The 56324-nt window shown below is 71.8% G+C and carries 55 protein-coding genes and 1 pseudogene (1 of these 56 running past the window's edge); 31 read left to right on the top strand and 25 right to left on the bottom strand.

The genetic code is table 11. The annotated features are described in order from the left end of the window. On the top strand, positions 1-570 hold the 3' portion of the coding sequence (locus BLT97_RS14770) for an aminoglycoside phosphotransferase family protein (protein ID WP_093610122.1). 357 nt of this gene lie to the left of the window's left edge; only the last 570 of its 927 coding nucleotides appear in the window; its start codon lies off the left edge, out of view; the stop codon is at positions 568-570. Positions 571-597: 27 nt separating this feature from the next. On the opposite strand, the gene BLT97_RS14765 is transcribed toward BLT97_RS14770, so the two are convergent. Then, positions 598-1461: an AraC family transcriptional regulator gene (locus tag BLT97_RS14765; RefSeq protein ID WP_093610120.1), complete on the bottom strand. Its 864-nt coding sequence runs from the start codon at positions 1459-1461 to the stop codon at positions 598-600. Positions 1462-1623: 162 nt separating this feature from the next. On the opposite strand from BLT97_RS14765, the gene BLT97_RS14760 reads away from it, so the two are divergent. Beyond that, positions 1624-2958 carry an LCP family protein gene (locus BLT97_RS14760; protein ID WP_093610118.1) on the top strand — a complete coding sequence of 445 codons (1335 nt, stop codon included), beginning with the start codon at positions 1624-1626 and terminating at the stop codon, positions 2956-2958. A gap of 40 nt (positions 2959-2998) precedes the next feature. On the opposite strand, the pseudogene BLT97_RS14755 reads toward BLT97_RS14760, so the two are convergent. The 3 genes and pseudogenes from BLT97_RS14755 to BLT97_RS14745 all read right to left on the bottom strand — a co-directional run bounded on the left by BLT97_RS14755 (position 2999) and on the right by BLT97_RS14745 (position 4827). After that, positions 2999-3474, bottom strand: a pseudogene (locus BLT97_RS14755) (macro domain-containing protein). Next, positions 3471-4103 carry a DinB family protein gene (locus BLT97_RS14750; protein ID WP_093610116.1) on the bottom strand — a complete coding sequence of 211 codons (633 nt, stop codon included), beginning with the start codon at positions 4101-4103 and terminating at the stop codon, positions 3471-3473. Before BLT97_RS14750 ends, BLT97_RS14755 begins: the two are co-directional and overlap by 4 nt. 100 nt (positions 4104-4203) lie before the next feature. Beyond that, positions 4204-4827 (bottom strand): TetR/AcrR family transcriptional regulator, encoded by a 624-nt coding sequence (locus BLT97_RS14745; protein ID WP_093610880.1) that lies wholly within the window; start codon positions 4825-4827, stop codon positions 4204-4206. Positions 4828-4914: 87 nt separating this feature from the next. Here BLT97_RS14745 and BLT97_RS14740 point away from each other — a divergent pair, with 87 nt between their 5' ends. Together BLT97_RS14740 and BLT97_RS14735 are read left to right on the top strand one after the other, a co-directional pair. Beyond that, positions 4915-5706, top strand: coding sequence for an SDR family NAD(P)-dependent oxidoreductase (locus tag BLT97_RS14740; protein WP_093610114.1), 792 nt, complete (start codon positions 4915-4917; stop codon positions 5704-5706). 345 nt (positions 5707-6051) lie between these two features. Then, a complete protein-coding gene (locus BLT97_RS14735) occupies positions 6052-7446 on the top strand; it encodes a cytochrome P450 (protein WP_425442711.1) in 1395 nt (464 codons plus the stop codon). Positions 7447-7495: 49 nt separating this feature from the next. Here the strand turns inward: BLT97_RS14735 and BLT97_RS14730 are convergent, their stop codons facing one another. Next, positions 7496-7975 (bottom strand): ester cyclase, encoded by a 480-nt coding sequence (locus BLT97_RS14730; protein WP_093610110.1) that lies wholly within the window; start codon positions 7973-7975, stop codon positions 7496-7498. Between the two features lie 99 nt (positions 7976-8074). Continuing rightward, positions 8075-8686, bottom strand: coding sequence for a dihydrofolate reductase family protein (locus tag BLT97_RS14725; RefSeq protein WP_093610108.1), 612 nt, complete (start codon positions 8684-8686; stop codon positions 8075-8077). A 132-nt stretch (positions 8687-8818) separates the two neighbouring features. Between BLT97_RS14725 and BLT97_RS14720 the strand changes: the two genes are divergently transcribed. Beyond that, on the top strand, positions 8819-9364 hold the full coding sequence (locus BLT97_RS14720; RefSeq protein ID WP_093610106.1) for a DUF402 domain-containing protein: 546 nt from the start codon (positions 8819-8821) through the stop codon (positions 9362-9364). 55 nt (positions 9365-9419) lie between these two features. Here BLT97_RS14720 and BLT97_RS14715 read toward each other — a convergent pair whose 3' ends face one another. The 5 genes from BLT97_RS14715 to BLT97_RS14695 form a co-directional block, all read right to left on the bottom strand. Continuing rightward, on the bottom strand, positions 9420-10835 hold the full coding sequence (locus tag BLT97_RS14715) for a glucoamylase family protein (RefSeq protein WP_093610104.1): 1416 nt from the start codon (positions 10833-10835) through the stop codon (positions 9420-9422). Between the two features lie 278 nt (positions 10836-11113). After that, positions 11114-12316 carry a glycoside hydrolase family 1 protein gene (locus BLT97_RS14710; protein WP_093610102.1) on the bottom strand — a complete coding sequence of 401 codons (1203 nt, stop codon included), beginning with the start codon at positions 12314-12316 and terminating at the stop codon, positions 11114-11116. Positions 12317-12439: 123 nt separating this feature from the next. Further along, complete coding sequence (locus tag BLT97_RS14705) at positions 12440-13309, bottom strand: carbohydrate ABC transporter permease (protein WP_093610100.1); 870 nt, start codon at positions 13307-13309, stop codon at positions 12440-12442. Then, positions 13306-14280, bottom strand: a complete 975-nt coding sequence (locus tag BLT97_RS14700; protein ID WP_245769338.1) for a carbohydrate ABC transporter permease — start codon at positions 14278-14280, stop codon at positions 13306-13308. Before BLT97_RS14700 ends, BLT97_RS14705 begins: the two co-directional genes overlap by 4 nt. 56 nt (positions 14281-14336) lie before the next feature. Further along, positions 14337-15581, bottom strand: coding sequence for a sugar ABC transporter substrate-binding protein (locus BLT97_RS14695; RefSeq protein ID WP_093610098.1), 1245 nt, complete (start codon positions 15579-15581; stop codon positions 14337-14339). Positions 15582-15894: 313 nt separating this feature from the next. On the opposite strand from BLT97_RS14695, the gene BLT97_RS14690 reads away from it, so the two are divergent. Together BLT97_RS14690 and BLT97_RS14685 are read left to right on the top strand one after the other, a co-directional pair. Further along, the gene (locus tag BLT97_RS14690; protein WP_093610876.1) at positions 15895-16902 is read left to right on the top strand and encodes an acetylxylan esterase; all 1008 of its coding nucleotides are present in this window, start codon (positions 15895-15897) and stop codon (positions 16900-16902) included. Positions 16903-17083: 181 nt separating this feature from the next. Next, positions 17084-17521, top strand: coding sequence for a hypothetical protein (locus BLT97_RS14685; protein WP_093610096.1), 438 nt, complete (start codon positions 17084-17086; stop codon positions 17519-17521). A 32-nt stretch (positions 17522-17553) separates the two neighbouring features. Here BLT97_RS14685 and BLT97_RS38485 read toward each other — a convergent pair whose 3' ends face one another. The 3 genes from BLT97_RS38485 to BLT97_RS14675 all read right to left on the bottom strand — a co-directional run bounded on the left by BLT97_RS38485 (position 17554) and on the right by BLT97_RS14675 (position 19176). Then, the gene (locus tag BLT97_RS38485) at positions 17554-17898 is read right to left on the bottom strand and encodes a transposase (protein ID WP_281251132.1); all 345 of its coding nucleotides are present in this window, start codon (positions 17896-17898) and stop codon (positions 17554-17556) included. Positions 17899-17901: 3 nt separating this feature from the next. Continuing rightward, positions 17902-18603, bottom strand: a complete 702-nt coding sequence (locus BLT97_RS38480) for a helix-turn-helix domain-containing protein (protein ID WP_245769337.1) — start codon at positions 18601-18603, stop codon at positions 17902-17904. A gap of 156 nt (positions 18604-18759) precedes the next feature. Continuing rightward, positions 18760-19176 carry a VOC family protein gene (locus BLT97_RS14675; RefSeq protein ID WP_093610094.1) on the bottom strand — a complete coding sequence of 139 codons (417 nt, stop codon included), beginning with the start codon at positions 19174-19176 and terminating at the stop codon, positions 18760-18762. A 77-nt stretch (positions 19177-19253) separates the two neighbouring features. On the opposite strand from BLT97_RS14675, the gene BLT97_RS14670 reads away from it, so the two are divergent. Then, positions 19254-19847: a TetR/AcrR family transcriptional regulator gene (locus BLT97_RS14670; RefSeq protein ID WP_093610092.1), complete on the top strand. Its 594-nt coding sequence runs from the start codon at positions 19254-19256 to the stop codon at positions 19845-19847. 135 nt (positions 19848-19982) lie between these two features. Here the strand turns inward: BLT97_RS14670 and BLT97_RS14665 are convergent, their stop codons facing one another. Together BLT97_RS14665 and BLT97_RS14660 are read right to left on the bottom strand one after the other, a co-directional pair. Beyond that, a complete protein-coding gene (locus BLT97_RS14665) occupies positions 19983-20444 on the bottom strand; it encodes a hypothetical protein (RefSeq protein ID WP_093610090.1) in 462 nt (153 codons plus the stop codon). Between the two features lie 203 nt (positions 20445-20647). After that, positions 20648-21727 (bottom strand): LacI family DNA-binding transcriptional regulator, encoded by a 1080-nt coding sequence (locus tag BLT97_RS14660; RefSeq protein WP_093610088.1) that lies wholly within the window; start codon positions 21725-21727, stop codon positions 20648-20650. Positions 21728-21956: 229 nt separating this feature from the next. Between BLT97_RS14660 and BLT97_RS14655 the strand changes: the two genes are divergently transcribed. The 17 genes from BLT97_RS14655 to BLT97_RS14575 all read left to right on the top strand — a co-directional run bounded on the left by BLT97_RS14655 (position 21957) and on the right by BLT97_RS14575 (position 37233). Beyond that, positions 21957-22721, top strand: a complete 765-nt coding sequence (locus BLT97_RS14655) for a carbon-nitrogen hydrolase family protein (protein WP_093610086.1) — start codon at positions 21957-21959, stop codon at positions 22719-22721. Between the two features lie 185 nt (positions 22722-22906). Beyond that, positions 22907-23845: an ABC transporter ATP-binding protein gene (locus tag BLT97_RS14650; RefSeq protein ID WP_093610084.1), complete on the top strand. Its 939-nt coding sequence runs from the start codon at positions 22907-22909 to the stop codon at positions 23843-23845. After that, the gene (locus tag BLT97_RS14645; RefSeq protein WP_093610082.1) at positions 23845-24696 is read left to right on the top strand and encodes an ABC transporter permease; all 852 of its coding nucleotides are present in this window, start codon (positions 23845-23847) and stop codon (positions 24694-24696) included. Before BLT97_RS14650 ends, BLT97_RS14645 begins: the two co-directional genes overlap by 1 nt. A 92-nt stretch (positions 24697-24788) precedes the next feature. Beyond that, complete coding sequence (locus BLT97_RS14640) at positions 24789-25487, top strand: response regulator transcription factor (protein WP_093610080.1); 699 nt, start codon at positions 24789-24791, stop codon at positions 25485-25487. Next, positions 25484-26947: a sensor histidine kinase gene (locus tag BLT97_RS14635; protein ID WP_093610078.1), complete on the top strand. Its 1464-nt coding sequence runs from the start codon at positions 25484-25486 to the stop codon at positions 26945-26947. The genes BLT97_RS14640 and BLT97_RS14635 overlap by 4 nt, the downstream gene beginning before the upstream one ends. Before the next feature lie 476 nt (positions 26948-27423). Further along, positions 27424-27792 (top strand): hypothetical protein, encoded by a 369-nt coding sequence (locus BLT97_RS14630; RefSeq protein ID WP_093610076.1) that lies wholly within the window; start codon positions 27424-27426, stop codon positions 27790-27792. A 28-nt stretch (positions 27793-27820) separates the two neighbouring features. Then, positions 27821-28393, top strand: a complete 573-nt coding sequence (locus tag BLT97_RS14625; protein WP_093610074.1) for a hypothetical protein — start codon at positions 27821-27823, stop codon at positions 28391-28393. A 227-nt stretch (positions 28394-28620) separates the two neighbouring features. Continuing rightward, positions 28621-28785: a nuclear transport factor 2 family protein gene (locus BLT97_RS37860; RefSeq protein ID WP_176953769.1), complete on the top strand. Its 165-nt coding sequence runs from the start codon at positions 28621-28623 to the stop codon at positions 28783-28785. A 270-nt stretch (positions 28786-29055) separates the two neighbouring features. Continuing rightward, positions 29056-30018 carry an endonuclease/exonuclease/phosphatase family protein gene (locus tag BLT97_RS14615; RefSeq protein WP_245769336.1) on the top strand — a complete coding sequence of 321 codons (963 nt, stop codon included), beginning with the start codon at positions 29056-29058 and terminating at the stop codon, positions 30016-30018. 172 nt (positions 30019-30190) lie between these two features. After that, entirely contained in the window at positions 30191-30574 is a 384-nt protein-coding gene (locus BLT97_RS14610; RefSeq protein WP_093610068.1) for a hypothetical protein, read from the top strand. A 113-nt stretch (positions 30575-30687) separates the two neighbouring features. After that, entirely contained in the window at positions 30688-31365 is a 678-nt protein-coding gene (locus BLT97_RS14605; protein WP_093610066.1) for a GmrSD restriction endonuclease domain-containing protein, read from the top strand. Between the two features lie 89 nt (positions 31366-31454). Next, entirely contained in the window at positions 31455-32078 is a 624-nt protein-coding gene (locus BLT97_RS14600) for a helix-turn-helix domain-containing protein (RefSeq protein WP_093610064.1), read from the top strand. A gap of 63 nt (positions 32079-32141) precedes the next feature. Next, positions 32142-33377 (top strand): NAD(P)/FAD-dependent oxidoreductase, encoded by a 1236-nt coding sequence (locus tag BLT97_RS14595; RefSeq protein WP_093610062.1) that lies wholly within the window; start codon positions 32142-32144, stop codon positions 33375-33377. 22 nt (positions 33378-33399) lie between these two features. Beyond that, a complete protein-coding gene (locus BLT97_RS14590; protein WP_176953768.1) occupies positions 33400-33657 on the top strand; it encodes a (2Fe-2S)-binding protein in 258 nt (85 codons plus the stop codon). Beyond that, positions 33654-35069, top strand: coding sequence for an FAD/NAD(P)-dependent oxidoreductase (locus BLT97_RS14585; RefSeq protein WP_425442710.1), 1416 nt, complete (start codon positions 33654-33656; stop codon positions 35067-35069). Before BLT97_RS14590 ends, BLT97_RS14585 begins: the two co-directional genes overlap by 4 nt. A 138-nt stretch (positions 35070-35207) precedes the next feature. Further along, the gene (locus tag BLT97_RS14580) at positions 35208-36221 is read left to right on the top strand and encodes a dihydrodipicolinate synthase family protein (RefSeq protein WP_245769335.1); all 1014 of its coding nucleotides are present in this window, start codon (positions 35208-35210) and stop codon (positions 36219-36221) included. Position 36222: 1 nt separating this feature from the next. Continuing rightward, complete coding sequence (locus BLT97_RS14575) at positions 36223-37233, top strand: proline racemase family protein (RefSeq protein ID WP_093610058.1); 1011 nt, start codon at positions 36223-36225, stop codon at positions 37231-37233. A gap of 81 nt (positions 37234-37314) precedes the next feature. On the opposite strand, the gene BLT97_RS14570 is transcribed toward BLT97_RS14575, so the two are convergent. The 5 genes from BLT97_RS14570 to BLT97_RS14550 all read right to left on the bottom strand — a co-directional run bounded on the left by BLT97_RS14570 (position 37315) and on the right by BLT97_RS14550 (position 41822). Next, entirely contained in the window at positions 37315-37959 is a 645-nt protein-coding gene (locus BLT97_RS14570; protein WP_093610056.1) for a fasciclin domain-containing protein, read from the bottom strand. Between the two features lie 72 nt (positions 37960-38031). Then, the gene (locus tag BLT97_RS14565) at positions 38032-39639 is read right to left on the bottom strand and encodes a molybdopterin-dependent oxidoreductase (RefSeq protein ID WP_093610054.1); all 1608 of its coding nucleotides are present in this window, start codon (positions 39637-39639) and stop codon (positions 38032-38034) included. 98 nt (positions 39640-39737) lie between these two features. Then, positions 39738-40481: an anti-sigma factor gene (locus BLT97_RS14560; protein WP_093610052.1), complete on the bottom strand. Its 744-nt coding sequence runs from the start codon at positions 40479-40481 to the stop codon at positions 39738-39740. Continuing rightward, positions 40478-41068 carry a sigma-70 family RNA polymerase sigma factor gene (locus tag BLT97_RS14555; protein ID WP_093610050.1) on the bottom strand — a complete coding sequence of 197 codons (591 nt, stop codon included), beginning with the start codon at positions 41066-41068 and terminating at the stop codon, positions 40478-40480. The genes BLT97_RS14560 and BLT97_RS14555 overlap by 4 nt, the downstream gene beginning before the upstream one ends. A 145-nt stretch (positions 41069-41213) precedes the next feature. Continuing rightward, positions 41214-41822, bottom strand: a complete 609-nt coding sequence (locus BLT97_RS14550; RefSeq protein WP_093610048.1) for an RNA polymerase sigma factor — start codon at positions 41820-41822, stop codon at positions 41214-41216. Between the two features lie 311 nt (positions 41823-42133). Between BLT97_RS14550 and BLT97_RS14545 the strand changes: the two genes are divergently transcribed. Together BLT97_RS14545 and BLT97_RS14540 are read left to right on the top strand one after the other, a co-directional pair. Then, positions 42134-43204 (top strand): MerR family transcriptional regulator, encoded by a 1071-nt coding sequence (locus BLT97_RS14545; RefSeq protein WP_093610046.1) that lies wholly within the window; start codon positions 42134-42136, stop codon positions 43202-43204. A 254-nt stretch (positions 43205-43458) separates the two neighbouring features. After that, the gene (locus BLT97_RS14540) at positions 43459-44835 is read left to right on the top strand and encodes a cryptochrome/photolyase family protein (protein ID WP_093610044.1); all 1377 of its coding nucleotides are present in this window, start codon (positions 43459-43461) and stop codon (positions 44833-44835) included. Positions 44836-44874: 39 nt separating this feature from the next. Here BLT97_RS14540 and BLT97_RS14535 read toward each other — a convergent pair whose 3' ends face one another. Next, positions 44875-47001: an MMPL family transporter gene (locus BLT97_RS14535; protein WP_093610042.1), complete on the bottom strand. Its 2127-nt coding sequence runs from the start codon at positions 46999-47001 to the stop codon at positions 44875-44877. 258 nt (positions 47002-47259) lie between these two features. On the opposite strand from BLT97_RS14535, the gene BLT97_RS14530 reads away from it, so the two are divergent. Beyond that, entirely contained in the window at positions 47260-48816 is a 1557-nt protein-coding gene (locus BLT97_RS14530) for an SDR family oxidoreductase (protein WP_093610870.1), read from the top strand. Here BLT97_RS14530 and BLT97_RS14525 read toward each other — a convergent pair. Further along, positions 48803-49327, bottom strand: a complete 525-nt coding sequence (locus BLT97_RS14525) for a MarR family winged helix-turn-helix transcriptional regulator (RefSeq protein ID WP_245769333.1) — start codon at positions 49325-49327, stop codon at positions 48803-48805. The genes BLT97_RS14530 and BLT97_RS14525 overlap by 14 nt on opposite strands. 29 nt (positions 49328-49356) lie before the next feature. Then, positions 49357-51156, bottom strand: a complete 1800-nt coding sequence (locus BLT97_RS14520; protein ID WP_093610040.1) for a helix-turn-helix domain-containing protein — start codon at positions 51154-51156, stop codon at positions 49357-49359. Between the two features lie 142 nt (positions 51157-51298). Between BLT97_RS14520 and BLT97_RS14515 the strand changes: the two genes are divergently transcribed. Genes BLT97_RS14515 through BLT97_RS14505 form a run of 3 tightly spaced genes read left to right on the top strand, consistent with a single transcriptional unit; the run spans position 51299 to position 55825 of the window. Further along, positions 51299-52657, top strand: coding sequence for an MFS transporter (locus BLT97_RS14515; RefSeq protein WP_245769332.1), 1359 nt, complete (start codon positions 51299-51301; stop codon positions 52655-52657). Then, positions 52654-54135, top strand: coding sequence for an AMP-binding protein (locus BLT97_RS14510; protein WP_093610038.1), 1482 nt, complete (start codon positions 52654-52656; stop codon positions 54133-54135). The genes BLT97_RS14515 and BLT97_RS14510 overlap by 4 nt, the downstream gene beginning before the upstream one ends. A gap of 19 nt (positions 54136-54154) precedes the next feature. Then, a complete protein-coding gene (locus tag BLT97_RS14505; RefSeq protein ID WP_245769331.1) occupies positions 54155-55825 on the top strand; it encodes a tannase/feruloyl esterase family alpha/beta hydrolase in 1671 nt (556 codons plus the stop codon). A 42-nt stretch (positions 55826-55867) separates the two neighbouring features. On the opposite strand, the gene BLT97_RS14500 is transcribed toward BLT97_RS14505, so the two are convergent. Continuing rightward, positions 55868-56324: FxLYD domain-containing protein (locus BLT97_RS14500; protein WP_093610864.1), on the bottom strand; the 457-nt coding region annotated here is incomplete at its 5' end.

Genomic DNA, 56324 nt, shown 5'->3' with positions numbered 1-56324 from the left:
CCGGACGAGATGGTCGTGGTCGCCGGACGCATCAGCCGGCGTCTGGCCGTACCGGCTCCGTCGGGGCTGCCGCGGCAGAGCGAACGGGCCGCGGAGTGGGAGCGTCGACTGCTCGTCGATGCCGAGGAGTTCGAGGGTGCGCTGCCGCGCCGCGTCCTGGAGGCCGCGCTCGCCACGGTGCGTGAACTCGGGCCAGGGCAGCCGGACGTGATGATCCACGGCGACCTGCACCCGCGGAACATCCTGCGGGCGGACCGCGAACCCTGGCTCGCCGTCGACCCCAAGGGGTACGTGGGGGACCCGGCCTGGGACGGCGGGACGCTGCTCAAGTCCATGGGGCTCGTGTTCATCGGGGTCGACGACCCGGGCAAAGAAGTCCATCGCGCGCTGGACCTCTTCGCCGACGCCGCCGAACTCGACCCCGTGCGCGTACGCCGCTGGGGACAGCTCCACGCCGTCGAAGCCGCCTACTGGGCGCGCCGCCACGGGTTCCGGCGGGCCCGCGGCGGTCCCGAACTGGACCGCCTCACGGCACTCGCCGAGCACCTCGCCCAGGCACTGACGGCCTGACGGAGGCGCACGTGTGGAGCGGTCTGATCACGCCTCCCGTTCCACCGGCAGCCACAGCTCGGCGTCCGCGTGCGTGCCGTCCTCGGACAGGCGCGTGCGCAGGATCTCCGGACCCGGGCGGCCACGGTAGGGGTTCGACGGGAACCACTCGGTGAACACGTCACGCCACAGGTACTGGATGGCCTCCGGCGCAGGGCCCGACGTGGCGAACACCGCCCACGTACCGGCCGGCACGGCCAGGACGTCGAGACCGTCCAGGTCCTGCGAGGAGGTCACCACCGCGTGGTAGTAGTCCAGCTCCGTGCCCTCGGCGCGGCTCGGATCCAGGTCGTCGCAGACGGCGACGATGCCCTCGGGCTCCTGGTCCGCGAGCGCCTTGAGCCGCCCGTTGATCTCCGGAGCGACGCCCCGGACGAAGTCGATGATCGACTGGTTCGGTCCCGTGTGCACCAGCGGCACCCGGGCCTTGCGGCCCGCCACGGTGAACCCCGGCCGTTCCACTACGCGATATCGCATGTCATGTGTCCCTTCTACGGTGAGACGGAAGGTCAGCCGGGCCTGCGAGACCAGCACCGCGCCCGAGCGCCGGGCCTCGCCCGGACCCACCCCGTGCAGCTGGCGGAACGCGCGGGCGAAGGCCTCGCCCGACCCGTAGCCGTACCGCACGGCGATGTCGAGCAGCGCCTGCTCGCCCGAGAGCACCTCGGCACCCGCGACGGTCAGCCGCCGGCGCCGGATGTACTCCGACAGCGGCATCCCGGCGAGCGCCGAGAACATCCGCCGCAGGTGGTACTCCGAGGTGACGGCGATCCGGGCGAGCTCGGCCGCATCGATCTCCTGGTCGAGATTCCGCTCGATGTGGTCCATGGCCTGATTGAGCCGGTCCAGCATGTCCGGGCTCCTTCCTCTTGTGCGCTCACCACGCTAGGTCCGGGGGATCATGCCGGACCCGACATCCCGTGCCCGATGAAGTCGGGTGGCCACCGCCGCGGCACTGGTCCGTGTGGCGGACCACGGGCGGCGCCTGGGCGGCCGGTGGGGGAGCGTGCTGCCATGCGCCGCCTCCTCACCACCGCCACGCTGCTCGCGGTCGTCGCGGGCGCCACCGTGACGGCCGCGTCCGGCCCTCCCGTCCACGAGCCCGAACAGCAGGACCGCACCACGGAACCCGGGGAGCGCGTCGTGGGCACGCCGGGCGAGGACGGCACCAACATCCTGATCGTCGGCCTCGACAGCCGTGCGCAGCTGAGCCGCGAGCAGCGGGACCGCCTGCACGTCGGGGGCGTGCCCTGCGACTGCACCGATGTGATGATGCTGGCCCACCTCTCCGAGGACGAGCAGCGCCTGAGCGTGGTCTCCGTGCTCCGCGACTCGTACGTGGAGTACGCCCCGCACGGGCACCCGCGCCACTCCGGGAAGATCAACGCGGCCTGGAAGGAAGGGGGAGCGGACCTCGCACGGCGCACGGTCGAGCAGGCCACCGGTGTCCGCATCGACCACTACATCGAGACCGACTTCGGGGGCTTCGCCAACGTGATCGACCGGCTCGGCGGCGCCACGGTGTGCACGGACAAGGCTGTGTACGACCGGGCGGCCGGACTCCGGCTGCGTCCTGGCACCCACTCCATCGACGGCAACAAGTCCGTCCGATACGTCCGGGCCCGGCACGTCGACCCGCCCGGCGACGGCGGCCGCGTGCGCCGGCAGCAGCGGCTCGTCGCAGGCGTGCTCGACCGGCTGCGGAACGCCGGAGCCCTGAGCGACCCCGCGAGGGCACTCTCCACCGTCGGCTCCCTGCACGGCCTCGTCCGCACCGATCCGCACACCACCCCTGCCGAACTGGCCGCGCTCGCCCTGGCGGTGGGCCGGCTGCGCCCGGAGCAGACCGAGTTCGCCAACGTGCCCGTCGCCGACGCCGACCACCGCGTCCCCGGCCACGGCTCCACCGTCCTGTGGGACCGCGACCGCTCCGAGGCCCTGTGGTCCGCGCTGCGCGCCGACCGGCCCGTCACCGGCGACCCGCGGATCCAGCCCGTGGGCGCGACCGCGGTGGGCGTGCCCCTGAACGCCGTCCACGTGCGGGTCTCCGACCCGGCGACCGGCTTCACCCTGCTGCGCATGGGCTTCACGGTCCTCAGCGGCGAACCGCGCCACGCACTGCCGCACGAGCACGACAAAACCTTGATCCTGTACGGCCCTTCGGCGGCCCGCCACGCCCGGACCCTGCACGCCGCACTGCCGGAGGCGCGCCTGCGGATGGTGCGCGACCTCGGCCGCGTCATCGAGGTGCAGGTCGGCCGGAGCGGACGCACGCTGACACCGGTGCGCTACGACCGCAGCGGCTTCGAGGGCCCACCCGTCACCGGCGACCGCCTGCGCTGCCCGTAGCGGGGCCGCGCGACGTCACCCCCCTTGGCCGCCGCATGCCTCACCCCTGCTCATACACGGTGACCGCGATGCCGCGGGCGCACAGCTCCTCGACGATGAGCGGCTCGATCCGCTCCCACTTCCCGCCCGCCAGTCCGCAGCCGATCCGCGGATGTGCACCGAAGCCCCGTGCTCGGCGGCATGCCCGGCCAGCGCCTCCAGACAGCGCCGCACCGCGTCGTACCGGATCGGCGGTCCCGCGCTGCCGGTGCGTATGCCCCGCTGCCCGATCATGTTGGCCACATGGACATCCGGCTGCACCCTTACGAGCCGCACGGCGCCGAGCCCGAAGTCGTTGTCCGCGCGCTCCCGGTGCCAGCGGCGGTAGTCGCGCTCCGGTTCCGGCCAGCGCCGCGAGAGGGCGAGGACGAAGCCCTTGCCCCAGCCGCCGATGTCGTTGCAGACATGGGCCACGATCTTCGGGCCCTTGGCCTGCGGACAGGTCGCGTCGCCGCGTACGACGCGCAGCGCACTCATCGCGCCTCAGCCGCCTTCGCCGCCCGCTCCACCCGCTCCCGATGCGCCTGCCACGCGGCCGCCTCCGTGACCGGAAGGTCAGACTTGCCCTCCGCCCAGCCCACCGAGCCGTCGATCAACTCCCGCACGATGTCCGCGTGGCCCGCGTGCCGGTGGGTGTCCGTCAGGACCCGGACCACCAGGTGGTGGAGCGTGGTCGCGCGCCGGTGCTCCGGCCACCACGGCACCTGGCCGATCGCGTCCAGGCCGTACGCCGCGAAGGTGCCGTCGGCGTGCGCCCACGCCGCACGGTAGAGACCGACGATCTCCTCGCGGGACTCGTCCGGTGTCGCCCACATGTCCGCGTGCGGGTCCTCGCTGCCCTGCGTGTACCACCAGGCCGGAGGGTTCTCACGGAAGTAGGGGCGGCCGAACGAGTCGCCGAAATAGCCCAGTTCCACACCGGCGAGGTGCTTCACCAGGCCGAGCAGATTCGTGCCCGTCGGCGTCAGGGGCCGGCGTGCGTCGTACTCGGAGAGCCCGTCCAGCTTCCAGACGAGGGCGTCCCGCGCCGCCTGGAGGTACTCGAGGAGGTCCTCCTTCGGCGAGGACGGGGTCGGCGGGGTCGATGGCGGAGTCGGTGCGTTCATGCCGGAAGTCTTGCAGCCGGCACTGACAGTCGATCTTGCGGGCGGACGCGGAACGCCCTCAACCTTGCGGGCGGACACAAGACGCCCTCAACTGCGCATGTCAGACGTTCTGTTCCGCGGGGCGCGAGCCGCGCGTCAGCATCAACAGGGCGTCCACGAGCTCCTCCGCCGGCGACCCGGTGGCCAGGCGCCGCAGCTGCTGGCCGAAGACCAGCGCGACCGCCGTGCTCGCCATCCGCTCCGCATCCCGTACGCCCAGACCGGTCAGGATCCGCTCCGCGAGGCGGTCGTACGCCGCGAAGCACTCGGCCGCCGCGGCCCGCAGCCGTTCGTCGCGGCCCGCCTGCACATACAGCTCGAAGGGCGCGATGTGCCGGGCGTCGAAGGCCGTGCCGCCCGCCACCTGCGCCACCGTCCGCGCGGCGCCCTCCAGTTCGATCCCCTCGCCATGGCACTGGTCGGCGAGCTCCGTGAACCGGCGGGTCTCCACCGACACGAAGTGCAGCAGCGCCTCGCGCAGCAGCTCGTGCTGCGTCGCGAAGTGGTAGGTCACCGAACCGAGCGAGACCCCGGCCTCCTTGGCGATCCGCCGGTTGGTCAGGGCGGCGACACCGTCCTCACCGATGATCCGCAGCACCGCGTCGACGATGCGCTGCCGCGTATCACCGGACCTGCCGGGGCCGGAGGGCTTGGCTGCCTTGGTCGGAGCGGGCACGGACGTCATGCCGTTCATCTTTCCATCTCCCCTGCGGGCAGGCCGGGTTGACGCTACTGTTCGTTCGAACGAACAGAATCCGCGAAGGGTGGCGTCATGCGTATCGCCGGTTCCACCGTTCTGCTCACCGGCGTGACCGGCGGTCTGGGCCTCGCGATCGGCCGCCGGCTCGCGGCCGGCGGGGCACAGCTCACCGTCTCGGGCCGGCGCGCCGACGCGCTCGAAGACGCCGCGAAGGAGCTCGGAGCGCGGGCGGTCGTCGCCGATCTCGCGGTCGCCGAGGACGTGGACCGCCTCGCCGAGGAGTGCGCCGGCACCGACCTCCTGATCGCCAACGCGGCGCTGCCGTCCAGCGGCGACCTCCTCGACTACACGCCGGAGCAGATCGACCGCGCCCTGGCGGTGAACCTGCGGGCCCCGGTGCTGCTCGCCCGACGCCTCGCCCCGCGCATGGTTGAGGCCGAGCGCGGCCACATCGTCTTCGTGGGGTCCCTGTCGGGCAAGGCCGCCAGCCGGTCCTCATCCCTGTACAGTGCCACCAAGTTCGGCCTGCGCGGCTTCGCCCTCGGCCTGCGCCAGGACCTGGAGGGCACGGGCGTCGGGGTCTCGCTGGTCCAGCCCGGATTCGTGCGCGATGTGGGGATGTTCGCCGCCACCGGCGCCCCCACCCCGGGCGGGGTCCGTACGGTGACGCCCGACCGCGTGGTGGCCGCCGTGATCAGGGCGGTGGAGCGGAACCGGGCCGAAATCAACGTCGCACCGGCCGAGTTGAAGGTGCTCACCGCCATCGCGGGCCAGTTCCCCGCCCTCGCCGAACGGGTCCAGCGCCGCTCCGGCGCCCACCGCGAGGTCCGCAAGATCGTCGACGCACAGCAGTCCAAGCGCTGACCGGACCGGACGCCGGCCGTCCGGCGCCAACGGACCGTGCACCGAGCCCTCTTGGGCGACGACCAGGACCATGACCGACCGGGTCAGGACGCACGTGGCCGAGCGCCCATCGGGCCGGGACACATCAGCCGAGCGCTGACCGGGCCCGGGACGCGCCTGCCGGGCGCTGACCGGGCCCGGGGCGCGCCTGCCGGGCGCTGACCGGGCCCGGGGCGCGCCTGCCGGGCGCGGACCGTACCGGGCGCACCAGCCAGGCGCCGACCGGACCAGGAGGCATCAGCCAGGCGCCGACCGTGCCGAGCCCGCCCACCGCACATCGCACACCTCCCGAGGAGAAACCCCGCCGTGGACACCCGCCGCATACCGCACCCGCCCCGCCGCGTCCCCGTGCTCGGCGACATCCTCGGTGTCTCGCCGCGCACCCCGGTCCAGGACTCCGTCCGGATCGCGCGTGAGCTCGGCTCGCCCCTGTTCGTACGGAAGATCTTCGGCAAGGAGATCGTCTTCGCCTGCGGGGCCGGCCCCGCCGCCGACCTCTCCGACGAGAAGCGCTTCGCCAAACACGTCGGCCTGGGCATCGAAGCGCTGCGCGCACTCGGCGGCGACGGACTGTTCACCGCCTACACCCACGAGCCCAACTGGCAGGCGGCGCACGACATCCTGGCCCCCGCCTTCACGCAGTCGGCCATGCGCACCTACCACCCGGTGATGCGGGACATGGCCCACCGCCTCCTCGGTCACTGGGACGCCGCGGACCGTCCCGTGGACGTCGCGGCCGACATGACCAAGCTGACCCTGGAGACCATCGCGCGCACGGGGTTCGGCTACGACTTCGGATCGTTCGAGCGCACCGAACCGCACCCGTTCGTCACGGCGATGACCGGCGCCCTGCGCCACGCCCAGCAGCAGACCGTCCGGCTGCCCGGCCTGGGGAACCTGCTGGCGAGGGGAGCGGACCGGCGCAACGCCGAACGTCTCGCCCACCTCACCGAGGTGATCGACGACGTGATCCGCGCCCGCCGTGACGCGGGCGAGGAGCGCACCGACGACCTGCTCGGCCTGATGCTGCACACCGGCCACCCCGAGACCGGCCGCCCGCTCGACGAGGTGAACATCCGCAACCAGGTGATCACCTTCCTCGTCGCCGGACACGAGACCACCTCGGGCGCCCTCTCCTTCGCCCTCTACTACCTCGCCCGCCACCCCGAGGTCCTCGCCCGCGCCCGCGCCGAGGCCGACGCGGTCTGGGGACCGCCCGGCGAACTCCCGCCGGACCCGTCGTTCGAGCAGATCCCCAAACTGCGTTACGTCCGCAGGGTCCTCGACGAGGCACTCCGCCTGTGGCCCACCGCGCCCGCGTACGGCCGCCAGGCGCGCGAGGACACCGTCCTCGACGGCACGTACCCGATGCGCCGAGGCCATTGGGCCCTCGTCCTGCTCCCGGCCCTGCACCGCGACCCCGACATCTGGGGGCCGGACCCGGAGGCCTTCGACCCGGACCGGTTCGCGCCCGCCGCGGTCCGGGCCCGGCCCGCCCACACCTACAAGCCGTTCGGCACCGGGGCGCGCGCCTGCATCGGCCGGCAGTTCGCGCTGCACGAGGCGGTCCTCGTACTCGCCCTGCTGGTGCACCGCTACGACATGGCTGCCGATCCCGCGTACGACCTGAAGGTGACCGAACTGCTCACGATGAAGCCGGAGGGCTTCGCCCTCGAGGTCCGCCGCCGCAAGGCCCCGTAGGCATCAGCCGCCGCAAGGCCCTGTAGACCTCAGGAGACCCGCTGAGAGCTCAGACAGGCAGGGCTCCGAGCTGGCGCAGCTGCCCGAGCACGTCGACGACGCCCCAGGCCTCGGCGATCCGGCCGTCCTCGAAGCGGAAGACGAAGATCTCGTCATACGTGACGGAGCGGCCGGTCGGCGCCAGCCCCCGGTACTCACCCAGGTGCGTGCCCGTCACGGTGTTGCGCGCGACAACCTTGTCGCCCTCGGCGATGAGATCCTCGATGCGCACCTGGATGTCCGGGAACGCGCGCAGCAGCACGGGCCACACCGCACGGAAAGCCTCCAGACCCGGCAGCTCGGTGGGCACCGGCGCGTGGAAGACGACATCGGGAGCGACGTACTCCCGGATCGTCTTGTCGATGGCTGCGGCGTCGCGGCTGTTCACGACGTCGTGGAAGTGACGGAAGACCTCCTTGTTCCGGGCAGTCCGCGACGCCTCTTCCTGTCCCTCTGCCCGCGTCTGTCCCTGGTGCTGCTGCTCGGTCATGGGCCCGCCTCCCGGCTCGTCACGCTGCTTGTCCCTCAGAGGACGGGACGGAGGGCCGCGCTGTGACATGAAGTGCCGGGCCCGCCGCGCGCTCCGAGGTCAGGCCCCCGCCCCGTACACCCCGAACTCCGGCTTCCCGGCGGTCTCGTAGATCTGCACCGAGAGCCCGCCGGGCATGTCGCGGCGGCTCACCGGGCGCAACCCGAGCGGCGCGCCGCCGTCCGGGAACAGCCGCCGTCCCTGGCCCACCACGACCGGTGCGACCACCAGCCGGACCTCGTCGACGAGCGAGGCGGCCAGGAGGGACTGGGCGAGGTCCGCGCTGCCGTGGATCTGCAGCTCACTGCCGGGCTGCTGCTTCAACTCGGCGACCTGCGCGGCGACATCTCCCGACAGGACCGTCGTCGGGTGCCAGGTGCCCTCGGTCCCGTCTCGCGTGGCCACGTACTTCGGCAGCCCGTTCATGACCGGGGCGAAGGGGTGGTCGGTCATGGTGGGCCAGTCGCGGGCGAAGTTCTCGTACGTACGCCGCCCGAGCAGCAGACCGTCGGCCTGGCCCAGCCACTCGGCGGCCTGGTCGACGAAGGCCTCGTCCAGATACGGCACGAACCATCCGCCGCGCTCGAACCCGCCGCTGGTGTCCTCATCGGGCGCCCCAGGCCCCTGCGAGACACCGTCCAGCGACACGAACTCCTGCACCACCAGCTTCATGACCCGTATCCCTCTCCTGGACGTGTACCGGAGGCGGCCGGGCCCGCACCGGCACCCGGCCGCCTTCTCCATTGGACACGCCCCCGCGCCGCACCACCTCCGCAGCGCCGAACCCCCCACTAGCCTCGGCCCATGACTCGACGGACCCCTGGGACGCCCGGCACCGCTGTCACGGTGGAGGTCCGCAAGTACGACGGCCGCCTCAGCGCCCGCTGGACGGCGCGCCACCTGGGCGCCGACGACCACGGCAGCTGGCTCGCCACGGCGAAGGGCGTCGACGTGGAGTCGGACGGCGGCGGCTGGACGACCCGTTTCCCGTATGTGCTGCTCGTGCCGCCGGACGCATGGTGGACAGCTTCGTTCTGCCGTCCTCCGGGGCCCGAGGTCTACTGCGATGTGTGCCTGCCGGCGCGCTGGAGCCCGGACGGCACCGCACTGCACCTGGTCGACCTGGACCTCGACGTCGTCCGCCCGGCGGGAGCGGGACCGCACATCGAGGACGAGGACGAGTTCGCCGGGCACCGGGAGAGCTTCGGCTACCCGGACGACCTCGTCGCCGAGGCCATGGCCACCTGCGCACGCCTGTACGAGGCGGTCGGTCGCGAGGCCGGTACGGAGCCCTTCCGCTCGGTCTACAAGGACTGGCTGTCCCGAGCCGACCGCCCCGCCCGGGCCTGATGCGCGCAGACGCAGACGCAGACGCAGACGCAGACTAGGCGGTTCATCGTCCCGTTCAGATCGAGAAGCGCTCCTTCGCCAGCAGCGGCCGCACCCTGCTCGCGAAGCCGCCGGTGCGGAAGGGGCGTTGGAGCAGGCCCGGCCGCAGCTGCTGTGCCAGGGCGGCCGCGATCATGCCCTGGTCCAGGGCGAGGACGAAGTCGCTGACACGGCCGGACGCCACGTTCACCGAGTCGCGGAACCCGTACGTCTCGTCGTACGCGCCGAAGTCGGCGGCCAGGGCCCGCAGGTTGGCCACCGCTTCCGCGCGGGCCTGCGGCAGGGCGAGGAACGAGGCGTGCGGGGTGACCACGCCGAGGGAGTTGTAGCCCTCCTCCTGCATGCCGAGGGCGTCGACTCCGTACTCGCGGTAGCCGCCCTCGGGAATGTTGGCGGGGGAGAAGCCCCAGTACCCGTACCGCTCCTCCTGAAGGCCGTGCTCGATCTGGCCGCGGACGTAGCGGGTGTGCGTGCGGCCCCACGAGCGCGGCGACCACTCGGGCTCCGGCACGAACAGCGGCACCATCAGTGCCTCGAACATCGAGCCGCCCCAGGAGGGGACCACCTTGCGGCCGCGGTGGGTGTAGTGGCCCTGCCAGACGCGCACTCCGTCGATGACCTCGTATGCGCCACCCGGTTCCTGCTCCTGGCCGCTGCCGGGGAGGAGCGTGCGGAACAGGTGCCAGTAGTGGTCGGACGGCAGGCTGCCATCGGCGATGCCGAGGTAACTGGCCATCCGGGGCTCGGTGTTGAGAGCGCCGTAGTGGTGGCCGGTGGGCTCGCCCTTGCCCGGCTTGTCCGGCCAGAACCCGCCGCGCAGCTGGCCCGGTCCCGCCACCGGGTCGGCCGGGTCGAAGGGCGTGTAGTAGTACGACCAGTCGGCGCCGGCGAGCAGCTTCGCCACCCTCGGCCGCAGGGCCGGTGCCGCGTCGGCCGTGATGCGCAGGCCGGTGACGAGCCAGGCGTTGTCCACGGAGGACAGGAACGGGCGGACCGGGTCGCCGGTGGCCGGCCACGTCGTGAGCACCGAACCGTCGTACGCGTCATACCAGTTGAACCAGAAGCCGTGCGCACGCTCGAGCCGCTCCACGGCGGACAGCGTGCGGGCGAGCCGGCGCTCCATGGCATCGCGGGAGATCACGCCGAGGCCGCCCGCCGCGGCCGTGGACCACAGACCGCAGCCGATGTTCGTCGGCGAGGTCTGCACAGAGGGCACGGGCAGGCCGGAGCCGCTCACGTCGATCTTGTCGGCGGCCAGCCCGAAGTCGGTGGTCATCGCCTCGATCGAGCGGTACGTCGAGCGGAACCAGGTGCGCAGCAGGGCGGCTTCGGAGGCGGTGGGCGCGGCCTCGGCGGCGGTGGCAGCGGGGGCGGCGGTGAGCGCGAGGGCTCCGCCGGCACCGGCGGCCATGAGGAACGTACGGCGATCCATGAAGGTCCTTCTCCTGAAGTGGCAGGGGTGGAAAGGAGGTTCGTGGTGCAGATGTGTACGTGGGTTCGTGGCGCGGGGGCCGGCTCCCGTCAGGGAGGAGCAGGCCCCCACGCCGTGCGGGCACGCGAGGTCAGGTGTCGCGGGCCCTCGGGACCAGGACGGCGGGGTTGAAGACCCGGCCCCTTGCGTCCCGGAACGGGCCACGGTGGGGTGTGCCGCTCCGGGACGGGTCTGTCGCTCCGAAGAGTCCGGGGGCGGGGGCTCGGAGCCCCCGGACCTCAGAGGCGCGGCAGGTGCCGCTCGCGGCCCAGGCCGCCGAGCCAGTGGGCGGCGGGCTTGGGCTTGCGGGCGAACGTGCCGGGCTCGACGGCGATCAGCCCGAAGGTGGCCTTGTAGGTGCCCCACTCGTAGTTGTCGAGGGCGCTCCAGGCCAGGTAGCCGCGGACGTCGATGCCGTCCTCGATGCACGCCGCCACGGCGTCCAGCGCCCCCGCGTAGTAGTCGATACGGCGCTGCTCGTCGCCGGTCGCGATGCCGTTCTCGGTGACGATCAACGGGGTGTCCGGGCCGATGAGTTCGGCGGTGTGCCGGATCGCGTACCCGACGGCCGCCGGGTAGTACTCCCACTGCGTCAGCGTCCGCTCGGCGTCGGCGGGCGCGGGCACCGGACCCTCGGGACCGATCTTGGTCCGCGTGTACGACTGCACGCCGATCCAGTCGTCACCGCACGCCGCCTCGATGAACACGTCCTCGCGGGGGTGGCGGTAGGCGGCGGTGACCTCCTCGGCGCCCGGCACGGCCTGGTAGACCTGGTTGGCGATGGTCCAGCCGACCTGGATGTCGGGGTTGATCGAGCGCACGGCCTTCACCGCCGCGTGGTGCGCGGCGATCACCGCGTGGGTGGTCTCCTCGTCGGGGAAGGGCAGCCCGGCGGGCGGGAAGCCCTGCTCGCCGCGCTTGGCGAGACCGGCCATCACCGCGATCATGTTCGGCTCGTTGAGGGTGCACACATACGGGACGCCCTCGGCGATGATCGGCGCGCATTCCTCGACGTACCGCGCGAACAGCTCGACCGCGCCCTCGGCGGTGAACCCGCCCAGGTCCTCGAACCACTGCGGGATCGTGAAGTGGTGCAGCGTCACCATCGGCCGCAGGCCGCGGGCTATCGCACCCTCGACCATGCGCCGGTAGTGGGCGATCTCGGCGCGCGAGAAGTGGCCGCGGGCGGGCTCGATGCGGGCCCACTCCACGCTGAACCGGTAGTCGGTGAAGCCCAGTTCGGCCAGCACGTCCATGTCCTGCTCCCAGCGGTGGTAGCTGTCGCAGGCGTCCAGGCTCGGCTCCTGGATCTTCGCGGCCGGGTCGTGCTCCTTGCGCCACCAGTCGCTGTTGACGTTGTTGCCCTCGATCTGGTGGGCGGCGGTGGAGGCGCCCCACAGGAACCCGTCGGGGAAGGGCGTGCGGGCAGGGTCGAGCGTCATGGTGATGCCTGTCTTTCTGCGTTACGGGGAGCCGGCTGTCGTGGGTGAGGGGAGCCGGTCGGAATCCTCAGGCCGGCGACGCTGCGGGCCTGGAGGCGGGGCGGCCGGTCGCCGCGGGCCCGGTCACTTCAGGCCGGCGGTGGCGATGCCCTGCGTGAAGTGCCGTTGCAGCACGGCGAAGACGACGAGGACGGGCAGCACGACGAGCAGCGAGCCCGCCATGAGCATGCCGTTGCCGCCGCCGACGGTGCGGTTGGGGTCGTTCGCGAAGGTCGCGAGGGCCACGGGAAGGGTGTACTTCTCGGGGTCGTTGGTGGCGATCAGGGGCCAGATGAAGTTGTTCCACGAACCGAGGAACGTGAAGATCGTCAGCGTCGCGAGGGCCGGCTTGACCAGCGGAAGCACGATGCGCCAGAAGATGTACCACTCGCCGGCGCCGTCCATCCGCGCCGCTTCCAGGAGCTCGTCCGGGATCGCCTGCATGAACTGCCGCATCAGGAACACACCGAACGCGCCCGCCGCGAAGGGCAGGACGAGGCCCGCGTACGTGTCGAGCAGGTTCAACTGGCTGACCAGGACGAACAGCGGCAGCACCATCAGGTTGGCCGGCACCATGAGCGCCGCGAGCACGATCCCGAAGACCTTCGAACGGCCCGTGAAGTTCAGCTTCGCCAGCGCGTAGCCGAGCATCGAGCAGAACAGCAGATTGCACACGGTCACGAGCACCGCGACGATCAGCGAGTTCAGGAAGTACTGCGGCATGTCCAGCTGGTCGAGCAGATCCCGGAAGTTCTGCAGCGTCCACTCGGACGGGAGCCAGACCGGCGGGCTCGCGGTCAGGTCCTTCTTCGTCTTGAAGGCGCTCAGCGCCATCCAGAGGAAGGGCGTGGCCATCACGAGCAGCCCGAGCGAGGCGATCACATACAGGACCGGCTTGCGGACGGCGCCCTCGCGCGGCCGGCGCGGGACCGGGGTGGTGGGTGCGGCGCTCATTTCGTGTTGTCCTTCATCAGTCGCAGCTGCAGCACCGTGATGCCCATGATCACCACGAACAGGACGTACGCCATGGCGCTCGCGTAGCCCATGTTGAAGAAGCTGAAGCCCTGCTTGTACATGTCGAGCGACACGGTCAGCGTGGCGTCGGAGGGACCGCCCTGGGTCATCACGAAGGGCTCCTCGAACACGTTGAGATAGCCGATCGTGGTGATGACCGTGGCGTACAGGAGCGTCGGGCGCAGCAGCGGCACCGTGATCCGGCGCAGCTCCTGCCAGGCGCTCGCGCCGTCCAGGCGGGCGGCCTCGCGTACCTCCGTCGGGATGGCCTGCAAGCCGGCGATCATCAGCACCATCACGGTGCCGAGGTTGCGCCACACGGCCATCGCGATCAGCGAGGGCATGGCCCAGGTCTCCGAGCCGAGGAAGTCCGGTGCGGTGAAGCCGAGTTCGTCGCCGAGCCCGGCGATCAGGCCGTCCGCGGGGTCGAGCACGAAGCGCCAGACGATCGCCACGGCGACGATCGTCGTGACCACCGGAGCGTAGAAGCCCACGCGGAAGACCGTACGGGCCTTGTCGATGCCGCTGTTGAGGAGGACCGCGGCGAACAGGCCGAGCCCGATGGTCAGCGGCACCCCGACGACCACGAAGTACGCGGTGTTGAACAGGGCCTTGAGGAACTGCTCGTCCCCGAACAGCTTGACGTAGTTCTCGATGCCGACGAACTCCGCCTCCAGCGGGCGGCGGACGTTGCGCTGCCCGAAGTCGGTGAAGCTCATCAGGAGCGTCGCCACGATCGGGAAGAGCATGAAGACGCCGAACAGCACCAGGAACGGGGTGGAGAACAGCCAGCCGGCCAGGTTCTGCTTCCCCACCGAGCGCTTTCGGCGCCGCCCCTTGCCGTCGGCCGGCCCGCCGTCCGCGGTCTTCACGGCCGCGGACGGGGCGGGGGTGGGTGTCGTGGTGGACATGGTGCGCCCTTCGGAGATCCGGCGTGCGCGCCGTGCGCACGCCGGGGACGGGGGAGTTACTGGACGAGGCCTTCGATCGCGCGCTGGGCCTCGTCGAGCGCGGCCTTGGGGGACTCCTTGCCCTGGGTGGCCTTCTCGATCGCCGTGTCGATCTTCGAGGTGATCTCGGTCCACTTGGGCTGGGGCGGCGAGACCTTCGCCGACTCCATCTGGGTCTTCCAGACCTTCATGTCCGGATTCGTGGCGAGCTCACCCGTCTTCCAGGCGTTCACGTTGGCCGGCAGGTCCTTGGTGCGCTCGTACCAGTCGGCCTGGCCCTCGGTGTCCGTGAGGTACTTGATGAACTTCTCGGCGGCGGCCTTGTGCTCGCTGTCCGCCGAGATCGTGAGCGCCGAGCCGCCCGCCATCGCGGCGGAGGTCTCGTCCTCGGGCACGTTCGCGACGGCCCACTTGCCCTTGAGGTCGGGGTAGTTCTCGTCGATCAGGCCCATGATCCAGGGGCCGCCGAAGAACATGGGAACGGAGCCGTTGTTGAAGTCCTTGGTCACGTCGTAACCGGGGCGCACCGACTTCTCGCTGAGGCCCTTGTCGAAGTAACTCGCGTAATTCTCCAGCGCCTTGACGGCCGCCGGGCTGTTGGCCACGGCCTTGCCGTCCTTGGAGACGATCTCGCCGCCCGCCGAGTACAGGAACTGGTAGAAGCTCTGCACGGTGTCCAGGCCGCCGGGCTGGATCGACAGACCCCACTTGGTGCCGGCCTTCTTCTGGAACTTCTCGGCCGCCTGCTGCAGTTCCGCCATGGTGGCCGGGGCCTTGTCGATGCCGGCCTTCTCCGCGAGGTCGGTGCGGTAGAAGAGGACGCGCGTGTCGACGTACCACGGCACGCCGTACGTCTCGCCGTCGTGCTGCCCCTGCTTCCAGCCGGCCGGGAAGAAGTCCTTCTCCTGGAAGGTCTTGGTGTCCACCGGCTCCAGTGCGCCCATGTCCGCGAACTCGGTCATGTAGCTGCCGCCCATCTGCATCACGTCGGGCAGCTTGCCCGCTGCTGCGGCGGCCACGAGCTTCTGGTGCGCCACGTCCCAACCGATCGGCGTCACCTTGACCTTGATGTTCGGGTTGGCCTTCTCGTAGACCTTCGCGACATCGGCCAGCTTCTCGCCCTCGGTGCCCATGGCCCAGACCGTCAGCGTCTGCTTCGCATCGGCCGCGGCCTGGTCCCCGCCGGAACCGCCGCAGGCGGTCAGCGTCAACGCGGACGCCAGGGTCACGGCGAGCGCGGCGGTGGTGGTGCGGCGGTTCATGGACGGCTCCTTCGTAACGGACCGTGGAATGTATGCGTTGCCTGTAAGCGCATACATAACTCTGTGACAGCGTCGATGCTGTGGCAAGAGGGGTCTTGGTCACACTCCCGTAACGGGCGCGACACCTGGATGGGGTGCGGTGCCGCCGTACGTCGACGTGGTGCCGGTGCCTTCGTACGGCGACGCGGTGCCGGTGCCGCCGTACGCCGACGCGGTGCCGGTGAGGCCATACGCCGACGCGGTGCCGTCGTACGTCGCTGGCTCACCGGACCTGTCTCCGTTACTGCTGGGGTGGCTGAGTAGGGTCATGGTCATGGCAGCCAGCACCGAAGGCGCCCGCGCCGCGCGGGCCTTCACCCACGACTTCCCCTTCGATCCTTCCTACGGCCGCACCCTCGACGACCTGCTGCGCATCCCCGCCCCGGAGGGCCCCGCGGACTTCGACGCCTTCTGGCGCGGGCGGTACGAGCAGGCGCGTGCGGTGGCGCCGCGGCCCGAGCTCGGGCCGCTCGTCGAGGAGCGCGACGGCGTGCGGATCCACGAGGTCTCGTACACCTCCGTGGGCGGGGTCCGCCTCGGCGGCTGGCTGGTGCTCCCGGCCGAAGGCGCGGCGGAGCACGGCTTCGTCATCGGGCACGGATACGGCGGCCGCGAAGCCGCCGGCGCCGACGTGCCGCTGCCCCTGCCGCATTCCGCCGCGATCCTGCCGTGCGTGCGCGGCATGGCGGACCGCAGCCTGTCGCCCACGGTGCCCTCCGTGGCCGGGGAGCACGTGCTGCACGGCATCGGCTCACGCGAGACGTACGTCATCGGGGAGTGTGTGGCCGACCTGTGGTGTGCGGCCTCTGCGCTCTTGGAGCTGGTCCCTGAACTGAACACCTCCGCCCCGCGCCTCGGCTACCGCGGCGTGAGCTTCGGCGGCGGCCTCGGTGCCCTCGTCCTGCCCTGGGACGACCGCTTCGCGGCCGGTCAGCTCACCGTGCCGACCTTCGGCAACCACCCGCTGCGGGTGACGCTGGACTGCGCCGGGAGCGGCGCGGCGGTCCGCCGCCACCACGCCGACCACCCCGAAGTCCTCGACGTCCTGGCCTACTTCGACGCGGCGACCGCGGCGCGCAAGCTGCACAAGCCGGTCCTCGTGGCTGCGGCGCTCTTCGACCCGTCAGTGCCGCCGCCCGGCCAGTTCGCGGTCCACAACGGTCTGGCCGGACCGCGCGACCTCATGGTGTGCGAGGCGGGGCACTTCGACTACGAGGGCACGCAGGCCGAGCAGGAGCAACTGGACGCGGCGACCGCGGAGTTCTTCGCGCGGGTGCTCTGAGGGCGGGCGCGATCAGGGGCGGGTGCCCTGAGAGCGGGTGCTCTCAGGGGGGCGGCTGCTCTGAGGTGCGGATGGTGCCGGGTGGGGGGGTGTGCTCCCCGCCGGGGCAGTGGGCATACCCACCGCGCGGCGCGTCTGCTTCAATGCGGCCCGACCGGCTTTCCTCTGACGGGAGTTCCGTGTGCGTCGTCGTGTGACCGGTGTGAGCGGTGCGGCCGTCCTGGTCCTCGGGCTGCTGCTTTCCGGGTGTTCCGAGGACTCCGGGTCCGAGCCGATCACCGGGGAGTGGCAGGCGGACGGCCGCCAGCCGCCGGGGTACGCGGACTTCGGGGACCAAGCGATGATCCGCGTCGACGAGGCGGGCAAGGCCATCCTCGGGACGTCGCCGTCACGCTTGTGCGGGGGAGCGGAGGTCACGGCCGCGGACGAGGCGGAGGGCGCCTCGGATGCGGGCCGGGGCGAGGCGGACGGTGCCGCGTACCGCATCGCGTTCGCGTCCCCGTGTGCCACGGTCGGCGTGCCGTCGAGCCTGGACGTCGTGGTCGACGGGGACGTACTGAAGGCCAGGCCAGCGGGAATGCCGGGCGGGGAGGCCTTCCGCTTCCGGCGGGCCGACTAAGTGGTCGGATCCGGAAGTCCTTCGGGGGTTGATCATGCTGAGAGTGCCGTGGAGGATTCTTCCGGTAGGTCGGTGACTGCGTGCCGGTCGAGTCTGGCCAGCAGATCGTCCAGGTCGGAGGTGGTGAACCTCCACTGGAACGGCTGTGCCGTGGCGTTGTAGCGGTCTTCGAATCTTCGGAGCCGGTCCCTGACCTGGTCGAGGTCGGTGAAGTCGTCGGGTGCGACGACCTTGCGCTGCACGATGGAGAAGAAGATCTCTATCTGGTTCAGCCAGGAGGCATGGACGGGTGTATGGCCCATGACGGCGTTCGGAAATCTGTTGGCCAGGCGGTCTATGGCCGACTGGCCGCGATGTGAGGAGCCGTTGTCGACGATCCACTACACGCGTTTCGCGCTGGCGTAGGCGGCCAGGTAGGCCAGGGCTCCGCCGCGCCCGTAGGTGTGGTTGTCGCGCATCGCGCGGGCCTGGCCGGGGGCCAGGGTGGGGTGGCAGCGGCAGCGGGCCTGGATGGAGGTCTTCTCATCCGCGGAGATGACGTACTCGTCTTCGCCGAGCGGGACACTGTCGAAGGTGCGGGCGTAGAGGTCCAGGACCCGTTGAGCGGTGGCGCGGAAGTTCGGGTCGCGGATGAAGATCCAGGAGCGGTGCTGCCAGGGCTTGAGTGCGTCGCCCTTGAGCCAGCGGCGCACCGTGGAGGCGGAGATCGTCTCGGTGATGGCCCGGGTGACGGCCTCGCGCGCGAGCTCGGCGCGTGACCAGTGGGAGAGCGGAGTTTCGGTTTCGGTGGGCAACTGGCAGGCCAGCGCCTTGATTTCGGCGTTTTGCAGCGCGGTGAATGTCGGCGGTCGTCCCGATCGCTTGAGGTCGGCCAAAACAGGCACCCTGCTGGCCGCGAATCGGCCGCGCCAGGGGCGTCGCACGGTGTCCACGTGCAGGTGGGTTTCGGCGGCGATCCGGGCGTTGCCGCGACCTCGTGCCGCCAGGAGCGCGATCGTCGCCCGCCGGCGTGCCTGGTGCGGGGTTTTGTGGCCGTAGGTCGTCTTCTTGAGTCGGTGGCGCTCGGAAGCGGTCAGCTCCACGGGCACGGCAGAGCACACGGGCATGGAAGGAGAGCGGCCCATCTCTCGGGCGGTGAACGGGAGGGACAGCGCCGGCTTACCTCACCGGCACAGTCCTCAAGTCCCCGGTGGCCAGGGCGTGCCCGATAGGTCGTTGACGAGCACGCCCCTCGGAGGTCAGCTGGTGACGTACTGCTCGGAGTATTCCGCGGTGGGGGCAATCGGGGTGATGACGTCGATCAGGACGCCGTTGGGATCGGCCACGATGAAGTGCCTTTGCCCGAAGTCCTCGCTGCGCAGCGCAAGGACGGGAGGCAGCCCTTCGCTGGTGACGAGCCGTTCCCATTCCGCGTCCACGTCCTCCACTTCGAAGTTGAGCAGCAGGCCCTGTGCGGGGACCCGGTGGCCCTCGGGAACCGTCGGGTGGCTGTGGTCGAGGAGGGCGAGCTCGTACCCGGGATCTCCCGGCTGGCGCAGGCTGACGTACCAGTCGGCCTCGAACGTCGTCTCGAACCCCAGCAGCCGGGTGTAGAAGTCGTGGGACTCTCGCAGCTTCGCTGTGCCGATCACGGGATAGAAGCCGGTCAGCTTCATACCTGAACCCCTTTCGCATACCATCAGTATGCGAATGACGCTATTCGCATACCTTCGGTATGTCAATGAGGAGTGCGATGCGACAGCACGGCATCCGGGCGCAGCAGCGGGAGCAGACCAGGCAGGCGCTGCTGCGGGAGAGCAGGCGCCTGTTTTCAGGCAGCGGCTACGGCGCAGTGGGCCTGGCGGAAATCGTCCAGGCAGCCGGAGTGACCAAGGGTGCGCTCTATCACCACTTCACCGGCAAGGCGGACCTCTTCCGTGCCGTCCTGGAAGAGATGCAGCAGGAAGTGGGCCGACGCGTGGCCGCGGCCGCCGACGCCCACGACGATCCCTGGACCCAGCTGACCGCCGGCTGCCAGGAGTTCCTCACCGCCACCACCGATCCGGACATCCAACGCGTCATGCTGGTCGACGGGCCTGCCGTACTGGGATGGAGCCAATGGCGGGCAATGGACGAAGCCGCCTCGGCCCGCCACCTCGCCGACGCGTTGTCCTCCCTCATCGACGCAAGGATCATCGCCCCGCAGCCAGTCGCACCACTGGTCCACCTGCTGTCGGGAGCAATGAACGAGGCCGCCCTGTGGCTCGCATCCTCCTCCGACCCCGAAGACCTGGACCACACCAAAGCCGCGCTGGCACAACTGCTACAGGCGCTGCGCACCGCCTGACTTGACGACAGCATCACAGGGCGCAATCACTCAGCTGTCGACCCGCATACACCACGCGGTGAGTGCTCGGGTTAACCCCCGAAGGACTTCCAGAGCCGACCACTAAGCGTTCTTCCGGCGGGCGGACGGGAGCAGTCACGCGCGGGGACGGTCTGCCGAGGGCGGCTCGTCGGGCCGGTTCGCGATGAGGCGCTCGCAGACCGCTCGGTGGGCCGGAAAGCGTCCGGCGATCCGGGTCAGCGCCGCGATCATCTCCGCGCGCGTGCTCAGGGGGTAGTAGGCGTGGTGCAGCGCAAGTGCCAGGCGTACGGCGTCGTCCGCGCCGCGCACCCACGCGTCCAGGGTGGAGTGGAGGGATGCACCGTTGTCGGTTCCCGACCACACCGCCACGTCCAGGAACACGGTCGCTTGACCCATAGTGGCCCGGCCGGATTCCACTGCCGTGGCGACGAGCTCGGCGATGTCGTCGGTGCCGTGGGCCCGGATCAGGTCCTCGACACGGTCGAACAGCTCGTCGGGCAGGTCCTCGTCGTGGCGGCCCGAGACCGGAACGGCGCAGAGCAGGTCAAGTGCTGCGTGTACGGCTGGAGTTGTCACCGGATCCCCGATCGTTCGCCTCTCCCTCAGTGACCGTAGCCGGGGCAGGAGCGGTGAGCCGCTCATTTGTCGACGGCTGCCACCGGGGGCACGGGAGGGCTGGCCCGAGGCGCGCTGACGTCGGACGGAAGCGGGCGTCCGTCGGTGGCCCCTCAACCCCCGCGCGGATCACTGTTCCCGCGCTCCCCTGGTCCTCGCGTCGCTCAGTCCCCGCACCCGCAACTGCTCCGCCTCGCCACCGACACCGGCAGCATCATCGAGACGGGTTCGCTGTCCTGGCGGCCGGTCAGGCGGCGTACGAGCAGTTCCACCGCCTCCTCGCCCATCCGCCGCATCGGCTGACGCACGGTGGTGAGTGCCGGGCGGACGATACGGCTGAGCGCGATGCCGTCGAAGCCGGTGACCGCGATGTCCCGCGGGACGCGCACCCCCCGGCGCTCCAGCGTGTGCAGCGCGCCCACCGCCATCTGGTCGTTCGCGAACAGCAGGGCGTCGGGGCGCGGGCCGGACCGTTCGAGCAGCGCGTCCGCGGCCTGCGCGCCCTCCGCCTGCGTCATCATCCCGACGCGCAGATCGGGCTCGTCCGGCGCGGGCAGACCCGCGGCCCGGCAGGCCTCGACGTAGCCACGGAACCGGGCGGCCACGTCCGGGGACTCCTCGGCGGACCCGATGTAGGCGAGGCGACGCAGCCCGTGGTCCTCGATGAGGTGCCGGGTCAGCTCGCGCTGGCCGTCGGCGTTGGCCACCTCGATGTGGTCGAGGTGGTCCAGGTCGTCCGACTCCCGGGGGCCGGCGAGCATCACGACCGGCTGGCGCCGCGAGATCACCTCAAGCTCCTCGGTCGCGACGGTGCGGGCCAGGACGGCGAACCCGTCGACGCGCCCCGCCACCTTCGCCACCAGGCTCTCGGGCCCGCCCTTGAGGGAGGCGGCGATCAGGAGTGCGTACCCGTGGCGGCGTGCGGCCCGCTCCATGCCGCGGATGATCTGGTCGGAGTAGAGCATCGCGGCGTCGTCGATGTCCTCGCCCGCGGTGCTCTCCGCCTCCGACTCGGCGTCCGGGTCCGAGTAGTCGGGGAAGCACAGGCCGAGCACCCCGGTCGAACGGCTGGCGAGTCCGCGCGCGTTGCCACTGGGCACATAGCCGAGTTCGCGGGCGGCTTCGAGCACCCGCTGCCGGGTTTGCTCGCGCACGGTGTCGGGGGACCGGTAGACCCGGGACACCGTGGCGATGGAAACACCGGAACGTTCGGCGACGTCGTACACAGTGGGGGCTGAGCTCACCGGGTGGGACCCCGATTCCGTTGGGGCCCGAATGGGCCGGACCGTATGAAAGCGCATTCACCCTAGGTCGGGATGCGGCGCGGGGCAAGGCCGGGGCGGGGTGGGAGGCGAGGCCGAGCCGCGGTGGGCAGCGAGGTCGCGCCGGGTGGGAGGTGGGGCCGGCCGGGACGGAGTCGAGGCGGTGCCGGGCGCCGCGCGTCGTCGCACCGAGACCTGGCACCCTGACCCCATGAAGATCGCAGCGGCCCAGCTCACCTGCACTCCCGCCGACATCCCGGCCAACGTGCGGCGGATGGCAGACCTCGCCGCCGAGGCCCGCGCGCAGGGGGCGGAGCTGATCGTCCTCCCCGAACTCGCCCTCACCGGCTACGAGTTGGACGCGATCCGCGACCACCCGGCCCTGTGGACCCGCCACGACGACGTACGCCTGGACGCGCTGCGCGCCTGCGGCCTGGTGACAGTCGTGAACGCCGCCGCCCCGTCCGGCGGCCCACGACCCGCGATCGAGACCTTCGTGTACGGGCCCGAGGGCGCGCTCCTGACGACGTACCGCAAGCAACACCTCTTCGAGCACGAGCAGCAGGTCTTCGCCGCAGGCGGCACCGACGGACGCTTCACCTACGGAGGTCTCCGCTTCTCCCTCGCCACCTGCTACGACAACCACTTCCCCGCCCTCATCTCCCGCGCCGCCGCAGACCGTTGCGATGCCCACCTGGCCAGTTCGCTGTACGGCACGGGCGGCGGCGTACGCGAACGCGCGACCGTCTACCCGGGCATCGCCCGCAGCGCCGGCCTCCACGTCGTCCTCGCCAACCACGTCGGACCCGCCGGGGAGTGGACAGGCTGCGGCGGGTCGGCGGTGTGGGCGCCGGGCGGCACCCTGCTCGCGGAGGCGGACGACTGTACGGAGGGCGTGGTGGTCGCGGAGGTGGGGCCGGTGGGGCAGCCCGCGGGCATGGACGCCGCGCGGGCACATTCTGCGAACTCTCTGTGAGCCCGCTGGCCGTGCGGTGTCGATTCAGGAGCGGCTTGCCGACCACCTGTGCCGATCTGCCGACCGCTCACAGAGAACTCCCATACGGACTCATCCCGCTCCCATGACGCCGGGCCAGGCTGGTCCGCGGACGCACCGCCACGGTGCGTGCCCACCACCGGCACCCCTGCACAGACGGAGATGTGATGATCGAGGTTCGCGGCCTGACCAAGCGCTACCACGAGGTGCGCGCCGTCGACTCACTGGACTTCACTGTGCGCCGTGGCGAGGTCACCGGCTTCCTCGGCCCCAACGGCGCGGGCAAGTCGACCACCATGCGCATGATCCTGGGACTCGACGCCCCGACCTCGGGAACCGCCACCATCGACGGCCGTCCGGCCGCCGCGCACCCCGCTCCGCTGCGGGCCGTGGGCGCCCTGCTCGACGCCGGGGCGCTGCTGCCGAGCCGCAGCGCCCGGCACCATCTCCTCGCCCTCGCGGCCGGCAACGGCATTCCGCGCCGCCGCGTCCAGGAGGTGCTCGACGTGGTCGGGCTCGGCTCCGCGGCCCGCCGCGCTGCGGGCACGTACTCCCTCGGAATGAAGCAGCGACTGGGCATCGCCGCTGCCCTGCTCGGCGATCCGCCGGTCCTGGTACTCGACGAACCGCTCAACGGCCTGGACCCCGAGGGCATCGTCTGGATGCGCCGCCTGCTGCGCGGCCTTGCGGCGGAGGGGCGCGCGGTGATGGTCTCCAGCCATCTGATGAACGAGGTGGAACGGACCGTCGACCACCTCGTCGTGATCGGCCGGGGCCGGCTGATCGCCGACACCTCCATGGCCGCGTTCATCGCGGCCCACTCCTCACCTCGGGAAGTCGTGGTGCGCAGCCCGCGCGCCGAGGTGTTCGCCTCCCGGCTCGCGGCCGAGGGTGCGGCGGTGCGCCGCGGTGACGACGCGCAGAGCCTGGTCGTCACCGGACTCACCGCCCCGGTCGTCGGCGCGCTGGCCGCCGCCCGCGGCATCGAACTGCACGAACTCGCCCCGCGCAGACCCTCGTTGGAGCACGCCTTCATGGAACTGACGCAGGACAGCGCGGAGTACGCCGCGACAGCCGGCACGGGCGCGGACAAGGAGACCTTCTGATGAGCGACACCAGCGTCACCACGCGCCGCCCCCTCGCCGACCGGACGCTGCCCGGCCCCCAGGAGCGGGGTCGGGCGACCTTCCTGCACAGCCTTCACGCCGAGTGGATCAAGTTGCGGACGATGCGCTCCACGCTGTGGGTCGCCCTCGGCACCCTGGTCGCGGGTGTCGGCCTAGCCGCGCTCAACGGCGCCTCCGCCGGCGGTGAACACGCCACCCTCGCACCGGCCGACCAGGCGGTCTTCGACCCGCTCGGCACCGCCCTGAAGGGCTACATGCTGGCGCAGGTCACCCTCGCACTCCTGGGCGGCCTGGTGATCACCGCCGAGTACGGCAGCCGTACGATCGTCCCCACCCTCACCGCCGTACCGCACCGCAGCCGTGTCCTGGCGGCGAAGGGCGCCGTCCTCGCCGTCGCCGCGTACGCGGTGGGCGTGGCCACGATGCTGGCCGGCTTCGCGGCCGGCCAGTCGGCGCTCGCCGGTGCCGGAGCCCCGCACGTCCAGCTGTCCGACCCCGAGTCGCTGCGTGCCGTGTTCGGCGGCGCGCTCTACCTCACCCTCGCAGCCCTCCTCGGCCTCGCGGTCGGCACCCTGGTCCGGAGCACCACAGCCACGGTCACCACGATGTTCGCGACCCTGCTCATCGTGCCGGCCTTCGGACCCGCACTGCCCGGCCCGCTGGCCGACTGGGCCGCCGTCTACTGGCCGCCGACGGCGGGTGGCCAGATCGTCACCGGTTACCGGGACCCCGCTCTGCTCGACCCGTGGCCTGGGCTCGGCGTCCTCGCGCTCTGCGTCGCCGTGCTGCTCACGGCCGCGTTCCTCACCTTCCGCAGGCGCGACGCGTAGGAAGATCGAGCGACCACCGGGCGCCGGTCGGACGGATCGACACGACGGAAACCGGCGGCGCCCGCACACATCTCCAAGGCGGTGACACGGCGATGGCCGACCAGCTCCTCGTGGTGGAGGACGACCCGACTCTGCGCGAACTGCTCTCCGCGAGCCTGCGCCTGGCCGGCTTCACGGTGCATGCGGTGACCACGGGCGCCGAGGCGCTGGACGCCGTCCGGCAGGGCCCGCCCGACCTGATCGTCCTCGACGTGATGCTGCCGGACTTCGACGGTTTCGAAGTCGTCCGCCGACTGCGCAACGACACCGCGCTGTCGCCTTCGGGGCCGCCCCCCGTCCTCTTCCTCACCGCGCGGGACGCGGCCGAGGACCGGATCAGCGGCCTGACCGCGGGCGGCGACGACTACGTGACGAAGCCCTTCAACCTGGAGGAGCTGATCCTGCGCATCCGCGCCATCCTCCGCCGCGCGGGCGGCGGCCGCCCGGACGGCCGGCTCACCGTGGGCGACCTCGTACTGGATCCCGACAGCCATCAGGTCACCCGCGGGGGAGCGGCCGTCGCGCTCTCGCCGACCGAGTTCAGCCTCCTGAAGGTCCTCATGGAGCACGCCGGACAGGTCCTCTCCAAGGAGCAGCTCCTCGACCTCGTCTGGCGCTACGACTTCGGGGGAGACCACAGCATCGTCGCGACCTACGTCAGCTATCTGCGCCGCAAGATCGACTCGGTTGAGCCCCAACTCATCCACACCGTCCGCGGCACGGGCTACGTCCTGCGCAGGCCGCAGCCGTGAAGCGCCTCGGACAGGCCTGGACGGGCGGGTTCTCGCTGCGCGCCCGGCTGGTGGCGATCACGCTCGGACTCCTGGTCGCCGCACTGCTCGCCAGCACGGGACTGCTCGTCGCCCAGTTGCAGCGGCATCTCGTCGGACAGCTCGACGAGCGGGTCGCCGGTGTGGCCGCGGTCGCGGCCCGCCTGCCCACGCTGCCGGACGTGGTCGGCGAGGAGGCGCCGCGGGTACGGGACGCCGTGGAGCGGCAGTTGGTGAAGGACGTGTACGTCGCCTACGCCGAAGCCGACGGCACGGTCCGCTGGGTGATCGGCCCGACCGGAGCGGCACCACCCGACCTGGACCCCGCGCGCTTCACCGCGCCCGGCGGCGAACCCGTCGCGGTCAGCGCGCGGGACGGCCAGGAGTGGCGGGCCGTCGCTGTCCCGCGAACGGCGGGTGAGGGCACTGTGATCGCGGCGGGCTCGCTCGCGGGGGTCGAGGAGGCCCTGCACGACCTCACGCGGCGGGTCCTCCTGATCGACGGAATCGTGCTCGTGGCGCTCGGCGTGGCGGGCTGGTACGCGGTCCGCGCCGGACTGCGGCCGCTGCGCCGGGTGGAGACCACGGCGACGGCCATCGCCGGCGGCGACCTGACTCGCCGGGTGCCGGAACTCGCGGGCGCCAGGACCGAGTTGGGCCGCCTCGCCACCGCGCTCAACGGAATGCTCGACCGGATCGAGGCCGGGGACGCCGCGCGCGACGAGGCCGAACGGCGGATGCGGCGCTTCCTCGCCGACATCAGCCACGAACTGCGCACCCCGCTCGCCGGGATCAAGGGCTTCACCGAGCTCTACCGGATGGGCGGCATGCCCCGGCGCGCCGACGTGGACGCCTCGATGGGGCGCATCGAACGCGAAGCGGCCCGCCTTGTCGACCTCGTCGAGGAACTCCTGCTCCTGGCACGCCTCGACGACCCGTCGTCCGCCGACCCGCTGCCGCTCCAGCGCACCCCGATGGACCTGCGCACGCTGGCCGCCGACGCCCTGCACGACCTGCGCGCCCTCGATCCGCGGCGCGAGGTCACGCTCACCGGAGTCGACGGCGGCCCCCAGGGCGGCGCCCCGGTCCTCGGCGACGAGGCACGCCTGCGGCAGGTCACGTCCAACCTCGTGGGCAACGCCATCGCGCACACCCCCGCCGGCACCCCGGTCCGCATCGGAGTGGGCACACAGGGGGCCTTCGCCGTACTGGAGTTCGCGGACCAGGGACCGGGCATGACGGCCGAACAGGCCGACCGTGCCTTCGACCGGCTCTATCGCGGGGACCGGTCCCGGGGCCGTACCGCCGCCCAAGGCGCCGGCCTGGGCCTGGCGATCGTGGACTCCCTCGTACGGGCACACGGCGGCCGGGTCGAACTGCGCACCGCACCGGGGGAGGGAGCGACCTTCAAGGTGCTGCTGCCGCTGCATCACGGTGACTGACCGCACCGCATCTCGCCCGGAGGTGAAGGTCCGTGGTGAGGGGGACTTTTGGCGGATGCGCTGCCGGAAGCGATCGGCAGTCTGGTCTGTACGACAGCGAGTCGCCGCACTCGTGGAGGTAGACGCATTCGTACAGTCGCACTGCTTCTGGCAAGAGAGGTTTCCCATCAGGCGGTTCGAGCAATGCGCGCCACCTCCGTGCAAATCGTGGGGCAGGGAAAGTTCGGCTGCGACCTCGGTGACCGAGGCCAAGGATTTCGATGGGGCCTCTCGTGTGTGACGGGCACCAGAGGCCAGCGGTCGCACGCGTACCAGGCGTCGGTGCGCAGGGCGCCGGACTCACACGGGCCATAAGTTGGACGTGCTCGCTGGACCGGAGTCACAGGCTTGATTTCGCTGCGTGTGCGACCCATCACAACTCCACGTATGGTCCAAAAGGGGACCTGGACGCGATCTCGTGCCATGGGAGATATCGCATGACGAGCCAGCGGAAGGCCAAGAAGCAACGCCAGGCCGAGCTCAAGAACCCCCAGTGGGGCCCCAACGCCCCCACGACAGTCGTCTTCGACGGCTACGGCCACACTGTGGACCCCGAGGTGCGCGAAGCTGACCTGCACCGATTCATCGGTCACATGGCAGTGCGCGGCTGGGAGGTCATCCACCGCATGCCGGGCGCTGTCCTCTTCGCCAGGGTCCACAGGGCCAACCAGATCTCCGGGGCCGCTGCCGGCTTCTGGGTTGCCGGCCCACTGGGAGCCGCAGTCGGCGCCAGCGGAATGGACCAGACCGTACGCGCACAGGCCTGGGTCGACGAGACAGGGCGCATCTTCGCCAGAGGCGCTTGAGGGGGCACGAGCAAGAACGAGGTACCTCATGTCGCACGACCAGAACGCCTGGAATCACCCGCCCTACACGTTGCCAACCCCGCCGTCCCCGCCGCAGGAGCCGAAGAAGCGCAGACCACTGATCCTTGCGCTCAAAATCGCGGCCGGCGTGCTCGCCGCATTTGTGCTCATCGGGATCGTCGGCAGCGCGATGAAAAGCGACAAGCCCAAGAGCAAGACCAACAGCACGGCAGCAACGGCGACGCGCCAGGCCGAGGAGCAGACGGAGAAACCCGACCCTGCTCGCGAAACTGTGACACTCGCCGGCACGGGTGAAAACGCCACGCAGAAGGTGCCGCTCAAGGGCGACTACCTCGTATCAATCGAGTACAGCGGCAACAAATCCGACTTCAACGACTCACGGGGAACCAACTTCATCAGCAAGATCGACTCGTCCGACGACACCAGCATCTCCTTCGGCTTCAGCAAGTCCCTGACGAACGACATCGCCGAGTCCGGCTCCAAGACAAAGCGCCTCAAGAACCTCGACGGCACCTACTGGGTCGAGGTGTCCAACGCCTCCGCCGCAGCCACCTGGAAGTTCACCTTCACGCCTGAATAGAACGCTGTGATCGTGACGGCCGCCGGCCACCTTTCGGGGCATCCGCGGCCTCGGATGCCTTCGGAAGCGGCTGTGGCTGCACGCGCTCCACGGTGTGCTCCGCGGCGTGCCCAACCCCTCCCAGAACCTCATGCCGAGGATCCCGGACCACGTGCCCGCGCACACCGAGGTCCTAACGAGGGCTTTCCGCTGTCGTGCGCATGTTCCCCCGCACTCGCGTGTGCGACATGGCGGTGCCCCTCTCGCACCTGGACCTGGAGCCCGGCAACCCCGACAACCCCGGCCGTGCGCTCGCCGACTTCTTCCGCCTGGAACACGGCAAGGTCGTCGAGCACTGGGATGTCATCCAGGAGATCCCGCTGGAATCCGCCAACCCCAACGGCATGTTCTGAGCCGGTGGGCTGCCGCTGAGCGGTTCCCGGCCCACCCCCGATCTTCGCCCCGACTTCACCTCCCGTCCCACCAGACCCTCGAAACTGCGTGCGGTCCGCGTCACCATGGCGTGGGCCGCACGCACGTATTGCCGTAATCGATGGAGGTCACACATGGTCGGGCGTCGTGAACTACTGGGAATGGCGGGCGCCGCGGTCGGTGCGGGCCTTGTCGGTGCCGGGGCCGCGGAGGCTGCCGGGCGCGGGTCCGGGGGCCGGACTCTGAAGGTGATGCAGTTCAATATCTGGCTGGGCGGGAGCCGGGTGGAGGGCGGACGCGCGGGGATCGCCGACACGATCGCCGTGGTCCGTCCTGATGTGGTGTTGCTGAGTGAGTCCAATCCGCAGCGGGTCGCCGATCTGCTGGCCGACCTCGTCGAGCGCGGGCTCACCTACTACGACAACGCCAACCCGACCGATCCCGCGGTCATTTCACGCTTCCCGATCATCGACCGTGCCTCCTTCCCGTCCTGGTCGAAGGCCGTGATCTCGGTGGACGGCACCGAAGTGGCCGTCTATTCGGGGCATCTGGAGTACCGCTACTACGTCAACTACCTGCCGCGCGGCTACGGCGGCGGCACTCCCGCGCCGTTGGAGACCTCGGAGTACGGCTGGGACGAGATCCCGACCGGTCCGATCACCGACGTCGGTCTGATCACCCGCCTGAACGAGGCTTCCGGGCGTACGAAGGTCACCAAGGCGATGCTCGCCGATGCCGCGGCCGAGCGCGGCCGGGGCCGACTCGTCATTCTGGGTGGCGACTTCAATGAGCCGTCTTTTCGTGACTGGACCCGTCGTACGCGCAATCTGTTCGACCACAACGGCACGGTGATCGACTGGTCCACGACCCGGGCGATCGAGGACGCCGGGTTCCGTGACACCTACCGGGTGATCCACCCCGACCCGGTGCGCACCCCGGGCTTCACCTGGCCGAGCGACAACCCCGGTGCGGACACCGGGGAGTTGACCTGGGCGCCGAAGGCCGACGAACGCGACCGTATCGACTTCGTCTACTACCACCCCGACCGTCGTATCCGACTGCTCGACAGTGTCATCGTCGGTCCGTCGACGACCATCGTGCGCAACGAACGCGTGCCGGAGAGCGGGCGCGATCCGTTCTGGGAGCCGACGTGGACCTGGCCGAGCGACCACAAGGCGGTGCTCAGTACGTTCCGGGTTCGGACCCGAGCCTGAGTGCGTGCGTGCCTCCCGTATCGGCTCCCATGAACGGGAGCCGGGAAGGGAGCCGGTACGGGACGCGGCGTGATCCCGTCCGGACCGGGGCGTACGAGGCCCGCGTGCTCCCGATGAGTGATCACTCGGGGCCGGCCGTTTCCGTACGAGGGTCGCCGCGGTTGAAACGATCATGCACAACCTGATCAAGACCGCACTGACCGCCGCGGGCGCCGTCCTCCTGCTCGCGCCCGCCTCCGCCGCCTCCGTCCCGATGAGCGGTTCCGACACCGACGACGCCGTCTCCATCTACGTCAAGGGAGAAGGGCTGCACGTGGATTCGGTGACGGCCTCCTCCGAGCGGGATGGCGGCACGTTCCGCATCTACGCCCACACCGGCAGCGCGGCGACGATGGACCACGTCACCGGGTGGAAGCGGGCGAAGAACGAATCCTTCGGCATGACCAGGATCAGCTCGGCCCACTGGAAGCTCAACCGCCGCTTCCCGGACGGCACCTGGCTGTGCGCGCAGTCCTCCGCCCTGAGCGGGAATCCGTGCATCAAGGTGCACCACTGAAGGGAGCGGGCACTCCCGCGAGCACGGGCCCGCCCGCCGCTCGCATTGCGCCTGCCGGGGGAACGTCCCGGCTCCCGCGCGCCCGGGGCGCCGGTAGCGGATACACGCAGAGAGTGAACTCCAACCTCCGCACCCTCTCCGTCGCCACCGCCCTCCTCCTTGCCGCCGCCGTCCTCGCCCCCGCGAGCGCGGCGGCGGCCCCTTCCGCCGACCCCGAGCCGCGCTTCCAGGTGCGCAAGGCCGTGCAACTCCTCGGAACGATGAGCGAGTACAAAGGCACCTACCCCGCGGCCGCGTTCCCCGGATGGGCGGACGCCGACCACGACGGGTGCGACACCCGCGCCGAAGTCCTCCGCGAGGAGGCGGTCGCCGCACCCCGGATCGAGGAGGACTGCCTGGTCGCAAGCGGGCAGTGGTACTCCTGGTACGACGACCGGCAGCTGACCGGCGATCCCGCACGACAGGTCGAGGTCCATCACCTGGTGCCGCTCAAGGAGGCCTGGGAGTCCGGCGCCCATGCCTGGGACACCGCCACACGCGAGGCGTACGTGAACGACCTCGCCGCGGCCGCCACGCTCACCGCCGTCTCGGCGGCGGCCGCCCGCGACCGCGGCGACCGCGATCCGGCCGAGTGGCTGCCCCCGTACGCTCCCGCGCGCTGTGCCTACGTCGCCGACTGGATCGCGACGAAGCTGCGCTGGGGCCTGACCGTCGACTTCCTCGAAGCGGTCAAGCTGACCGAAGTCGCGCAGGGCTGCCCGAACACCCCGCTGGCCGTGCCGGCGCGCTGACCGTCGGGGCCAGGTACCCTCCCTGCCCAGTGGTTCCGGGGAGTCGCACGATCGGAAGCACTTCCGTCGCGGTGTGCCGAGGAGGTCGGATGGTCCGGGAACAGGCAGGCCGGGTCCTTGGCGCGAATCTGCGGGCCCTGCGGGCACAGGCCGGACTGACCCTGTCCGGCCTCGCGCGCGCGTCAGGCATCGCGAAGGGCACGCTGTCCCAGCTGGAGTCGGGCACGGGCAACCCCACGATCGAGACGGTGTTCAGTTTGTCGAACGCCCTCGGTGTGCCCGTCTCCTCGCTCCTGACCGAGCGCACGGACCCGGACGTGGTCCTGGTGCGCTCCGCGGGGCTCGAGGTGCTCAGCAGCAACGCCGTGGACCTGCGGATGCTGCGCCGCATGGACTTCACCGACCGGGTGGTCGAACTCTTCGACCAGCGGGTGCGGCCGGGCGAGGTGCAGCGCTCCGCGGGACACCCGGGCCGCGAACACGTCGTCGTGACCTCGGGAAAGCTCCGGGTCGGTCCCCCGGAGGCGCCGTACGAGCTGGGGCCCGGCGACTACGTGTGCTTCGACGCGCGGCGGCCGCACGTGTACGAGACGGCCGGCGGGCCCGTCGTCTCGGTGCTCATGCTGGAGTACCCGGCGGACGCGGGTCCGCCCCCGCGCGGCGCCTCGTGCGCGGTGCCCGCGCCGCGCAGCGCCGACGACGCGGGGGGTTGACGGCCCCTCAACTCCTTTCTACTCTCGCGGCGTTCATTGAATTGAACGGAAGTGGGGTGAGAGGTGTCGCCCGACGTCGTCGTGGTGGGGGCCGGCATCATCGGCGCGGCCTGCGCCGAGGCGCTGAGCGCCGCGGGCCTGCGGGTGACGGTCCTCGAACGCGGCGCGCTCGCGAGCGGCACCACCGCGGCGGGCGAGGGCAACGTCCTGGTCTCCGACAAAGCGCCCGGCCCCGAACTGGACCTCGCCCGCGCCTCCCGCCGCCGCTGGCCCCGACTGCTCGCCGCGCTGCGCGAGGAACTCGGTCCGCGCGCCGCCGAGACGGAGTGGGACCCGAAGGGCGGCCTGGTCGTGGCGACGACTGCCGAAGCCGTGGCGCCGCTCGCGGAGTTCGCGGCCGCGCAGCGCACCGCAGGGGTCCGCGCGGACCGGATCGACCCCGCCCGCGCCCGCGACCTCGAACCCCATCTGACCCGACAGGTAACCGCGGCCGTGCACTATCCCGAGGACGCCCAGCTGCAACCTGTGCTCGCGGCCACCACACTGCTCGCCGCCGTCCGCGCCCGCGGCGGCGAGGTGCGCGCCGGTACGACGGTGACGGGCGTCGTCCGGGACGCCGGGGACAGGGTCGGCGGCGTGCGCACGGACCGGGGCAGCCTCGCCTGCGGTGCGGTGGTCAACTGCTGTGGCCCGTGGGCCGGTTCCTTCGCGGCCGCGGCCGGGGCGCCGGTCACGGTGCTTCCGCGCCGCGGCATGATCCTCGTGACCGCGCCGCTGCCGCCGGACACCGTGCGCCGCAAGGTCTACGACGCCGACTACGTGGGCGCGGTCGCCAGCGGTGACGCCGAGCTCCAGACCTCGACGGTGGTCGAGTCGACGCGGGCGGGCACCGTGCTCATCGGGTCCAGCCGCGAACGGGTCGGCTTCGACGGGACCGTGCGCGTCGAGGTCCTGCGGGAGCTGGCCCGCAAGGCGGTCGCCCTCTTCCCCGTCCTGGCCGATGTGCCGGTGATGCGCGCGTACGGCGGCTTCCGCCCGTACGCGCCCGACCATCTGCCGGTGATCGGCGCGGACCCGAGACTGCCGGGGCTGTGGCACGCGACCGGGCACGAAGGCGCGGGCATCGGCCTGGCGGCGGCCACCGGGCGGCTGCTCGCCGACCTGTTCACGGGCGCGGCGCCCGAGCTGGACCCGGCGCCCTTCCGGCCCGACCGCCCGGCCGTCATGAGCCAGGCCGTCATCAGTCCGGCCGTCATCAGTCCGGCCGTCACCGGCCCGGACGGAGAGACAGCCGCATGAGGGGACTCGGGGAGGTACCCGCGTGAAGGTGCGGATCGAGGGCCGCGAGCACGAGGCGGTGCCGGGGCAGACCGTGGCCGGGGTCCTGCTCGGTGCGGGCATGGTGTCCTGGCGTACGACCAGGGGAGGCGGCAGGCCGCGGGGCGTCTTCTGCGGGATCGGGGTCTGCTTCGACTGCCTGGTGGTGGTCAACGGCATCCCGGACGTACGGGCTTGTCAGCGCCTGGTGCGGGACGGGGACGACATCCGGATGCAGCATGGCGCGGAGCTGCCGTCGTGAGCCGCGCACACCGCGGCGCGGAGCCCCGCGACGCCATGAGCCGCGTGGTCGTGGTCGGCGGCGGGCCCGCCGGGATGGCGGCCGCGCGTGCGGCGGCGAAGGCGGGTGTCGACGTGGTCCTGATCGACGCGGGCGCCAAGCTCGGCGGGCAGTACCACCGCCAGGACTCCCGCGCGGGAACGGAACGGTTCGGACTGCCGCCGGGCGTCGAGCACTTGGCCGAGTCCGTCGTCTGGGCGCTCGAACCGGTGCCCGGCGGACACCGCGTGCACCTCCGTACCGGGCCCGCCGACGCCCCCGGCAGAACCGGCCGCAGCATCGACACCCCGGCCCTCGTCCTGGCCACCGGCGCCTACGACCAGGTGCTGCCGTTCCCCGGCTGGGAGCTGCCCGGCGTGTACACGGCGGGCGCCGCGCAGGCGCTGGCCAAGGGCCAGGGCGTACGGGTGGGGGAGCGGGTGCTCCTCGCCGGCACCGGGCCGTTCCTGCTGCCGGTGGCACGCTCGCTGCTCGCCGTGGGTGCGGAGGTGGCCGCGGTGCTGGAGGCGGGCAACCCCGCGCGCTGGCTGGCACGGCCCGCAGGGCTCCTGGCCGGTGCCGGTAAACTCGGTGAACTGGCAGGCCACACCGCCGCGTTGGCCCGGCACCGCGTCCCGTACCGAACGCGCAGCGCCGTGGTCGCGGCGCACGGCACCGACCGCGTGGAAGCCGTGACGACGACCCGGCTCCGCCCCGACTGGACGGAGGTGCCGGGCAGCAGACGGCGCCTGGACGTCGACGCCGTCTGCATCGGCTACGGGTTCACGCCCCAGCTGGAACTGGCGGTGGCGGCGGGCTGCGCACTCGACGGCGGCTTCGTCACCGTCGACTCCGCCCAGCAGACCTCGGTGCCCGGCGTGCTGGCGGCGGGCGAGCTGACCGGCATCGGCGGGGCCGAACTGGCCGCCGCCGAGGGCGAGGTGGCGGGCGCGAGCGCGGCCCGGCGGCTCGGCGCGCGGCCCGCCCCTCCCGTACGGGCCCTGCGTGCGGTCCGCCGCGGCCGCCGGTTCGCCGCCGCACTGGCCGCCGCGCACCCGGTCCGTGCGGGCTGGCACGGGCGGCTGCGCGAGGACACGCTCATCTGCCGCTGCGAGGAGGTGCGTTACGGGGAGCTGCGGGACGCCGTCCGGGAACGCGAGGCGTACGGCGGCCGGGCGCTGAAACTCGTCACGCGCGCCGGTCTCGGTCTTTGCCAGGGCCGTATCTGCGGCCGGGTCGTCGCGGAGCTCACCGGCGAACTCACCGGCGAACCCGGTCAGTCGGCCGCCTTCGCCCGCCGCCCGATCGCCGCCCCGATCCGCCTCGGCGAACTGGCCGAGTCGCCCTCCGCGCACCGGGAGCCGGGGGCCGGTCCGCCCCGGGTAGCGGAGTAGCGCGCAAGAACGCCCGGAGTAGCGCGCAAAGCTCCGGACGGGGCGAGCGTCGCCTGACCACTGCCTGCCCTCAACGACCCGACGAGTACGAGGAGTTCAGCGATGAGTCCAACGAGGAGTTCGGTACCGGATCCGGCCGTGTCCGCACCGACGCGCCAGGAGAAGCTCGACGGGGTCATCGTGGCGACGGCCTTGCCGTACGCCGAGGACCGGCGCGCCCCCGCGGGGCTGCGCGTCGACCTCGACCGGTACGCGGAGCACTGCCGGTGGCTCATCGACAACGGCTGCCGCGGCGTGGGCCCCAACGGCTCGCTCGGCGAGTACTCCTCGCTCACCGACGAGGAGCGCAGGGCCGTGGCTCGGACCGCGATCGAGGCCGTCGGCGCGGACGGGGTCGTAGTGGTCGGCGTGCACGGAGTGGGTGCGCACCAGGCCCGCGCCTGGGCCGAACGCGCCGCCGAGGACGGCGCGCACGGGGTGCTGTGTCTGCCGCCGACCCTGTACCGCGCGAACGCCTCCGAGGTCATCCACCACTTCGAGCAGGTGGCGGCCGTCGGCCTGCCGGTGATGGCGTACAACAACCCGCTCGACACCAAGGTCGACCTGACACCGGACCTCGTCGCCGAACTCGCGCAGATCGACAACATCGTGGCGGTCAAGGAGTTCTCCGGGGACATACGCCGCGTCCTGGAGATCCGCGAGAAGGCCCCGGAGCTGACCGTCGTCGCCGGCGCCGACGACCTGGTCCTGGAAGCGCTGCTCATGGGCGCCACCGGCTGGTTCGCGGGCTTCCCCAACGTGTTCCCCGCCGCCTCCGTACGCCTCTACGAACTCGCCCTGGCGGGCAGGGTGCCCGAAGCCCGGGAGCTGTACGAACCGCTCGTCGGCGCCTTCCGCTGGGACTCGCGCACCGAGTTCGTACAGGCCATCAAACACGGCATGGACCTGGTCGGACGGTACGGCGGCCCCTGCCGCCCCCCGCGCGGACCGCTCGCAGGCCACCAACTCGCCGCCCTGGACGCCGACATGAAACGCGCCATCGACCACCTGGCCACTGACCACCTGGCCGCTGACCACCCGACCGCTGACCACCTGGCCGCTGACCACCCGACCGCTGACCAACCGACCGCCCCTCGGCCGACGGAGACCTGACATGCGCGCCTCCCGCCTCTACACCGCCGTCGACTCGCACACCGAGGGCATGCCCACCCGCGTCGTCACCGGCGGCATCGGTGTCATCCCCGGCGCGACCATGGCCGAACGCCGCAGCCACTTCGCCGAACACCTCGACCACATCCGCGAGTTCTTCGTGAACGAGCCGCGCGGGCACGCCGCCATGAGCGGTGCGATCCTGCAGCCGCCCACCAGGCCCGACGCCGACTTCGGGGTCCTGTACATCGAGGTCTCCGGCCTGCTGCCGATGTGCGGGCACGGCACCATCGGGGTGGCGACGGTGCTCGTGGAGACCGGCATGGTCGAGGTCGAGGAGCCGGTCACGAAGGTGCGGCTGGACACCCCGGCCGGCCTCGTGACCGCCGAGGTGCGCGTGGCGGACGGGCGGGCCGCCGCCGTCACGATCCGCAACGTCCCCTCGTTCTCGCTCCAGCTGGACGCCCAGGTCAAGGTCCCGGGCCTGGGCACGGTCACCTACGACATGGCGTACGGCGGGAACTTCTACGCCATCCTGCCGATCGCCGACCTCGGCATCCCCTTCGACCGCAGCGACGCGGACGCCAAGGACCGGATGCTGCGGGCGGGCCTCGCCATCATGGAGGCCGTCAACGAACAGAACCGCCCCGTGCACCCCACCGACCCGGGCATCGCCGGCTGCAAGCACGTCCAGCTCGTCGCACCCGGCCGCGACGGCAGCGACGCACGCCATGCGATGGTCATCCACCCCGGCTGGTTCGACCGCTCGCCCTGCGGCACCGGCACCAGCGCCCGCATGGCCCAGCTGCACGCGCGTGGCCAATTGCCCCTGGACAGGGACTTCGTGAACGAGTCCCTGCTCGGCACCCGCTTCACCGGCCGACTCGTCGAGGAGACCACGGTCGGCCGGCTGCCCGCCCAGATCCCCACGGTGACCGGCTCGGCCTGGATCACCGGGATGGGGCAGTACCTGCTCGACCCTGGCGATCCGTTCCCGCGGGGCTTCACGCTCTGACGGCGGAGCGTGGGTGCGGGAAGACCGCAGCGGCCTTCCCGCACCCACACCCGCACACCGTCCGACGTGCGCCGGCGCCCGCTACATCTTGGGCATCAGGACCGTGTCGACGATGTACACCGTGGCGTTGGCGGTCGGCACGTTGCCGCAGACGACCTTGGAAGAGTCGTTGACGGTGTAGTCCTCACCGGAGCCGGACGTGGTGAGCGTGCTCTTCTCCAGCGTCTCGAAGGTGCCGCTCTCCAGCTGCTGCGGCGTGAGCTTCTGGCCCACGACGTGGTACGTGAGCACCTTGGTGAGCATGTCCTTGTCGGCGAGGACCTTGTCCAGGTCCTCCTTCGGGATCTTCGCGAACGCGTCGTTCGTCGGGGCGAACACCGTGATGTTCTCGGCGTTGTTGAGGGTGTCGACGAGGCCCGCCTTCTTCACCGCGGTGACCAGCGTGGACAGGGCGGGGTTGTTGGACGCGGCCGTGGCGACCGGGTCCTTCGCCATGCCGTCGAAGCTGCCGGCACCGTCCTTCGGCACCGAGGCACAGGCCGGCCCGAACGGTCCGGCCATCGGGTCGGCCGACGGCTTCTCCTCGCTCTTGGTGGCGGCCGGGGTCCTGTCCGCGGCCTGGTCGGTGCTGCCCTTGTCGTCCGAGCAGGCGACCAGGGCGAGCGGCAGGACGAGAGCGGCGGTGGCGGCGACGGTCATACGGCGCAGACGGAGGGTGGTGCTCATGGTGGTTCTCCTTGGGGTGGGCTCGCAGGGCAGCGAGCCGTCAACTGGGGGTGTGCGGGGGCGCGTTGGGGGTCAGGTCACGTTGACCACCACCGAATGCCATCCGGACGCACCGTCCGGGATCGTGCGTGTGCGCTTGGCGGTCTGTAGGGCACCCGTGCCGTCGGTGGCGCGGACCTGGAGGATGTGGGAGCCGGGCGTCGCGGCCCAGTCCCAGCGCCATTGGCGCCAGGTGTCCACGGAGCCCTCGGCCGCCAACTCGGCCTGCTGCCAGGCGCCTTCGTCGACGCGCACCTCGACCCGGTCGATGCCCCGGTGCTGGGCCCAGGCCACACCGGCCACGGTGACCCTGCCCGCGGCCGGACGGGCGAAGGGCTTGGGTGTGTCGATCCGCGACTGGGTCTTGACCGGCGCCTCACGCGCCCAGTCCCGCTTGACCCAGTACGCGTCGTAGTCGTCGAACGTGGTCAGTTCGATGTCCTCGATCCACTTGCAGGCCGAGACGTACCCGTAGAGTCCCGGCACCAGCATCCGGACGGGGAAGCCGTGGTCGAACGGCAGCGGTTCACCGTTCATGCCGACCGCGAGCATCGCGTCGCGGCCGTCCATGACCGTCTCCACGGGGCTGCCGACGGTCATGCCGTCCACGGAGCGGGCCACCAACTGGTCGGCGGGCCCGCCCCGTGACGGCGGCCGTACCCCTGCCTCCTCGAGCAGCGCTCCCAGGGGTACGCCGAGCCAGCGGGCCGTGCCCACATAGGGCCCGCCGACTTCGTTGGAGACGCACGTCAGCGTGATGTCGCGCTCGACGAGCGCACGGCCCAACAGGTCCTGGAACGTCAGGACGCGAGGGTTGCCGACTCCCTTGCCGTGCAACCTCAGACGCCAGGAGCCCGGGTCGATCCGCGGGACGTCGAGCGCGGTGTCGACGCGGTAGAAGTCCCGGTTGGCCGTGCGGAAAGGGGCCACGCCCTCGACCCGCAGGTCCACTCCGCGCGGCAGCGGCGGCGCGGGCGAGGCGGGCGCGGGGAGTTCGACGGTGGCACGGCCCGCCTCGGCCGCTGCGGTCGAGCCCGCCTCCAACGCGCGGGCCGCGGCTCCCACCCCGGTCGCGCCCGCGGCCACGCCCGCCGTCGCCAACACGAACCTTCTACGGGGCAGGTCCCCGGAGTCCGGGCGGGGCAGGTCCCCGGAGGCCGCGGCACCGACTTCCGCGGCCTCCGGGGACGCCAACTGCCCGGCGAGGACGTACAGCACGACCGCCCCGGCGATCCCGCCCGCCAGGGACGGCAGGGCGGCGAGCAGGCCGCCCGCGTCGGGCCGGGAGAGCGCGATACCCGCCCCGAGTACACCGAAGGCGGCCACACACCCGGCCGCGAGCCGCCGCGTACGCAGCGCGAGGATGCCCAGCAGCGCGGCACACAGGACGAGGAACGCGAGGATGCCTGCCTGCAGCACCAGCTTGTCGTCGGTGCCGAAGGTCCGTACGGCCCAGTCCTTCACCCCCGACGGCGTACGGTCGATGACCGCCGCGCCGACCGCCGTGACCGGACCCGTCGAGGGCCGCAGGGCGACGGCGAGGAGTTCGGCGACGGCGAGTGCGGCATAGCCGGCGACGAGGCCGCTGAGTGCGGCTGCCGCCGCTCGCGCCACCGCTGTTGTCCTTGTGCTCACACCCATGATTCGAAGCGGAGGGCGGTCCGGCTTGGTCGTTCACCCGATCGTGTCCGGAGCCCCCGCACATCCCGCCGGTCGCGGGAAGTGCAGGGGCACGACGGCTAGGCGGGAAACGGCATCACACCGAGGGGTTCGGTGGTGGGTTGCGGTGAGCCGCCCGCGGGCTCGACGGTGAGCCCCATCCCGCCCGCCCCGTCGATACGGCCGTCGAGCAGCACCGCCTGCCCGGACCCGGTGCCGCCGAGCAGGCCGGCCGGGCGCATCGCGTCCCCGTCGTCGAACCACAGCTGGTAGACCTTGCCGTCGGGCAGTGCGGGCAGGCCCGAGGCGAGGAAGGCCGCCCGGTCGCGGGCGCGCGAGACGACGACCGTGCCGCGCGCGCCGCCGGTCAGCTCGCCGACGGCCGTCTCGGCGTCCGGCGCGGTCAGCACGGCCGCCAACTCGTCGGCGCTTTCCCGCACTTGGCGCGCCTGTGTGCGGGCGTCCTCGGCCGCCTCGTACTGCCAGAGGGCGATGCCGCCGAATCCGGCCGCCGCGGCCACACATGCGGCCAGCGCGAACCGCGGCAGGCCGCGCGCCCAGGTCTGCAAGCGGCCGCGCACCGCCACCCGTGGCGGTTCTTGGCGCACGGTGCGGATGCGCCGCAGCACCTGCTCCTTCATGAGGGCCGGTGCGGGCGCGGCGACGGCCAGTCCGAGCCGGGCCGCGGTGGCCGCCAGTTCGGCGACCTCCTGGGCGCACGCCTCGCAGGCGGCCAAGTGCCGCTCGAATTCCGCGTGTTCCGCAGGAGCCAGTGCGTGCAGCACGTAGGCGCCCGTGGCCGTGTGGAGGTCCGCGGCGGTCATGCGGTCACCCCCAGGCAGTCCCGCAGCCGGATCAGTCCGTCGCGCAGACGGGTCTTCACCGTGCCGAGGGGCAGCGTGAGGAGCTGGGCCACCTCGCGATAGGTCAGCCCCCGGTAGTAGGCGAGAGTGACGGCCTCCCGCTGCAACGGTGTGAGCGCCCTCAGACAGCGGCGCACCCGCTGCTGCTCCAGCCGGCTCTCCACCTGCTCGGTCACCTGGTCGTAGGCGGGCGTGCGCTCCAGGAGCGCGGCCTTGTGCTCGCGTTCCGTGGTCGCCTGGACCGAGCGGACCCGGTCGACCGCACGCCGGTGCGCCAAGGTCATCACCCACGTCATGGCACTGCCCTTCTCGGGCCGGAACCGCGCGGCGGTACGCCACACCTCGACGAGCACCTCCTGCGCGACCTCCTCCGACTGCGCCGGATCCCGCAGCACACTGCGGACCAGACCGAGCACCGGAGCGCTGACCTGGTCGTAGACCAGGCCGAACTGCTCCTGGTCGCCCCGGGCCACCGCGACGAGCGCGGAGGCGAGGTCCACGCCCGGGGAAGGGCGCGTCCCCGCGTCGCTGCTTTCAGTTGCTCTCACCGGACTCCTCGTTCGCGCATGCTGGTGTCCCGCTCTTCCTGCCGTGGCGTGACGTCATCGCTGTGATTCGAAGCCGCGCCCGGTCGCGGATTGGTCCGTTGCGCGGACGGCCGTGACGTCCCCGCGTGCGCGCGGGCCGGCGAGGTCAGCGCAGGGCGGGTTCGAGACGGTCCCGCAACGCGTGCAGCCCGCGGCGCACATGGCTCTTGACCGTGCCGAGCGGCAGCCCGGTCCGCTCGGCGATCTCCGTCTGCGTGAGGTCCGCGTAGTAGGCGAGGTGCAGCACGTTCCGCTGCACGGCGGACAACCGGTCGAGCTCGCCCCGGATGACGATGCGGTCCACGGCCTGCTGGGCGAGGAGTCCGTCGGCCACGGGAGTCAGGCGCTCGGGTGCGGACCGTGCGGCGGCCGCGGCCAGTTCGGCGGCACGGGCCCGTGCAGCGAGGGCGTCGGCGACCTTGTGCCGGGTGATCCCGAGCAGCCAGGAGCGCGGGTTGCCCCGGCCGGGATGGAAGCTCGCACGCCCGCGCCACGCCGCGACGAAGACCTGCTGCGTCACGTCCTGTGCGTCGAAATCATCACCGAGTGCGCGCCGCGCGAGGGTGTGCACCAGGGCGCCCCACCGCTCGTACAGCAGCCTGAACGCCGCCTCGTCACCGCGCATGAACGAGGCGGCGACCTCGTCCTCCGTAGACGCGTCGCGGTAGGCGGGAGAGCATACGGAGTCCGGACCCGGCAGAGGCGATGTGGTCATCCCCAACTCCCTCGGACACGTGGTGGTGTGGGGCCCGGCGGTGCCGCGCCGGGCGGCCGGATCCCGATGGGGCGAGGTTCGTCGCGGACGGTGGATGCGCACAACATGCGTCGTTCATGCGTCGTTTCCGTCCGTCTGCCGGACCGTCTGCCGGACCGTCTGCCGTCCGGTCTGCCGTCCCGTCTGCCGAGGACTGCATCCGTCCGGCCGTACGACCGGGAATGATGAGGGGACAGAGGACCACGGGAATGACGCCCGGCCGGGCAGGAGGCACCCAGCGCCCGGTGACGCGCCGAGGAGCAGTGGCTGCGATGACGGACGAGGCGGGGGCGCAGGCAGGCGAGCGGCCCGCGCTCACGGACGCCGCCCTGACCACGGGTGCGCTGGCCCGCCGGCTCGGCGTGGCCGCCACCACGCTGCGCACCTGGGAGCGGCGGTACGGGATCGGTCCGCGGGAACGGGAAGCGGGCCGGCACCGGCGGTGGACCCCGGCCGACATCGCCCGAGTCGAGCACATGTGCCGACTGACGGCGCAGGGCGTGGCACCGTCGGAGGCCGCGCGGCTGGCCCTGGCGGTCTCCGCTCAGGCACCGCCGCAGGCCCGCACCCCGCCGGACGACGTGATGGCGCAGGCACGGCGGTCATCACGGCGGCCGGCGGACTCCGGTGACTTCGGAGAGCTGCCGCTCGGCCAGGTGTGGCCCGAGAGCAGGGGCCTGGGGCGCGCGGCGGTCCGGCTGGACGCCGGAGCCGTGCAGGCGCGGTTGCGGGAGGCGATCGACACCTACGGGGTGGTCGTCGCCTGGGAGCAGATCATCGCCCCCACCCTGCACGCCGTCGGCCGCAGGTGGGCGACCGCCGGTGAGTGCTACGTGGACATCGAACACCTTCTGTCCTGGCATGTGTCGACGATCCTGCGGTCCTCCGTACAGCCGCCAGGGAGTGAACCGCTGCTGCCCCCGGTGCTGTTGGCCTGCATGCCGCAGGAACAGCACACCCTGGCGATCGAGGCGCTGTGGGCCGCGCTCACCGAACGGGAGCTTCCCACGCGCATCTTCGGTGCCGCCGTCCCGGCGGAAGCGCTCGAGTCGGCCGTGCGCCGCATCGGTCCGTGTGCCGTGGTCCTGTGGTCGCAGACCCGGGAGACCGCCGACCTCTCCGTGGTCCGCAGCCTGCTGTCCCTGGAATGGGGTGTCCGCGGCGCACGCAGCCACCCTCTGGTCCTGCTGGCCGGCACGGGCTGGAGCAGTACGGCGCAGGAGCCGGGGGCCAGTCGGCTGACGGGGCTGGCCTCCGGCCTCGCCGTTCTCGAATCGCTGTTCCGCGCGGTGACCCAGTCGTCCGCCGCACCGTCGGGACATCTGCCCGCCGACCCGGACTGACCGGCCACTGCGAAGCCGCGTCCACTGACCGGCCACAGCGAAGCCGCGTCTGCATGGAGTCATGAGGCCGTCCTGCGCACGGAGCGATGAGGTCGTCCTGCGCACGAGCCATGAGGCCCCGCGGCCCTCGCCCGTGCGGGTGCATCCGACGCGCGGGCGGAGGGAGAAGTGTTCTGCGTCGGTATCGGCAGCTCTGTCCAGGCCATCCCTCATCCCGTAGCCGACCGGTGGCCACCGTCCCGAAGGAACGCCCCATGACCGTCTCGGTCGTCCTGTTCACCTGCGACCTGCGCCTGCACGACCATCCGCCGCTGCGCGCGGCCCTCGACACCTCCGACGAGGTGGTCCCGCTGTTCGTGCGCGACCGGGCCGTGGACGCGGCGGGGTTCGCCGCACCGAACCGGCTCGCGTTCCTGACGGACTGCCTGGCCGACCTGGACGCGGGGCTGCGGGAGCGCGGCGGCCGGCTGATCCTGCGCTCCGGTGACCTCGCCGAGGAGGTGGCGAAGGTGGTGGCCGAATGCGGTGCGGACACGGTGCACCTGGCGGCCGACCACAGCGCGTACGCCCGCCGCCGCGAGGACCGGCTGGCCTCCGTCCTCGGGCCCTCGGGCTGTGCGGTCCAGGTGTACGACACCGTCTCCACCGTGGTCGCCCCCGGCACGGTGCTGCCCGCCTCCTCGGACCACTTCGCGGTCTTCACCCCGTACCACCGGCACTGGGCGCGGCAGACGATGCGCATTCCGCTCGCCGCGCCGCGCAAGGTGAACGTGCCGGAGGGCATCGGGTCCGAGCCGCTCCCCGCGCGCCGGGACATCACCGGCGTCTCGCCCGGTCTCGCACGCGGCGGCGAGACCCAGGCCCGGGCCCGGCTGACGTCCTGGCTGCGCAGCGGAGCCGACGCGTACGAGGAAGGCCACGACGACCTGGCCGGCGACCGTACGTCGAGGCTCTCGCCGCACCTGCACTTCGGCACCCTGTCCCCGGTCGAATGCGTCCAACGGGCCCTGCGCAAGGGCGGATCCGGCGCCGAGGCCTTCGTACGGCAGCTGGCCTGGCGCGACTTCCACCGCCAGGTCCTCGCCGCCCGGCCGCGCGCCGCACACGAGAACTACCGTTCCCAGCACGACCGTTGGCGCACCGCGGACGCGGCCCGCGAGGACATCGAGGCGTGGCAGGAGGGCCGCACCGGCTATCCGGTCATCGACGCGGCCATGCGCCAGCTGCGCCACGAGGGGTGGATGCACAACCGCGGCCGTCTGCTCACCGCCTGCTTCCTCACCAAGACCCTGTACGTGGACTGGCGCGTCGGAGCCGAGCACTTCCTGTCGCTGCTCGTCGACGGCGACGTGGCGAACAACCAGCTCAACTGGCAGTGGAGCGCGGGGACCGGTACCGACACCCGCCCCAACCGTGTCCTCAACCCGGTCACCCAGGCCAAGCGGTACGACCCGGACGGCACGTACACCTGCCGCTGGGTGCCGGAACTCGCCGGTCTCGAAGCCCCGTACGTCCACGAGCCCTGGAAGCTCCCCGGCCTCGAACGCGCCGCGATCGGCGACTACCCCGACCCGATCGTGGACCTCGCCGACGGCCTGGCCCGCTTCAAGCGGGCGCGCGGCCGGGCGTGACGACCGGGTGCGGTCGCCACGCCCCGCAGGCGGCGGGCGCTAGCGCCGGGCGCCCACCCTCGCCTCGTCCTCGGCGGCGTCTTCCGTACGAGGCCTGCTGAGCACCCCCGGCCACCATGCGCGGGGGCCGATGTCCCGTACCAGTGCGGGCACGAGCAGCGACCGTACGACCAGCGTGTCGAGCAGCACGCCGAACGTGACGATGAACGCGATCTGCACGAGGAAGGACAGCGGGATCACGGCCAGTGCGGCGAACGTGGCGGCGAGCACCACCCCGGCCGAGGAGATCACCCCGCCGGTCGCCGTCAGCCCGCGCAGCACGCCTTCGCGGGTGCCGTGGCGCAGCGATTCCTCGCGGACCCGGGACATCAGGAAGATGTTGTAGTCCACGCCGAGCGCCACCAGGAACACGAACCCGTACAGCGGGACCGACGGATCCGTGCCGCCGAAGCCGAGCACGTGCTCGAAGACCAGTGCGGAAACGCCCAGTGTGGCAAGGAAGTTGAGGGCCACGGTCGCGACCAGGAGCACCGGCATGGCCAGCGACCTGAGCAGCCCGACGAGGATGACGAGGATGATCCCCAGCACCACCGGCACGATGATTGTGCGGTCCGCTTCCGCGGTCCGCTGGGTGTCGTACTGCTGGGCGGTGTAGCCGCCGACCAGCGCGTCCGCCCCGGACACCGCGTGCACCGCGGTGCGCAGCCGTGCCACCGTGTCCTTCGCCGCGTCGCTGTCGGCGGCGTCGCGCAGCGTCGCGTCGATCCGCACCCGGCCGTCCACGACGAGCGGTTCGCCGCCGCCGGGACGGCCCGAGGCGCTCGCCGGGGCGGCCGACGCGACCCCCTCGGTGTCCTCGACCGCCGCGAGCACCGGGTCGAGCCGGCCGGCGTCCGCGATCACCACGGCCGGGTTGCCCGAGCCACCGGGGAAGTGCTTCCCGAGCGTCTCCTGGGCCGCCACGGACCGCGTCTCGTTGACGAACACCTCGTCCAGGGGCACCCCCTTCGACGAGAGCATCGGAGCGAACCCGGCACACACCACCAGTGCGGCGAGCGTGCCGGCCCACACCTTGCGCGGCGCCCGGTCCACGAGTGCGGCGACCCGCCTCCACACCCCGTGACCGGCCGACTCCTCGGCGGACTTGGGCTTCGCCGGCCAGTACGCGGCACGCCCCAGGAGCACGAGCACGGCGGGCAGGAACGTGAGGGTGCTGAGCACGGCGCACACGATGCCGATGGCCCCGACCGGGCCCAGCGCCCGGTTGTTGGTCAGATCGCTCAGGAGCAGCGCGAGCAGCCCGAGCCCCACGGTCGCCCCGCTCGCCACGATCGGCCCGAACGACCGCCGCAGCGCCGCGCGCATGGCCTGCATCCGGTCCCCGGCGGCGGGCAGTTCCTCGCGGAAGCGGGCCGTCAGGAGCAGCGCGTAGTCGGTCGCGGCCCCGATCACGAGGATCGACAGGATGCCCTGCACCTGGCCGTCCACGCGTACGACGTCGTGGTCGGCGAGCACATAGACGATGGCGCACGCGAGTCCCAGCGCGAACACCGCGCCGAGGATGATCACGAGCGGCAGCAGCAGACTGCGGTAGACGAGCAGCAGGATGAGGAGCACCGTGACGAGCGCGGCCGCGAGCAGCAGCCCGTCGATCCCGGCGAACGCGTCGGACAGGTCGGCCTGGCTGGCCGCGGGGCCCGCGAGCTGCGCCTTCGTCCCCGGCACCTTCCCGGCGGCGGCCTCCACCTCGGCCAGCACCTTCGGCAACTCCTCGCCGAGATCCGGCCGCAGCTGTACGACGCCTTGCAGCGCCTGACCGTCCTTGGAGGCCAGGGCGGGGGAGGGACTGCCGACGACACCGCTCGCACCGTCGATCGACGCGAGCGCCTCGGTGGCCCGAGCGCGCTGGTCCTCCCCGAGCTTCTGACCCTCCTCCTCACCGGTCCACACGACGATCGCCGGCAGCGTCTCCTCCTGCCGGAACTGGCGCTGGGCGTCGAGGACTCGGGTCGACTCGGCGTTCTGCGGCAGGAAGGCGGCCTGGTCGTTGGTGGCGACATCGCCCAGCTTCCCCGCGTAGGGCCCGAGCGTGCCGCCGATGCCCAGCCAGGCGATCAGCAGGACGACAGGGACCAGCCAGCGCGCGAGCCGTGCTCGGCTGAACATGTGGATCCTCTCGGAAGGAAAGTAGCTCGATCACAAACAATCTCAATGATTGAAACATCCTCGGATCGGGGCCGGCCGAGGGGGTCGTTGCGGGCGGGGCGGTCGTCGCCTCACCCATGACTACGGATCGACGGCGCCCATCGGATGCGGCGTACTCGACTCGCGTTCCCCTCCCGCATCCAGGAACGTCGTGACCACCGAATGCACTGAAGGACCGCAACGAAACCTGTGCGGCACAACGAACACCGGGAGGCGGGAGTGAGCACCGAGAACACCGGCGCGGGCCCGTCGCCGCGCGCGACCACGTCCCGCCGGTCCTGCCTCGTCACCGGGGCCACGGGATACATCGGCGGCCGCCTCGTGCCCGAACTGCTCGACGCCGGCCATCGGGTGCGCTGCCTGGCCCGTACGCCCGGCAAACTGCGTGACCACCCGTGGGCGGGGCGGGTGGAGGTGGTCCGCGGCGATGTCACGGACGCGTCCTCGGTGGCCGAGGCGATGCGCGGCATCGACACCGCCTACTACCTGGTGCACGCGCTCGGCACCGGCCGGGACTTCGAGGAGACCGACCGCAGGGCCGCCCGCATCTTCGGTGAGCAGGCGCGGGCCGCCGGGGTGCGCCGCATCGTCTACCTCGGCGGCCTCACCCCGCCCGGCGTCCCGGAGCACGAGCTCTCGCCCCACCTGCGTTCGCGCGCCGAGGTCGGCAGGATCCTCCTCGACTCCGGTGTGCCCACCGCCGTCCTGCGCGCGGCGGTCATCGTCGGCTCGGGTTCCGCCTCCTTCGAGATGCTGCGCTACCTGACCGAGCGCCTGCCCGCCATGGTCACCCCGAGCTGGGTGCGCACCCGGATCCAGCCCATCGCCGTCCGCGACGTCCTGCGCTACCTCGTCGGCTGCGCCGACCTGCCCGAAGAGGTGCACCGCAGCTTCGACATCGGCGGACCCGACGTCCTCACCTACCTCGACATGATGCGGAGCTACGCCGAGATCGCCGGCCTGCCGCCGCGCCTGATCGTCCCGGTGCCCGTGCTCACACCGGGTCTGTCGAGCCACTGGGTCGGACTCGTCACCCCGGTGCCGCGCTCCATCGCCAGGCCGCTCACCGAGTCGCTGCGGCACGAAGTCGTCTGCCACGAACACGACATCGCCACGTACGTACCCGACCCGCCCGGCCACCCGCTGCCCTTCGCCACCGCGGTCGGCCTTGCCCTGCAGAAGATCCGCGACGCCCAGGTCGCCACCCGCTGGTCCTCCGCGTCGGTGCCGGGCGCCCCGAGCGACCCGCTGCCCACCGACCCCGACTGGGCGGGCGGCAGCCTCTACACCGACTGCCGCGAACGCACGGTGGAGGTCACGCCGCAGGCCCTCTGGCGCGTGATCGAAGGAGTGGGCGGCGACAACGGCTGGTACTCGTTCCCGCTCGCCTGGGCCGTCCGCGGCTGGCTCGACCGGCTCGTCGGCGGCGTGGGCCTGCGCCGCGGCCGGCGTGACGCGCACCACTTGCGGGTCGGCGACTCCCTCGACTTCTGGCGCGTGGAGGAGATCGAGCCGGGCCGGCTGCTGCGGCTGCGCGCCGAGATGCGGCTGCCGGGCCTCGCCTGGCTGGAGATGTACGCGGACCAGGACGAGCAGGGCCGTACCCGCTACCGGCAGCGGGCCCTGTTCCACCCCCGCGGCCTGCTCGGCCACGCGTACTGGTGGAGTGTCGTCCCGTTCCACGCCGTGGTGTTCGGCGGCATGGCCCGCAACATCGCCCGGGCCGCGGCCAAGGAGCCGGCCGAGTCCGACTCCCGCGGGGTCACGACTCCTTGAGCCGCGTGCGGTCCGCGGTCTCGGGGGCGTGATCGCGTACCACGGCCAACTCGTCGTTGAGCGCGGCCAGGAAGCGCACGACGACGGCCGTCTCCTCCGGCGAGAAGCGGTCGCGGGCCGCGGAGGCCGCGGTGGCGAGCGGCCGGAAGAACGCACGCGCCGTGCGCTGCGCATCGCTGACGTAGTGCAGATGCACGACCCGCCGGTCGACGCTGTCCCGGGAACGGCGGATGTGACCGGCCCGCTCCAGGCGGTCGAGACAGGCGGTGACCGCGCCCGAGGTCAGCCCGAGATGCGCGCGCAGCCGCCCCGGGGTCAGCGGGGTCTCGGCGTCGAGGATCGCGGCGAGCGCCTGCACGTCGGTGGAGTGCAGTCCCTGCTCCGCGGCGAAGCCGTGCACCACACGGTTGATCTCGCCGTTCATCCGGCGCAGCTGTACCGCCAGCGCCTGAAGCCCGCCCGCATCCGCCGCCGTCCCGCCGCCGGCCGCCGCATCACCCGCACTCTCCACGTGGGCCACCTTATCCAGCCGTGCCCACGTCAGCCCGCGCTCCCCGGGGCCTCGCCGTCCACCACCGCACGCAACCCGTGCAGGCGCAGCGCCACCTGGAGGCGCAGCGCCGACTCCGGCTCCCGCCAGTCCTCGCCGAGCAGTGTTCCGATCCGGTCCAGGCGCTTGAGCAAGGTGTTGAGGTGGACGTGCAGGGCGCGCGCCGTCCGGCTCAGATTCCCCGCCTGCGCGAAGTACGCGGCGGCGGTGGCCACGAGGTCGGTGGACCGGCGGCGGTCGTACGCGAGCAGCGTGCCGAGCTCGTCGTCCAGAAAGCGGTCCAGGTCGTCGGCGCGGTCCGGATCGAAGACGAGGGCGTACATGCTGTAGCGCCGGGTGCCGGCGCCGCGGTCCTCGTCGCCGAGGGCCCGCATGACCTTGAGGCAGCGCTGCGCGAGCGTGAAGGAACGGGCGCGTTCGGCAGCGGTGATCCGGTCGGCGGCCACGAGGCTTGGCGCGCCCAGGGCGCGGCGCAGCTCCTGGTGGAGTGCGCGGGCGGCGGCGTCCGGGTCCTCGGCGCGCAACAGCATGGTCGCCCGCCCGAGATACTCGCCCGCCAGACCCGACCAGCGGGCCGACAGCGGCTTGAGCTGCCGTACGACATCACTCGCCGTACGGCCCGGGCACTCGGCGACGACGAGCGTGTCCAGGTGGTCGACGTCGACCCCGCGGGCGAGCGCCCGGTCGCGCTGGGCGGGGTGCAGGGGCGCGGGCGACATCAGCTCCATGAGGAGTTCGCCCCTGACCCGCTCCTCGGCCTCGACCCGGGCGTCGCGCATGAGGACCAGGAGCCCCAGGATCTGCGCGGAGCGCTCCAGCATCCGTACGTCCGCGGGGTCGGGGGCGTGCCCGCGGGCCAGGGCGAGAAAACCGAAGTGGCCGCCCCCGGCCCCGACGGCGACCACGCTCACGTGCGCACCGTCCGCGCGCCGGGCCGTGGCGCACCGACCGGTGGTGCGGGCCTCCTCGCGCAGAGCCGGGTCGAGCGCGGCGCCGGCGTACGCGCCCGGCGCGCCGGGGGAGCGGGCGGCGATGATCCGGTCGTCGCGGTCCAGGACGGTGACCGTGCCCTCCAGATGCTCGACGAGGAGCTGGGCGATGTCGCCGGGTCCGCCGCCGGTGAGCACCACGTGGGTGAGGGACTCGTGCACGGCCGCGGCCCGTTCCATCGTGGCGACCTGGTCCTCGATGGTGCGGTACGCGTCCTTCAGCCGCTCCAGCGAGCTGCGGGTCTGTTCGTAGAGCCGGGCATTGTTGAGGGCGACGGCGGCATGGCCGGCGAACGCGCTGAACAGGGCCACCTCGTCCTTCTCGAAGGGGCGCTCGGTGCGGTCGGCGGCGAACAGCGCGCCGATCGCCTCGTCCCCCACCAGGAGCGGCACACCGAGCAGGGCCATCAACCCCTCGCGCGGGACCAGGAGATCGAAGGCTGAGTCGTGGGGCAGCGCCTCGGCCGCCCGGTAGTTGCTCACCCAGTACGGCGCCCGGGACTCGATCACGCGCCCGCCCAGACCGAGGCCCGGCGGCAGCCGCGCGGAGGAGAACTCCGGGGAGATCGTCCCCGCGGAGGCCCGGACGATCAGGTGCCCCTCCTCGTCGAGCAGCGACAGATAGGCGAAGTCGCAGCCGATCAGCTCATGGGCGTGCCGCACGATCGACCGCAGCACCTCGTCCACCTCGCCCAGCGCGGTCAGTGAACGGGCCGTCGTGTACAGGCTGTTGAGCTCGCGCTCGCGTCGCAGCCGGTAAGCCGAGAGCTCCGCCTCCGGTGCGGAACCAGGTGATGCCATCGATGCCCCCGCCGGGATCCAGGTGGTTGATTCATCCACTGCGCTGCCGTCATCAGTGGGCGGACTTTCCATCTCCGGGCGAGAGCGTACGGCCCTAACCTCGCCCCACGACACACGGCCCGATCCCCTGGGAGTGACCAGCATGCCGATTCCTGCCGACGGCGGCCCGTACGCCGTCGCGACGCGCAAGGCGATGCTGCGGCTGCTGCCGCTGCTGTGCCTCGCCTACTTCATGTCGTACGTGGACCGCACCAACATCGCGCTGGCCAAGACCCACTTGCAGGCGGACGTGGGCATCAGCGTGGCCGCCTTCGGCCTCGGCGCGGGCCTGTTCTTCCTGACCTACGCGCTCTTCGAGGTGCCGAGCAACCTGATCATGTACCGGGTCGGCCCGCGGCGCTGGATCGCCCGTATCGCGCTCAGCTGGGGTGCGGTCACGGCCCTGATGATGTTCATCTCCAACGACATCACCTTCTATATAGGGCGGATGGCGCTCGGCGCGGCCGAGGCCGGCCTCTACCCGGCGATGATGTTCATGATGACGCAGTGGTTCGCGCAGAAGGACCGGGCCACCGCCGTCGGGTTCATCTACCTCGCGCCCACGCTCGGCCTGCTGCTCGGCGGCCCGCTCGGCGGAGCGCTGATGGAACTGGACAGCCTGGGCGGATTCCACGGCTGGCAGTGGATGTTCCTGATCGAAGGACTGATCACGATGGCCATCGGACTCGTCGTCCTCGCCTTCCTGCCCGAGGTCCCCGCCGACGCGCGCTGGCTGAGCGCGCAGGAAGCGGCGGCGCTGAGCGAACAGGCGAACGAGGGGGCCGCCGAGGCACACCGCGGGCACAGCCTGAAGGGCAACATGGGGCAGGCCTTCGGCCGCCCGTTCATCCTGCTCATCGGGGTCATCTACTTCCTCAACCAGGTCACGATGAACGGCGTGACGTTCAACGTGCCGTCGATCATCGAGTCGCTGGACGTGAGCGGCTCGTTCCTCGTCGGACTGCTCAGCGGCGTCACGGGCATCGGCGGCACGGTCGGCGTCCTGGTGATGCCGGCCCTCTTCCGCCGGGTCCCGCGCGAGTCCCTGACCATCGGCGTACTGGCGGCAGTTCCCGCCGCGATCGCCGCCGTCTTCCTCGCGGTGCCCTCGCCCGCCGTCCGCATCGTGCTGATCGGCCTCATGTCCGCGATCATCTTCGGCACCCTGCCGATCTTCTGGTCCGTCGCCATGGCCCGTATGTCCGGGATCGTGGCGGCGGCCGGTCTCGCCTTCATCAACACCGTGGGCCTGACCGGCGGGTTCGTGGGGCCTTACCTGTTCGGCCTGGCCGAGTCCGACTCCGGCGACCCGAGTTCGGGCTTCTTCATCGTGATCATCGCTTCCCTGCTCGGCGGCGCCCTCGCGGTGCCCCTGCACCGCGCCCTGCGGCATGCGGACCGCAGCACCGCGGCCGACGCCCCGCCCCGCATCCTCGAGCGCGACCCGGAGGTACAGCCGTGACATTCCTGCCCGAGGACGGATTCCCGCTGGCCGAGATCCCCGGCGCGTACGCCGCCGAGCGCGGGGACACCGTGGCGGTACGCGCCGGTACCGGCACCCTGACCTGGACGCAGTTGCACCGCGCGAGCAACCGGATCGCCCACGGCCTGCTCGGCGAGGCACAGGTGGCGGGCCGCATCGTGACCTTGCTGCTGCCCAACTCGACCGACCTGATCACCGCGGTGTTCGCCTGCTACAAAGCGGGCGCCACGCCTCAGATCCTGTCGCCGCGGATGAAGCCTGCGGAGCTCGCCGCGATCCTCGAACTCGCCGCGCCCGCCGCCGTGTTGACGGAGACGGGGAAGTCGCGGATCGACCATCCGCGCGTCCTGACCGTCGCCGAACTCGCCGCCGGACAGCCCGGCCACGACCCCGACGCGCCCCTCGCACCCTCCTGGAAGGCGCCGACCTCCGGTGGCTCCACGGGCCGCCCGAAGATCATTCTCTCCGGCCGGCCCGCGGTGACCTCCGGATTCGATACGGGGATGTGGGGGATCGAGCCCGGACAGCAGGCCCTCGTCACCGCACCCCTGCACCACAACGCCCCGTTCGTGACCGCCCTTTCGACGCTCTTCCTCGGCGGCACGGTGACCCTGCTGACGAGGTTCGACGCCGAGCGCACCCTGTCCGCGATCGACGAGCACGAGGTGAGCTGGGCGTATCTGGTGCCCACGATGATGCGGCGCATCACGGCACTGCCGGCGGAGGTGCGCGCGAAGTACGCGCTCACCTCGCTGCGTTCGCTGTGGCACTGCGCCGAACCCTGCCCTGTCTGGCTGAAGCGGCAGTGGATCGACTGGCTCGGCCCGGAACGCGTCTGGGAGTTGTACGGCGGCACGGAGGCCGAGGCCGGGTGCACCCTGCGCGGGGACGAATGGCTCGACCACGTCGGCTCGGTGGGCCGGGTGACCTGGGGCGAGATGAAACTGCTCGACGCCCACGGAGCCGAGATCACCGCCCCGGACGTACCGGGCGAGATCTACATGCGGGTGACACCGGGCAGCGACCCCACGTACCGCTACATCGGCGCCGAACCCACGACGCGCGAAGGCTGGTCCTCCCTCGGGGACATGGGGCGCTTCGACGCCGACGGCTACCTCTATCTGCTCGACCGGCGCTCGGACATGATCACCGTCGGGGGCGTCAACGTCTATCCGGCCGAGGTCGAGGCCGCCCTCGTCGAGCACGAACAGGTCCTGACCGCCGTGGTGATCGGCCTCCCCGACAGCGACACCGGCAACCGGCTGCACGCGATCGTCCACACCCCCGAGAGCGCCGGTGTCACGACGGACACGATCCACACCTTCCTCGACGGCCGTCTCTCGCGCCACAAGCTGCCGAAGTCGATCGAACTGGTCCATGACTCCCTGCGCGACGCGGCGGGCAAGGTCCGCCGTTCGGAACTGCGCGCCCAGCGCCTGCACCGCCCGGCCCGATGACGAAGCGAGGACCCCGACTGTGAGCAGAAGGAACACCGAGCGCGGCCCGGGCCTGCGTACCGGCCTCGTGGCCGTCGCCGCCACGGCACTCCTCGGCGCGTCCGCGAACCTCCAACCCGCCGCTGCCGCCACCCCGTTCACCGCACCGCGCTGCACGGCGCTGGACGGTGCGGCCGTACCCGCCTCCGTCTTCTCCCTGCCCACCGGGGGAGGCCGGGTGACGTCCACGTCCATGGTCACGGAGACGGTCGGCGGCACGACCGTCACGTACTGCCGTATCGACGCGGCGCTTCTCCCCGTCGACCCGGCCGCACCCGCCATCGGCATGCGGATCGCCCTGCCGACGGCGTGGAACGGCAGGTCCATGATGTTCGGCGGCGGCGGCTTCAACGGCACCCTTCCCGACCTGCGCGCCGACGTCCCCTTCGGGCCGGGGGACCGGCCCACCCCGCTGGCGCGCGGCTACGCGACGTACGGCAGCGACTCCGGGCACCGGGCCGACCCGGCCAAGCACCCCGTCGCCTCGCTCGACGGCTCCTTCGCCGTCCATGACGAGGCGCTGCGCAACTTCGCCGCCGGAGACGCCCTCAAGAAGACCCATGACGCGGCACAGTTCCTGATCCGGCGGGCCTACGGAACCCGGCCCGCGCACGCATACTTCGCGGGCGGTTCGACCGGCGGGCGCGAAGCGCTGGCGGTGGCCCAGCGCTGGCCGGCCGCCTTCGACGGCGTCATCTCCGCCTATCCCGCGTGGAACAACCTCGCGGAAGCGCTCTATCTCGGCCATGCCACACGGCAGTTGGCGCGGCCCGGCGCCTTCCCGGGCCCCGAGAAGCAGGCGCTCCTGTACACGCGCGTGATCCAGGCCTGCGACGGTCTGGACGGGCTGACGGACAAGGTCGTTTCGAACCCGGAGAGCTGCCGCTTCGATCCCGCGGAACTGCGCTGCCCGGACGGCACGGACACCGGTCCGGCCTGCCTCTCCGACCTCCAGATCGCCTCGGTCAGGACGATCTCCTCGCCGTGGACCTGGCCGTACGAGGTCGTGAGCGGCGAGCGCGGCTACCCCGGCTTCCCCTTCCTCTCCGGCGCCGACATGCGCACACCCCTGCTGGGCCTCGGCACCACCGCACCGTCCACGCCGATGCCGCTGACCAGCGGGTACGGCATGCAGTACTGGGACCAGTGGGTGCGCTACTTCCTCACCCGGAACCCCGCGCAGGACTCCCTCGCGGTCGACCCCGCGCGGCCGGGCGCATGGCAGGGGCGGATCAGCGAGCTGTCCGCGCTCCAGGACGTCAACGACGCCGATCTGCGGCCGTTCGCGCGCGCCGGCGGGAAACTCCTGCTCCTGCACGGGGCCGCGGACGGACTGGTCTCGCACCGCTCCACGAACGACTACTTCGAGCGCGTCACCGACATCATGGGGGAGCGCGGGACCGATGACTTCCTGCGCTACTACCTCGTACCGGGCGCCAACCACGCGAACTTCGGCAACCCGGCGTTCGCGGCCGGCTGGGACTCGCTCACCGCGCTCGAGCGCTGGTCCGAACAGGACCGCAGGCCCACCGACCCGGTGGTGCGGGACGTCCGCGACGGCAGGGAACGGCCGTTGTGCACCTACCCCTTGTGGCCGAAGTACCGCGGCGGCGATCCGGACAGCGCGGACAGCTTCACGTGCTCGCGCTGACCCGGTGGCGCCGGGCCAGGTGGGGACTCCCGACAGGCCCCCTCAGTAGCGCTGGGCCTTGGCGACCTTCGCGGTCAGGGCGGGCTCGGCCGGCTTGCGGCTGATCGCGAGGGGCTGGGCCCGCTCGCCGGGCTTCAGGTCCTCGGCCCCGACGACACGGGTCTCGACCACCTTGCCGTCGGCATCGCTGAAGTCGACCTGCACCGCGTACGAGGCCGTCTCGTCCGTGCTGTTGCGGATGTTGACGATCAGCGCCCGTACGCCGTTCGTCTGCGAGAGCGGCTTGCCGACGAGCGAGACGTCCTTCATCGCGTTGCCCTGGCCGTCGGCCTTGTCCAACTGCTCCTGGAACTCCTGCCGTTTGCGCTCGGTCTCCGCCGAGACGGACGCCTCGAACGCCGAGGCCTTGGCCGAGGCGGAGGCTTCGGCGGCGGAGGCCGAGGCCTTCACCTCCGCCTTCACCGACTCCGCCAGGGAGGCCATGGGGGAGGGCGGCTCC

Origin of the sequence: Streptomyces indicus (assembly GCF_900100315.1) — a bacterium.
GTDB classification, from domain to species: domain Bacteria; phylum Actinomycetota; class Actinomycetes; order Streptomycetales; family Streptomycetaceae; genus Streptomyces; species Streptomyces indicus.
Note: the sequence above shows the minus strand (reverse complement) of the source record. Positions and strands in the feature narration are given on the sequence as shown.

Coding starts and splice junctions, on each gene's coding strand:
- BLT97_RS14765 (WP_093610120.1), bottom strand. CDS start 1,461: ATGCTGGACCGGCTCAATCAGGCCATGGACCACATCGAGCGGAATCTC.
- BLT97_RS14760 (WP_093610118.1), top strand. CDS start 1,624: ATGCGCCGCCTCCTCACCACCGCCACGCTGCTCGCGGTCGTCGCGGGC.
- BLT97_RS14750 (WP_093610116.1), bottom strand. CDS start 4,103: ATGAACGCACCGACTCCGCCATCGACCCCGCCGACCCCGTCCTCGCCG.
- BLT97_RS14745 (WP_093610880.1), bottom strand. CDS start 4,827: ATGACGTCCGTGCCCGCTCCGACCAAGGCAGCCAAGCCCTCCGGCCCC.
- BLT97_RS14740 (WP_093610114.1), top strand. CDS start 4,915: ATGCGTATCGCCGGTTCCACCGTTCTGCTCACCGGCGTGACCGGCGGT.
- BLT97_RS14730 (WP_093610110.1), bottom strand. CDS start 7,975: ATGACCGAGCAGCAGCACCAGGGACAGACGCGGGCAGAGGGACAGGAA.
- BLT97_RS14725 (WP_093610108.1), bottom strand. CDS start 8,686: ATGAAGCTGGTGGTGCAGGAGTTCGTGTCGCTGGACGGTGTCTCGCAG.
- BLT97_RS14720 (WP_093610106.1), top strand. CDS start 8,819: ATGACTCGACGGACCCCTGGGACGCCCGGCACCGCTGTCACGGTGGAG.
- BLT97_RS14715 (WP_093610104.1), bottom strand. CDS start 10,835: ATGGATCGCCGTACGTTCCTCATGGCCGCCGGTGCCGGCGGAGCCCTC.
- BLT97_RS14710 (WP_093610102.1), bottom strand. CDS start 12,316: ATGACGCTCGACCCTGCCCGCACGCCCTTCCCCGACGGGTTCCTGTGG.
- BLT97_RS14705 (WP_093610100.1), bottom strand. CDS start 13,309: ATGAGCGCCGCACCCACCACCCCGGTCCCGCGCCGGCCGCGCGAGGGC.
- BLT97_RS14700 (WP_245769338.1), bottom strand. CDS start 14,280: ATGTCCACCACGACACCCACCCCCGCCCCGTCCGCGGCCGTGAAGACC.
- BLT97_RS14695 (WP_093610098.1), bottom strand. CDS start 15,581: ATGAACCGCCGCACCACCACCGCCGCGCTCGCCGTGACCCTGGCGTCC.
- BLT97_RS14690 (WP_093610876.1), top strand. CDS start 15,895: ATGGCAGCCAGCACCGAAGGCGCCCGCGCCGCGCGGGCCTTCACCCAC.
- BLT97_RS14675 (WP_093610094.1), bottom strand. CDS start 19,176: ATGAAGCTGACCGGCTTCTATCCCGTGATCGGCACAGCGAAGCTGCGA.
- BLT97_RS14670 (WP_093610092.1), top strand. CDS start 19,254: ATGCGACAGCACGGCATCCGGGCGCAGCAGCGGGAGCAGACCAGGCAG.
- BLT97_RS14655 (WP_093610086.1), top strand. CDS start 21,957: ATGAAGATCGCAGCGGCCCAGCTCACCTGCACTCCCGCCGACATCCCG.
- BLT97_RS14650 (WP_093610084.1), top strand. CDS start 22,907: ATGATCGAGGTTCGCGGCCTGACCAAGCGCTACCACGAGGTGCGCGCC.
- BLT97_RS14645 (WP_093610082.1), top strand. CDS start 23,845: ATGAGCGACACCAGCGTCACCACGCGCCGCCCCCTCGCCGACCGGACG.
- BLT97_RS14640 (WP_093610080.1), top strand. CDS start 24,789: ATGGCCGACCAGCTCCTCGTGGTGGAGGACGACCCGACTCTGCGCGAA.
- BLT97_RS14630 (WP_093610076.1), top strand. CDS start 27,424: ATGACGAGCCAGCGGAAGGCCAAGAAGCAACGCCAGGCCGAGCTCAAG.
- BLT97_RS14625 (WP_093610074.1), top strand. CDS start 27,821: ATGTCGCACGACCAGAACGCCTGGAATCACCCGCCCTACACGTTGCCA.
- BLT97_RS37860 (WP_176953769.1), top strand. CDS start 28,621: ATGGCGGTGCCCCTCTCGCACCTGGACCTGGAGCCCGGCAACCCCGAC.
- BLT97_RS14615 (WP_245769336.1), top strand. CDS start 29,056: ATGCAGTTCAATATCTGGCTGGGCGGGAGCCGGGTGGAGGGCGGACGC.
- BLT97_RS14610 (WP_093610068.1), top strand. CDS start 30,191: ATGCACAACCTGATCAAGACCGCACTGACCGCCGCGGGCGCCGTCCTC.
- BLT97_RS14600 (WP_093610064.1), top strand. CDS start 31,455: ATGGTCCGGGAACAGGCAGGCCGGGTCCTTGGCGCGAATCTGCGGGCC.
- BLT97_RS14575 (WP_093610058.1), top strand. CDS start 36,223: ATGCGCGCCTCCCGCCTCTACACCGCCGTCGACTCGCACACCGAGGGC.
- BLT97_RS14570 (WP_093610056.1), bottom strand. CDS start 37,959: ATGAGCACCACCCTCCGTCTGCGCCGTATGACCGTCGCCGCCACCGCC.
- BLT97_RS14565 (WP_093610054.1), bottom strand. CDS start 39,639: ATGGGTGTGAGCACAAGGACAACAGCGGTGGCGCGAGCGGCGGCAGCC.
- BLT97_RS14560 (WP_093610052.1), bottom strand. CDS start 40,481: ATGACCGCCGCGGACCTCCACACGGCCACGGGCGCCTACGTGCTGCAC.
- BLT97_RS14550 (WP_093610048.1), bottom strand. CDS start 41,822: ATGACCACATCGCCTCTGCCGGGTCCGGACTCCGTATGCTCTCCCGCC.
- BLT97_RS14545 (WP_093610046.1), top strand. CDS start 42,134: ATGACGGACGAGGCGGGGGCGCAGGCAGGCGAGCGGCCCGCGCTCACG.
- BLT97_RS14540 (WP_093610044.1), top strand. CDS start 43,459: ATGACCGTCTCGGTCGTCCTGTTCACCTGCGACCTGCGCCTGCACGAC.
- BLT97_RS14535 (WP_093610042.1), bottom strand. CDS start 47,001: ATGTTCAGCCGAGCACGGCTCGCGCGCTGGCTGGTCCCTGTCGTCCTG.
- BLT97_RS14520 (WP_093610040.1), bottom strand. CDS start 51,156: ATGGCATCACCTGGTTCCGCACCGGAGGCGGAGCTCTCGGCTTACCGG.
- BLT97_RS14515 (WP_245769332.1), top strand. CDS start 51,299: ATGCCGATTCCTGCCGACGGCGGCCCGTACGCCGTCGCGACGCGCAAG.